Annotated in this window: 50 protein-coding genes and 8 tRNA genes; 2 read left to right on the top strand and 56 right to left on the bottom strand. The window is 32.3% G+C overall.

The window, feature by feature from the left end; all coding sequences use genetic code 11:
* Window positions 1-94 precede the first annotated feature (94 nt).
* The 28 genes from DWW96_RS10380 to rho form a co-directional block, all read right to left on the bottom strand.
* Window positions 95-778, bottom strand: a complete 684-nt coding sequence (locus tag DWW96_RS10380; protein WP_117910353.1) for a CpsD/CapB family tyrosine-protein kinase — start codon at window positions 776-778, stop codon at window positions 95-97.
* Between the two features lie 18 nt (window positions 779-796).
* On the bottom strand, window positions 797-1,564 hold the full coding sequence (locus DWW96_RS10375; protein WP_117910352.1) for a Wzz/FepE/Etk N-terminal domain-containing protein: 768 nt from the start codon (window positions 1,562-1,564) through the stop codon (window positions 797-799).
* Between the two features lie 12 nt (window positions 1,565-1,576).
* The gene (locus DWW96_RS10370) at window positions 1,577-2,611 is read right to left on the bottom strand and encodes an LCP family protein (RefSeq protein WP_199522690.1); all 1,035 of its coding nucleotides are present in this window, start codon (window positions 2,609-2,611) and stop codon (window positions 1,577-1,579) included.
* Between the two features lie 27 nt (window positions 2,612-2,638).
* On the bottom strand, window positions 2,639-3,355 hold the full coding sequence (locus DWW96_RS10365) for a CpsB/CapC family capsule biosynthesis tyrosine phosphatase (RefSeq protein WP_117910350.1): 717 nt from the start codon (window positions 3,353-3,355) through the stop codon (window positions 2,639-2,641).
* A 325-nt stretch (window positions 3,356-3,680) separates the two neighbouring features.
* Window positions 3,681-4,337: a V-type ATP synthase subunit D gene (locus DWW96_RS10360; protein ID WP_117910349.1), complete on the bottom strand. Its 657-nt coding sequence runs from the start codon at window positions 4,335-4,337 to the stop codon at window positions 3,681-3,683.
* 37 nt (window positions 4,338-4,374) lie between these two features.
* Window positions 4,375-5,748, bottom strand: a complete 1,374-nt coding sequence (locus DWW96_RS10355) for a V-type ATP synthase subunit B (RefSeq protein ID WP_117910348.1) — start codon at window positions 5,746-5,748, stop codon at window positions 4,375-4,377.
* 1 nt (window position 5,749) lies between these two features.
* Window positions 5,750-7,516, bottom strand: coding sequence for a V-type ATP synthase subunit A (locus tag DWW96_RS10350; RefSeq protein ID WP_117910347.1), 1,767 nt, complete (start codon window positions 7,514-7,516; stop codon window positions 5,750-5,752).
* 41 nt (window positions 7,517-7,557) lie between these two features.
* Window positions 7,558-7,872: a V-type ATP synthase subunit F gene (locus DWW96_RS10345; RefSeq protein ID WP_117910346.1), complete on the bottom strand. Its 315-nt coding sequence runs from the start codon at window positions 7,870-7,872 to the stop codon at window positions 7,558-7,560.
* On the bottom strand, window positions 7,865-8,836 hold the full coding sequence (locus DWW96_RS10340; protein WP_117910345.1) for a V-type ATPase subunit: 972 nt from the start codon (window positions 8,834-8,836) through the stop codon (window positions 7,865-7,867). Before DWW96_RS10340 ends, DWW96_RS10345 begins: the two co-directional genes overlap by 8 nt.
* A 16-nt stretch (window positions 8,837-8,852) precedes the next feature.
* Entirely contained in the window at window positions 8,853-9,446 is a 594-nt protein-coding gene (locus tag DWW96_RS10335) for a V-type ATP synthase subunit E (RefSeq protein WP_117910344.1), read from the bottom strand.
* Window positions 9,447-9,476: 30 nt separating this feature from the next.
* Window positions 9,477-9,953, bottom strand: coding sequence for a V-type ATP synthase subunit K (locus DWW96_RS10330; protein WP_336306542.1), 477 nt, complete (start codon window positions 9,951-9,953; stop codon window positions 9,477-9,479).
* Window positions 9,953-11,971 carry a V-type ATP synthase subunit I gene (locus tag DWW96_RS10325; RefSeq protein WP_117910343.1) on the bottom strand — a complete coding sequence of 673 codons (2,019 nt, stop codon included), beginning with the start codon at window positions 11,969-11,971 and terminating at the stop codon, window positions 9,953-9,955. The genes DWW96_RS10330 and DWW96_RS10325 overlap by 1 nt, the downstream gene beginning before the upstream one ends.
* A 133-nt stretch (window positions 11,972-12,104) precedes the next feature.
* Window positions 12,105-12,419: a hypothetical protein gene (locus DWW96_RS10320; protein ID WP_117910342.1), complete on the bottom strand. Its 315-nt coding sequence runs from the start codon at window positions 12,417-12,419 to the stop codon at window positions 12,105-12,107.
* Between the two features lie 385 nt (window positions 12,420-12,804).
* Entirely contained in the window at window positions 12,805-14,199 is a 1,395-nt protein-coding gene (locus tag DWW96_RS10315; protein ID WP_022088268.1) for an FAD-dependent protein, read from the bottom strand.
* A 150-nt stretch (window positions 14,200-14,349) separates the two neighbouring features.
* A complete protein-coding gene (locus DWW96_RS10310; RefSeq protein WP_117910341.1) occupies window positions 14,350-15,171 on the bottom strand; it encodes a Cof-type HAD-IIB family hydrolase in 822 nt (273 codons plus the stop codon).
* 133 nt (window positions 15,172-15,304) lie between these two features.
* Window positions 15,305-15,784: a Cys-tRNA(Pro) deacylase gene (gene ybaK / locus DWW96_RS10305; protein ID WP_117910340.1), complete on the bottom strand. Its 480-nt coding sequence runs from the start codon at window positions 15,782-15,784 to the stop codon at window positions 15,305-15,307.
* Complete coding sequence (nudC, locus tag DWW96_RS10300; RefSeq protein ID WP_117910339.1) at window positions 15,735-16,607, bottom strand: NAD(+) diphosphatase; 873 nt, start codon at window positions 16,605-16,607, stop codon at window positions 15,735-15,737. Before nudC ends, ybaK begins: the two co-directional genes overlap by 50 nt.
* Window positions 16,608-16,703: 96 nt before the next feature.
* Entirely contained in the window at window positions 16,704-18,191 is a 1,488-nt protein-coding gene (locus DWW96_RS10295; protein ID WP_022088264.1) for a DUF1846 domain-containing protein, read from the bottom strand.
* Window positions 18,192-18,441: 250 nt separating this feature from the next.
* A complete protein-coding gene (hcp, locus tag DWW96_RS10290; protein ID WP_199522689.1) occupies window positions 18,442-20,040 on the bottom strand; it encodes a hydroxylamine reductase in 1,599 nt (532 codons plus the stop codon).
* 95 nt (window positions 20,041-20,135) lie between these two features.
* On the bottom strand, window positions 20,136-21,434 hold the full coding sequence (locus tag DWW96_RS10285; protein ID WP_117910338.1) for a putative ABC transporter permease: 1,299 nt from the start codon (window positions 21,432-21,434) through the stop codon (window positions 20,136-20,138).
* 92 nt (window positions 21,435-21,526) lie between these two features.
* Window positions 21,527-22,003 carry a GNAT family N-acetyltransferase gene (locus DWW96_RS10280; protein WP_117910337.1) on the bottom strand — a complete coding sequence of 159 codons (477 nt, stop codon included), beginning with the start codon at window positions 22,001-22,003 and terminating at the stop codon, window positions 21,527-21,529.
* A gap of 149 nt (window positions 22,004-22,152) precedes the next feature.
* Window positions 22,153-23,511, bottom strand: coding sequence for an MATE family efflux transporter (locus DWW96_RS10275; protein WP_117910374.1), 1,359 nt, complete (start codon window positions 23,509-23,511; stop codon window positions 22,153-22,155).
* A gap of 385 nt (window positions 23,512-23,896) precedes the next feature.
* Window positions 23,897-24,358 (bottom strand): 8-oxo-dGTP diphosphatase, encoded by a 462-nt coding sequence (locus DWW96_RS10270; RefSeq protein ID WP_117910336.1) that lies wholly within the window; start codon window positions 24,356-24,358, stop codon window positions 23,897-23,899.
* Between the two features lie 57 nt (window positions 24,359-24,415).
* On the bottom strand, window positions 24,416-25,492 hold the full coding sequence (gene prfA, locus DWW96_RS10265; protein WP_117910335.1) for a peptide chain release factor 1: 1,077 nt from the start codon (window positions 25,490-25,492) through the stop codon (window positions 24,416-24,418).
* The gene (prmC, locus tag DWW96_RS10260) at window positions 25,485-26,354 is read right to left on the bottom strand and encodes a peptide chain release factor N(5)-glutamine methyltransferase (RefSeq protein WP_117910334.1); all 870 of its coding nucleotides are present in this window, start codon (window positions 26,352-26,354) and stop codon (window positions 25,485-25,487) included. Before prmC ends, prfA begins: the two co-directional genes overlap by 8 nt.
* Window positions 26,344-27,342 carry a DUF1385 domain-containing protein gene (locus DWW96_RS10255; protein WP_117910333.1) on the bottom strand — a complete coding sequence of 333 codons (999 nt, stop codon included), beginning with the start codon at window positions 27,340-27,342 and terminating at the stop codon, window positions 26,344-26,346. The genes prmC and DWW96_RS10255 overlap by 11 nt, the downstream gene beginning before the upstream one ends.
* Window positions 27,343-27,484: 142 nt before the next feature.
* The gene (gene rpmE / locus DWW96_RS10250; RefSeq protein WP_022088236.1) at window positions 27,485-27,685 is read right to left on the bottom strand and encodes a 50S ribosomal protein L31; all 201 of its coding nucleotides are present in this window, start codon (window positions 27,683-27,685) and stop codon (window positions 27,485-27,487) included.
* A 156-nt stretch (window positions 27,686-27,841) separates the two neighbouring features.
* Window positions 27,842-29,443, bottom strand: a complete 1,602-nt coding sequence (rho, locus tag DWW96_RS10245) for a transcription termination factor Rho (protein ID WP_117910332.1) — start codon at window positions 29,441-29,443, stop codon at window positions 27,842-27,844.
* A 262-nt stretch (window positions 29,444-29,705) separates the two neighbouring features.
* Between rho and DWW96_RS10240 the strand changes: the two genes are divergently transcribed.
* Window positions 29,706-30,854, top strand: a complete 1,149-nt coding sequence (locus DWW96_RS10240; protein ID WP_117910331.1) for an NADP-dependent malic enzyme — start codon at window positions 29,706-29,708, stop codon at window positions 30,852-30,854.
* A gap of 242 nt (window positions 30,855-31,096) precedes the next feature.
* On the opposite strand, the gene DWW96_RS10235 is transcribed toward DWW96_RS10240, so the two are convergent.
* From DWW96_RS10235 to DWW96_RS10190, 10 genes are all read right to left on the bottom strand, one after another.
* A complete protein-coding gene (locus tag DWW96_RS10235; RefSeq protein WP_117910330.1) occupies window positions 31,097-32,866 on the bottom strand; it encodes an ABC transporter ATP-binding protein in 1,770 nt (589 codons plus the stop codon).
* Window positions 32,856-34,592 carry an ABC transporter ATP-binding protein gene (locus DWW96_RS10230; RefSeq protein ID WP_022088232.1) on the bottom strand — a complete coding sequence of 579 codons (1,737 nt, stop codon included), beginning with the start codon at window positions 34,590-34,592 and terminating at the stop codon, window positions 32,856-32,858. The genes DWW96_RS10235 and DWW96_RS10230 overlap by 11 nt, the downstream gene beginning before the upstream one ends.
* A gap of 111 nt (window positions 34,593-34,703) precedes the next feature.
* On the bottom strand, window positions 34,704-35,930 hold the full coding sequence (locus DWW96_RS10225) for a DUF4317 domain-containing protein (RefSeq protein ID WP_022088231.1): 1,227 nt from the start codon (window positions 35,928-35,930) through the stop codon (window positions 34,704-34,706).
* Window positions 35,931-36,217: 287 nt separating this feature from the next.
* Complete coding sequence (locus DWW96_RS10220; protein WP_022088230.1) at window positions 36,218-36,736, bottom strand: DUF4364 family protein; 519 nt, start codon at window positions 36,734-36,736, stop codon at window positions 36,218-36,220.
* Between the two features lie 7 nt (window positions 36,737-36,743).
* Window positions 36,744-37,331, bottom strand: coding sequence for a ribosome biogenesis GTP-binding protein YihA/YsxC (gene yihA, locus DWW96_RS10215; protein WP_117910329.1), 588 nt, complete (start codon window positions 37,329-37,331; stop codon window positions 36,744-36,746).
* A 31-nt stretch (window positions 37,332-37,362) separates the two neighbouring features.
* Complete coding sequence (lon, locus tag DWW96_RS10210; protein WP_117910328.1) at window positions 37,363-39,681, bottom strand: endopeptidase La; 2,319 nt, start codon at window positions 39,679-39,681, stop codon at window positions 37,363-37,365.
* A 15-nt stretch (window positions 39,682-39,696) separates the two neighbouring features.
* Entirely contained in the window at window positions 39,697-41,001 is a 1,305-nt protein-coding gene (gene clpX / locus DWW96_RS10205) for an ATP-dependent Clp protease ATP-binding subunit ClpX (RefSeq protein WP_117910327.1), read from the bottom strand.
* A gap of 62 nt (window positions 41,002-41,063) precedes the next feature.
* The gene (gene clpP, locus DWW96_RS10200) at window positions 41,064-41,645 is read right to left on the bottom strand and encodes an ATP-dependent Clp endopeptidase proteolytic subunit ClpP (protein WP_117910326.1); all 582 of its coding nucleotides are present in this window, start codon (window positions 41,643-41,645) and stop codon (window positions 41,064-41,066) included.
* Between the two features lie 25 nt (window positions 41,646-41,670).
* Entirely contained in the window at window positions 41,671-42,951 is a 1,281-nt protein-coding gene (gene tig / locus DWW96_RS10195; RefSeq protein ID WP_117910325.1) for a trigger factor, read from the bottom strand.
* Between the two features lie 290 nt (window positions 42,952-43,241).
* Window positions 43,242-43,793 (bottom strand): DJ-1 family glyoxalase III, encoded by a 552-nt coding sequence (locus DWW96_RS10190; RefSeq protein ID WP_022088224.1) that lies wholly within the window; start codon window positions 43,791-43,793, stop codon window positions 43,242-43,244.
* Between the two features lie 179 nt (window positions 43,794-43,972).
* On the opposite strand from DWW96_RS10190, the gene DWW96_RS10185 reads away from it, so the two are divergent.
* Window positions 43,973-44,422: a CYTH domain-containing protein gene (locus DWW96_RS10185; RefSeq protein WP_022088223.1), complete on the top strand. Its 450-nt coding sequence runs from the start codon at window positions 43,973-43,975 to the stop codon at window positions 44,420-44,422.
* Between the two features lie 103 nt (window positions 44,423-44,525).
* Here the strand turns inward: DWW96_RS10185 and DWW96_RS10180 are convergent, their stop codons facing one another.
* From DWW96_RS10180 to DWW96_RS10090, 18 genes are all read right to left on the bottom strand, one after another.
* Window positions 44,526-45,392, bottom strand: coding sequence for an RsiV family protein (locus DWW96_RS10180; protein WP_022088222.1), 867 nt, complete (start codon window positions 45,390-45,392; stop codon window positions 44,526-44,528).
* A gap of 11 nt (window positions 45,393-45,403) precedes the next feature.
* Window positions 45,404-46,012, bottom strand: a complete 609-nt coding sequence (locus tag DWW96_RS10175) for a sigma-70 family RNA polymerase sigma factor (RefSeq protein ID WP_117910324.1) — start codon at window positions 46,010-46,012, stop codon at window positions 45,404-45,406.
* Between the two features lie 26 nt (window positions 46,013-46,038).
* Window positions 46,039-47,880 carry an acyltransferase family protein gene (locus tag DWW96_RS10170; RefSeq protein ID WP_117910323.1) on the bottom strand — a complete coding sequence of 614 codons (1,842 nt, stop codon included), beginning with the start codon at window positions 47,878-47,880 and terminating at the stop codon, window positions 46,039-46,041.
* Window positions 47,881-48,117: 237 nt separating this feature from the next.
* Window positions 48,118-50,199 (bottom strand): hypothetical protein, encoded by a 2,082-nt coding sequence (locus DWW96_RS10165; protein WP_022088219.1) that lies wholly within the window; start codon window positions 50,197-50,199, stop codon window positions 48,118-48,120.
* Window positions 50,200-50,373: 174 nt separating this feature from the next.
* A tRNA-Leu gene (locus DWW96_RS10160) sits at window positions 50,374-50,453 on the bottom strand.
* 48 nt (window positions 50,454-50,501) lie between these two features.
* Window positions 50,502-50,574 (bottom strand) — tRNA-Lys (locus tag DWW96_RS10155).
* 29 nt (window positions 50,575-50,603) lie between these two features.
* Window positions 50,604-50,675: transfer RNA gene (locus tag DWW96_RS10150), tRNA-Gln, on the bottom strand.
* A gap of 8 nt (window positions 50,676-50,683) precedes the next feature.
* Window positions 50,684-50,757, bottom strand: a tRNA-His gene (locus tag DWW96_RS10145).
* Between the two features lie 28 nt (window positions 50,758-50,785).
* Window positions 50,786-50,859: transfer RNA gene (locus DWW96_RS10140), tRNA-Arg, on the bottom strand.
* Window positions 50,860-50,937: 78 nt separating this feature from the next.
* A tRNA-Gly gene (locus DWW96_RS10135) sits at window positions 50,938-51,008 on the bottom strand.
* Between the two features lie 4 nt (window positions 51,009-51,012).
* Window positions 51,013-51,087 (bottom strand) — tRNA-Pro (locus tag DWW96_RS10130).
* A 130-nt stretch (window positions 51,088-51,217) separates the two neighbouring features.
* A complete protein-coding gene (locus DWW96_RS10125; protein ID WP_147339825.1) occupies window positions 51,218-51,706 on the bottom strand; it encodes a metallophosphoesterase in 489 nt (162 codons plus the stop codon).
* Between the two features lie 41 nt (window positions 51,707-51,747).
* Window positions 51,748-52,344, bottom strand: coding sequence for an XTP/dITP diphosphatase (locus DWW96_RS10120; RefSeq protein ID WP_022089055.1), 597 nt, complete (start codon window positions 52,342-52,344; stop codon window positions 51,748-51,750).
* A 51-nt stretch (window positions 52,345-52,395) separates the two neighbouring features.
* Window positions 52,396-53,553, bottom strand: a complete 1,158-nt coding sequence (locus DWW96_RS10115) for a class I SAM-dependent RNA methyltransferase (protein ID WP_022089054.1) — start codon at window positions 53,551-53,553, stop codon at window positions 52,396-52,398.
* 131 nt (window positions 53,554-53,684) lie between these two features.
* A complete protein-coding gene (locus tag DWW96_RS10110; protein ID WP_117910322.1) occupies window positions 53,685-53,879 on the bottom strand; it encodes a hypothetical protein in 195 nt (64 codons plus the stop codon).
* 57 nt (window positions 53,880-53,936) lie between these two features.
* Window positions 53,937-55,184, bottom strand: a complete 1,248-nt coding sequence (locus tag DWW96_RS10105; protein ID WP_022089053.1) for an MBL fold metallo-hydrolase — start codon at window positions 55,182-55,184, stop codon at window positions 53,937-53,939.
* 147 nt (window positions 55,185-55,331) lie between these two features.
* A tRNA-Arg gene (locus DWW96_RS10100) sits at window positions 55,332-55,405 on the bottom strand.
* 807 nt (window positions 55,406-56,212) lie between these two features.
* Window positions 56,213-57,481, bottom strand: a complete 1,269-nt coding sequence (locus DWW96_RS10090; RefSeq protein WP_117910320.1) for a GH25 family lysozyme — start codon at window positions 57,479-57,481, stop codon at window positions 56,213-56,215.
* Window positions 57,482-57,671 lie beyond the last annotated feature (190 nt).

Raw genomic sequence — 57,671 nt, 5'->3', positions numbered from 1 at the left:
ATATAAAACTATATATTTTTGACATTTTCGGTAAAATTTATACATAAATATTGTGTATTATTAATAGATTTTTCCTTAGTATTATAAATCATTACTATTTACCACTATAATATTTCTGTTTACTGTATTTATTTTTCAAATCTGTTGCACGGTTTAAAACCACTCCTAATATTTTACATCCTGATCTTTCAAGCTGTTTTATTGAATTCTTAACTTCTGCTCTTGTGATTTCTCCACTTCTTATAACAAGAATCGCTCCATCACACATGCTTCCAATTTTTTCAGCATCTGAAACAAGTCCTAGTGGTGGTGCATCTACAAATACATATCTGTAATCTTTTGAAAGTTCATTTAACATATTTCCAAATTTGTCACTTTCAAGTAACATTGATGGATTAATTATATTTTCTACATTTGGAATAATGTATCCATTTTCAAAAGGACTTTCATATATAACTTCATCTAGAGAAAAATCTTCTGCAAGATAATTTACAAGACCTTTCATTTCTTTCCCATCCTGACGCTCCATATCATTTTTCTTCACTAATACTGAATTTCTCATATCAGCATCAACTAACACTGACTTAATTCCGGCATTAGCCATCTGTTTCCACATCTGCATTGTAACAAAACTTTTACCTTCATTTGGCAATGTACTTACAACCACAATTTTCTTTATTTCATTTCCTAAAAAGCTGACATTTATACGAAGACGGTTTATTGATTCTTCTACAGCATAAGGAAGTTCCTGTATTGAATCCATTTTAATTTTATTCATTTTACTTTCTCCTCAAGCTTATTTTTTCGGTGTATAATCTTTTTTTCCTTTTGCATAATTGCTATATGAACCATATTTCACATTTCCATCAGGAATAACAGTTAATGGAATAATTCCCAAATATTTTTCAATATCTTCTTCTGTCTTAATTGTATCATCAGTAATAAATAAGAATGTCAATACTGCTAATACTAAAACCATCCCTCCAAGTGCTCCCAGCATTGTATTCTTCTTAAGACTTGGTGAACTTTTAAATTTAGGTGTAATTGCTCTTTCTGCAATATTTGGTGCTGTAGTTCCCATTAATTTAGGAATTTCAGTAACTGCCTTTTCAGCCAATGCATTCGCTATAATCTTAGCTTCCTTTGGTTTAGCGCTAACAGCTGCTATTTTCAAAATACGTGTATCTTCTACTGTAGAAATACTAATCATTCCGTTAAGTTGCTCATATGTATACCCTAAATCATTTTCTTTGCTTACTGCCTCTACTATAGGACGTACATGCAATAATTCCGCATAATCTTCCGACAATGAAGTACCAATACTTAAGTCTGCCAAATTAACTACTGAATTATTTGATGCAGATACCATGTATACTTTAGCTGTAGCAGTGTACTTTGGTGTTATTAAAAATTTTGTTACAAGACCTGCAATTATAGCTCCAACTACAAAACCAATTATGATAAAAATAATCTTTTTGCGATAATAGTTGAATAAGTCTAAAAGATTAATTTCTACTTCATCTTCTTTTTCATTCATATTAATATTATCTACCTGTTGTTTCATTTTTTCTTTCCTTTACTCCTTGTTGTTATGTTCCTTTATTCCAAATAAATCCTCCATAGTTGTAACCATAGAATCTTTATCTACATAAAATTCAATATGATCAAGATTATCTCCCAGTGCCTGGCCAACCTTTGATTCTCCCTGTAATTCATATATCCCCTTATTTGTTCCACTTGCAAATATATTGCTTATATTAGATATTGTTCCAATTGTTATATCTGTTGTTGCCTTATCCTGCAACTGATTAAATATATCTGTTGTATAATTACTGTCTGACTTAATTTTATCCTGTAATTTTTTGAAGAAACCTGTCATATACTGTTGTTGTCGCTTCATTCTTGATGCATTTTCTTCATCACCAACACCATATCTGTCATGTACATAAGCGTATGCTTCATCATCAGTAAGTTGTAATGTTGCTCCTTTTTTCATTTCAGGATATTTGTCTGTAAAATCTTCTTCTAATGTTACTGTAACTCCACCGACAATTTGATTAAGTGTAGGAATTTCACTCATATTAAGTTCATAATAGCCATTAATTTCCATACCACCTAATAATTTCTTTACGGCTTTTACTGTATTCTTACAGCCTTGTTCTTTATTTCCACCATACCAATGTGCCGTACATAACTGAAGAGTTGCCGTTGCTGCACCTTTTCCTTCATGATTAATTAATGATATCTCTGTCATGGTATCTCTGTTAAATTGCAGAAAACTATAAGTTCCATCTGTTTTATCAACAATAACAAGCATTAAAAAATCTGCCATACTGCCCTGATATTCATCGCCTTCTCCATCATTTCCTGAAGCATCTGTTCCAATAAGAAGGTAATTTTCAAAATCATGATAATAATCATATTTTTTCTTATTAAGCTTTATTTTTCCTCTTGCGACCTGAACATTCCAGTCATTAATAGAATCCTCATCCGAAACATTCGTCTTTTCCGTCTTATTATCAATATACTGAAGTCCGTATCCAAAAGCTATAATAAATAATATGAATATCAATATTCCTGCAACGATTTTTATGTATTTTTTTCTTTTCATTTTCATTTGATTAACACCCTATTACTCTTATTTCGTATCAAATCCAAGCACTTTTTTTCCAAAATTATCTATTTGTTCAACCATCTTTTGACCATATTTATCTGATATATAATCATATCCGCTTATCAGATTTGGTTTTCGGTTATCAACATTATGACAATCACTTCCTAAAATAAGAGGTTTATCATTTTCTATTAACTTTTTTACCACTTTTCTTTTCTTTCTATTGTCACAAAAATCTGCGTTTACCTGAAAAACAACAGGTAATTCAAGTATTTCCTTCCAAATTTTTTTCCTTGTCTGAAAAGCATAAAATCTTTCTATATGTGCCAAAATAACCGTTAGATGCCTCTCTTCCATCAGCATTATTACATCCTGTAAAACAGATTTATTCCATTGTGTAAAAGGAAGCTCGAGTAGAATCGCATCTGTATCTTCTATACATAGTTTTTCCAATTCTCTTGCCTGTCCTATTCCATTAAAATAACACACCTCAGCTCCAAGCTTTATAGCAGGATACGCATCATCTTTCATGTATTCGGTACATGCTTTTAATTTATTAAATGACTTTTCTCTGTCTTTTAGGAAATGTCCGACTGAATTATTTTGAGCATAAAAATGAGGAGTTGCTAACATTGTAATAACTCCTTGACTCTTTGCTATACGAAGCATGTCAAGTGATTCCTCCTCGCAACTGCTTCCATCATCTATACCAGGCAATACATGAGAATGAAAATCAATCATTTCTGCCTCCTTTTGTCTCAAAAATCAAGTAATTCATACACTATTGTCAGGCTTAATATCCCCAATAATCTTTTACTTTATATATGATATTTTAAAAAATCATAACTGTCAAGTAAAAGCCTTACTCTCTCTACTATTGCTTTTCGTTTTAATAGTTTGTTAAAACTATGATCAGCACACGCATAGTATCTGTTTTATAGTCCATAAATAAAAAAGTAGCGAACAAATTTATCTTACATCACTAAAAATAACCTTACATAATTTTAGTATTTATTTTTTGATGTAAAACAAAATTCCATTTGTCCGCTACATAAAATAACTATATTTATTTTTCTTTATAATGATGTGCTTCCTCTAACATCATATCTTTTACTTTCATTAATCGAATCTGTGTGCTTCGTTCATTTTCATCTAATTTCATAGTAATATACTTTATATTTTTCTGTGCCTCAGGAATTATAACATGTTCTAAGGCATTAACTCTTCTTCTTGTTTTCTCGATTTCACTTGAAAGCAACTGACATGATTTTTCAATCTGTGCTAATCGTACCATATCTTCTCTGATATCTGCGAGAGATGTGACTGCATCATCTAAGTCTCCTGTTGTAAATGCAAATCCATAAGAATATATGTCATTTGGATTAGCTGTCTTAGATTTAACGGAATATACCGGAATATCTACACTCATTATATTTTTCTTATCTACATTTAGTTCAAGTTTTTGCTTTGTTGCCATTAAAGCCGTTGTTAATGTTTCAGTATTCATTCCCGCCTTAGCAACAACAAAAATTGTATTTGCCTTTTTTATGGATTCCTCAACCTTTAGTCTAAGTTCCATATTTTCCCTTGCCAAATCCAAAAACTGTCTCATAAGCTCATCTCTTTTATCTTTTAAAAGTTTATGTCCCTTTACTGCAGATACAAGTTTCTTCTTCTGTTTCGTCAATTCCATTCTTGTAGGATTAACCTGAGTGTTTGCCATTCTCTCACCTCGCTTTCTAAACGCTTTTTTGTATCACTTATTTTTCTTTGTAATACATATCAAGATATTTATCATCAATACGTTTAAGTTCTGCACGAGGCAAAATATTAAGCAATTCCCATCCTATATCCATTGTTTCCTCAATGCTTCTGTCTGACTGGTATCCCTGTGATACATACTTCTTTTCAAATTCATCAGCAAATTTTGCATAAATTCTGTCTGTTTCTGAAAGTGCTGCCTCACCTAAAATAACCATCAGTTCTTTAGCATCCTTACCTCTTGCATATGCTGAGAACAACTGGTTCATTACATTTGAATGATCTGCTCTTGTTTTTCCTTCCCCAATACCTTTATCTTTAAGTCTTGAAAGCGATGGAAGAACATCTATTGGTGGCTGAATGCCTTTTCTGTAAAGCTCACGGCTTAAAATAATCTGTCCTTCAGTTATATATCCTGTAAGGTCAGGAATTGGATGTGTCTTATCATCTTCAGGCATTGTAAGAATAGGAATCATTGTTACGCTACCGTCTTTACCTCTCTGACGTCCTGCTCTTTCATACATCGTTGCCAAATCAGTATACATATATCCCGGATATCCTCTACGTCCCGGAACTTCTTTTCTTGCTGCAGAAATTTCTCTTAAAGCATCTGCATAGTTAGTAATATCCGTAAGAATTACAAGAACATGCATTCCTTTTTCAAATGCAAGATATTCTGCTGCAGTCAATGCCATTTTCGGTGTGGCAATACGTTCAACAGCCGGGTCATTTGCTAAATTTATAAACAATACTGTTCTATCAATCGCTCCTGTTTCTTTGAAACTATCTATAAAATAATTTGCCTCTTCAAATGTTATACCCATAGCTGCAAATACTACGGCGAACTGTTCATCTTTTCCTTTTACCTTTGCCTGTCTTGCAATCTGCGCTGCTAACTGTGCATGTGGAAGACCTGAAGCTGAGAAAATTGGCAATTTCTGTCCTCTTACTAATGTGTTTAATCCATCAATTGCTGAAATTCCTGTTTCAATAAATTCTGAAGGGTAATTTCTTGCTGCCGGATTCATAGGTACACCATTAATATCTCTTCTCTCTTCCGGAAGAATTGCGGGTCCGTCATCTATTGGGTTACCTAATCCGTCAAATACTCTTCCAAGCATATCTTCCGAAACGCCAAGTTCCATGCTTCGACCTAAAAATCTTACTTTACTGTTTGAAAGGTTAATTCCAGTAGAACTTTCAAATAACTGTACCAGTGCATTTTTGCCATCTATTTCAAGCACTTTACAACGTCTTGTTTCACCATTTGCAAGTTCTATTTCTCCAAGTTCATCGTAAGTAACATTTTCTACGTCCCTAACAAGCATCAAAGGACCTGCTACTTCCTGAATTGTTCTATATTCCTTTGCCATATTAGAAGTCCTCCTTATCAAATGCTCCTGCAACCTGAATTTCAAGTTCCTTTAAGATTTCATCATATCTACTCTGAATATCTTCTTCCTTAGTATATTTAAATCTTCCGATTTGTTCTCTTATTGGAAGTGCTATTAATTTGTCAATTGAAGCACCATTTGAAAGAGCTTCATTTGCCTCATAGTAATATCCAAGTACTAATTTCATCATTAAATATTGCTTATTAAGAGAAGTGTATGTGTCAATCTCATGGAATGAGTTCTGATGTAAGAAATCTTCTCTTATTGATCTTGTTGCTTCCATTTTTAGTCTGTCAGGTGCTGAAAGCGCATCCATACCTACCATTTTTACAATTTCTTCCAACTGTGCTTCATCCTGCAAGAGACTCATAAGCTCCTGTCTTAATTTAAGCCATTCTTCTGATACATTTTCTTCGAACCATTTTCCTATATTATCTACATATAAGGAATAACTTGTTAACCAGTTAATTGCAGGAAAATGTCTCTTATAAGCTAATGCTGAATCAAGTCCCCAGAATACCTTTACGATACGAAGTGTAGCCTGAGACACAGGTTCTGAAATATCACCACCCGGAGGAGATACAGCTCCAATTACCGAAAGTGCTCCTTCTCTTCCTTCTTTTCCAAGTGAAATAACCTCACCTGCTCTTTCATAAAACTGAGCAAGTCTTGAACCTAAATATGCCGGATAACCTTCTTCACCAGGCATTTCTTCAAGTCGTCCTGACATTTCGCGAAGCGCTTCTGCCCATCTTGAAGTTGAATCTGCCATAAGTGCTACTGAATATCCCATATCTCTAAAATACTCAGCAATTGTAATTCCTGTATAAATAGAAGCTTCTCTGGCTGCAACAGGCATATCTGATGTATTTGCTATTAATACTGTTCTCTCCATCAGGGAACGTCCTGTCTTTGGGTCCTTTAATTCCGGAAATTCATTAAGTACATCTGTCATCTCATTTCCACGTTCTCCACAACCAATGTATACAACAATATCTGCCTCTGCCCATTTTGCCAACTGATGCTGAATTACTGTTTTTCCTGAACCAAATGGTCCCGGAACTGCTGCTACACCGCCTCTTGCAATTGGGAATAATGTATCTACTACTCTCTGACCTGTTACCAATGGTTTTGTTGGTGGAAGTTTCTTTGCATATGGTCTTCCTTTTCTAACCGGCCATTTCTGCATTAATGTAATTTCTTTATCGCCGTCTTTTGTCTCTACAACTGCAACTGTCTCTGTAACTGTATAATTTCCGGCTGTTATTGATTTTATTTTTCCTTTAATTCCATATGGAATCATTATCTTCTGAGTTACAACTTCTGTTTCTTTTACAGTACCAATAACATCTCCTGTTTCAACTTCATCTCCAACATTCATGCAAGGTACAAAGTTCCATTTCAAATCACGCTTTAGGGATGGTACTTCAACACCTCTTTTCAAGTTGTTTCCTGCCACTTTCATAATATCATCAAGTGGTCTTTGAATTCCATCATATATACTTGCTATAAGTCCCGGACCTAATTCTACAGATAATGGTGCTTCTGTTGACTCAACTTCTTCTCCCGGTCCAAGTCCTGCTGTTTCTTCATATACCTGAATCGAAGCCTGGTCACCATGCATTTCAATGATTTCGCCAATAAGACGTTCTTTACTTACTCTTACAACGTCAAACATATTGGCATCTCTCATCCCTTCTGCTATAACTAAAGGTCCCGCAACCTTCTTAATTACTCCTTTGCTCATACTAGTCTCCTTACTGTGAAATAAAATCACTTCACTTTAATTTATGAAAACAAAATATCGCTGCCTACAGCCTGTTCTACACTTGCCTTAACTCCTGCAACTCCTTCCCCGGTATTTCCAAATACGCCGGGAATTAATATTATTGCCGGTGACAGCATTTCTTTATATTTATTTATCTCATGATTAATCTGAACTGCCAGACCTTCCGTCACATAAATAATTTCGTATTCGCTTTTAGCCAACACTCTAAGGGTTTTAATTCCCTCTTCCGGGTCGGTTACCGGGAATGTGTCCATTCCGATTGCGCCAAACCCATATATACTGTCATAATCACCTAACACTGCAATCTTATACATACATTTTCCTTAACCTTTCCCGAATATAATCATCACTTAAGTTATTTAACTTTCCGGTCAATATAATTCTAACTGTTTTTATTTCATTTTCTCTTGCAAGAAAATATGCAAGTATTGGGCCTGCCGAAAAAGAATTATATTTTTCTTCTTTGATTTTATCGATTATTCTATTATCACACCATCTTTCAAAAGCTGACGGTGATTCTTTTATATGTTCAGCTGCCTCGCTGTATCCTGCCGATTGTAAATAACTGCATATTCCATCAATTCCTGATTCCGCGCCTTTAATTAAAGAAGCTTTGCTTAAAGAATCACAGGCAACAATTGCTCTTTCCATGAAATCTTTTGATTTCTTTGTTTTAGCACATCTTACTGCAACTCTTATATTTGCAACTGCAACCATTTCTTCAGCATATTGTTTTATTAATTTTGAATCTGATTTTGCTCCTTCTTCTTTAACAGCTTCTAATGTTGCTGTATCAATTATTATGTCACATAACTGACCATCCTGAGTTTGTAGTAACGCCTCTGTCGCTTCATTCGCTACATAAGCCATTCTTTCAGGCAAACTGTCAAAATCTTTTCTTTCAACCATATCCTTCAACTGCTCAGGTGACCATCTGCAATTATCATAATATGCATGCTCTGCTTTATCTCCACTACATACCTGTTTAATTGCTGCTTTTAAATTATGATACTCTCTTGGTACTGTAATTACAGCAAATGCATCTTTCTCATTTACTAACTCATGTATGTCATCCCAGGTTTTCTTTCTCTCAAATGCAAGCATTTCATCTTCTGTTTCCGCCGGTTCTCCATTTCCCCAACCATGGTCATGAAGAAATGCCATACAGCTTTTATAATCTTTACAAGCCATCAACTGTTCAATCACTGAATCAGAAAATAGTGAGACCTCTTTTGCACGAACACGGGCAACCGCATAAGTATAATTGGTTTCTGACATATATTTTCCTCCTCAACTATTTAAACAGGAATCTGTTAATTTCATCCTGCAAATCATCTTTTTTATTGTGAAATACAGCATCAAAAGTACAATTTTCCACTATATCTCCGTAATCAAGAATCATTCCATTTTCAATATTTATAGGTTCATTGCTTACTGATAATTTTCCATTATTTTTGTTTGCTGCTTCACTTATCTTTTCCTGAAAATCCTTAGGAAGTCTCTCTAAATCTTTTTTATTAAGGCACATTTTTCCTTCTGCCGGCTGAGCATATTCCTCTGTCATTTTTATTAAATAACCAAAATATTCCTCATCCGAAGCATTTACCATTTTGTTATATGCCTTATTCACTATATCTGAAATAATTTTTTGTTTTGCTTCAAGATTTTTCTGCTTTGCTTCCATTCCGGCTGCTGACTTAATTTTACTAAATAGTAATTTTTCTTCACTCTCAGCCTTTTTTGTCCCTGCAGTCTCTATTTTATCAATTTCAATTTGAGCGTTTTCTTTTATAGAGTCGCAGGTGTCTTGTGCCTTTGCCAAAATATCTGCCGCTTCTTCATTTGCGTCAGCTTTAATTTGGTTTAATATTTCTTCTAATCCACCCATGGGCAACTCCTTTCTGCTTATATACTTCTATTAAACCGGAATATTACTTACAGAAAGAATTGATATAAGAAGTGCTAAAATAGCATATGTTTCAACCATTGCAGGGAATAACATTGACTTACCAAACTGTTCAGGTTTCTTAGCTACGATTCCAATACTTGCAACTGCTGTTTTTCCCTGGTGTAATCCTGAGATTAAACCAACAACACCAATTGGAAGACATGCGGCTAAAATCATAAGTCCTGTTCCTGTTGATATTGATGCAAGATTTCCGTTTAATAAACCGATTTTACTTAATGTGATAAATGCAACTAATAAACCGTAAATACCCTGTGTACCAGGAAGAAGCTGTAAAATTAAAACCTTTGAAAATTTACCCGGATCTTCTGTTACTACACCTGCTGCTGCCTGACCTGCAATACCTACACCCATTGCTGATCCTGCTCCTGCCAATAAAGTTGCTAACGCTGCGCCAAGAATGGCATAAAAAATTCCTAATTCCATTATTATTTCTCTCCTTTATCTAACTCAACATATTTTGTTTTTAATGTGAATGGATTGAAGGCTCTGCCTCCTCCTTCATAGAATTTTCCGAAAAATTCTACATACTGTAATCTGTTTGTATGAACATAAGCTCCTAACAGATTGATTGCAAGGTTTAGTGTATGACCTACAATAAATACTATTATGAAAATTATTATTCCTACCGGGCCATCGCCTATCATGCTGCCCATAGAATTTACAACTGATGCAATAACTCCTGTTGCCAGACCTAATGCTAAAAGTCTTGAATATGACAGCAAATCGCTTAGCCAGCCTGTTACGTTATAAATATCATAAGCTCCAAGAGCAATTCTGATAGCCCACTTGTTACCTTTTCTTCTGCCGGACATAAGAAGCAATCCTACAAGTCCTATTATTGTTAAAACTTTTGACAGGATTGTCAGCCATACCGGAAATACAAATGTCATCTGTGAAATAGATGCAAATAAATCAGTTGGCAATAATAACAATATTAATCCGATTAACAGTGAATACCACAATAATACATCACATATAAAATCCACTATTTTATTGTCTTTCAAAAGCATATACCCTTTTATTCCAAGTCCTAAGAACATATGAATAATTCCTATTACCATTGAATACATTAACAGTCTCATCGGATCGTTAAGCGGAACAAACCACAACGCTTTAAGTTCTATATTTTTATGGAAAAATACATTCGATACAACTGTAATTGCATCACCAAAAAATCCTCCAAATAGCAATCCCCATATTGTCGTTGATATTCCGCAATACATAAACATATGCAATGATTTATTTAACGAATCGCCCATTCTAGGGAATTTTTTTATCGCTATAAAGCATGCTAAAAATATTATCAATCCATAAGCTGCATCGCTTAGCATCATTCCAAATAAAATGTAATAAAATACTGCCATTATTGCACTTGGGTCAAACTCGCCTTTCTTTGGTAATCCAAATGATTCAACAACACCCTCTACAGGTCTTGCAAAAACGTTGTTTTCAAGTAAAACCGGAGGTTGTTCTTTTGCCGATATCTCTTCTGCCTCAATCATAACCGTGAATTTATCAGTAAGTGTTTCTTTAAGCTTCTCAAATTCTTTTTTTGGAATATAACCTGTAATTATAAATACATGTTTTGTTTGAAGAATCCTTCCAAGTACATCGTATTTTTCTGCTCTGCTGTTAAAATAATCTGCCGCTAACTGAATGTCCTCTCTATCCTCTGCTAATTGCCTGAGTTCCTCAATGCGATTATCTATGCTGTTTTCAAACTCAGCAATCCTCTTTGTCCATTTTTCCTTAGATACCTCAGGAATACTTCTCATTATCAGCGAAGGTCTTGAAAAATCCATCTGCCTCAATGCTTCCTCAAACTGTTCTGCATCTTTTTTCATACAAAATCCTGCAACACAGGTCTGATTTTTGTCTGAATAAAATATTCTTACATCGCTCGCTTTAGGGAACTTTTCATTTGACTGGATTTGCTGATACAGTTGTTCCTGAGTAATATTTCCGGGAAATGAGCCATAAATAAACGCTGTCTTTTCAGTTCCCGTTGTCGCACCCGGAACATCCATATTTAACCATGGTTTTACAGCTTCTATATTTGCTTTTAATTTCAAAATATCATTTTGTTTTGCTGATATTTCTTTTTGCAAATTAAGAATAGCTGATATTTTATCCATTATTTCATCTCTATTATCTGAAATTCTTTTAAATTCATTTGAAGCAACCTGCCTCTTTCCTTCTAGAGACGAAAACATTGATTTCTTTTCCGGTTCATATTGCTCTAATACTTCCAAAGCATTTTCTGCTAAAGCTGCATTTCTTTCAAAACTTGATTTAGCAACACTTGTATCCATCTTGGAAAAGCCTTTTTTTACTTTTCTTTCCTTGATTTCAACAACACCACTTCTTTGAATATATTCTATGATAGGCTTTCGTTCTTTTTTCAGGGCACAAATGCATATTTTTTGCATTTCTAATACTGCCATTTTATCATGCCTCCCTTCTTTATTTCTAAAGAAATAACAATTTATAGTTATATGATAATTTAATTATATCGATTAAGCATCAATTCCTTCATTATATGCAATCTAATAATCTTAAATTTCAAATCACAAACAATTAAAATTTCATTACTTCTTCTACTGCCTTATTTACAGCCTCATTTTCGAGAGTTAAAGCCTTGTCATACAGTTCTTTAACATTCTTTTCATTATCACTTCTAATTGTTTTTGCTTCTTTCTCTCCTCTTTCTCTGGCTTTTTGACAATATTCTTCTATCTTGTCTTTCTGCCTTTTTACTGCATCATCAATGCTCTTTTCAGCATCTTCATTTGCCTTTTTTATATTTTTTTCAGCATCTTCATTTGCTTTATTAACAATTTCTTCCCCTTGTTTTTCAGCTTTTTTAATGGAAGCCATTGTTTCTTTAATCATTAAGACACCACCTTTCTTAAAATCTCATAAGCTATAACATTTTCATAAACATCTAAAGCTTATATTCTCTGTAGATTTCTACATCTTAAATTGAATTATACTATACATATTTTTTCTAAAAAATATACAAATTTCGCCAAATGTATAACAATTAAATGCAATTTTCTTTTACTGTAATGTATTACTTTCTTCACTAAAACTGTAAATTCATACTATTGATACAGGCACTTAATCCTATTTAATAAAAAATATATTGTGTATTTTATCTTTTCTCTAATATATTCTTTTCATTTATTTTGTGTTTATTCTATTTTTAATAAATCCGGCTGATTCTCATGGCAAAAGAAGCAACAACCCATCTATCCAGACAGATTGTTGCTTCCGTTTATTTATCTAATAATTTTCTTCCCATAAGAACACCCATAACTGATGCCATCATAAGACCTCTTGTCCATCCTGAAGAATCTCCAAGACAATGTAAACCTTTAATGTTTGTATTAAGGTTTTCGTCCATTTTTACTTTATTTGAATAGAATTTTAATTCAGGGCTGTACAACAATGTTTCTGTTGAAGCGAATCCCGGAACAACTTTATCAAGCATTTTTATAAATTCAATGATATTTGTCATTGCTCTGTATGGCATTGCCGCTGTTATATCACCTGCTACTGCATCTTTAAGTGTAGGTTTAACATTACTCTGTGCTAATTCTTTAGGCCATGTTCTCTTTCCATCGAGAATATCTCCGTATCTTTGTACCATAATATGACCTGCGCCTAACATATTTGTCAACTCACCAACCTTTTGTGCATATTCAATCGGCTTGTTGAATGGCTCAGTAAAGTTATGGCTTACAAGTATTGCAAGGTTTGTATTATTACTCTTCTTTTCCTTGAAGCTATGACCATTTACTACAGCCAAATCATTGTCATAATTTTCCTGCGCAACAAATCCTCCCGGATTTTGGCAGAATGTACGTACCTTATTTTTCCATGGTCTTGGATATCCGATAAGCTTTGACTCATAAAGTACTTCGTTAACCTTTTCCATTACTTCATTTCTGCATTCTACACGCACACCGATATCAACTGTTCCCGGTTTATGTGCAATATTATGTTCTGCACATAGTTTTTCTAACCAATCAGCTCCTCTTCTTCCTGTTGCAATAACAACTTCATCTGCATAATAATGAACACTTTCATTACCTTCTCTTAAGATAACACCTTTACAGCCTTCTTCATCGAGAATGATATTTTCACATTCTATTTCAAATTTCATTTCAACACCATGCTGTAACAACCATTCCTGAATATTGTAATAAAGCTGCTGTGCCTTTTCCGTTCCCAAATGTCTGATTGGGCAGTCTACTAACTTAAGACCTGCCTTAATTGCATTCTTTCTTATTTCCTTGATGTCTTCTCCCTCGTAAATTCCTTCTACATGTGGGTCTGCACCAAATTCCAAATAGATTGTATCTGTATAGTCAATTAATTCCTGTGCAAATTCTTCTCCAATAAGCATCGGCAAATCTCCACCTACTTCATATGACAAGCTTAACTTACCATCTGAAAAAGCTCCTGCTCCGGAGAACCCTGTAGTTATTGCACAATTTGGCTTGCAGTTAACACAATGTCCTACTTCCGCTTTCGGGCAATGTCTTTTTTCTACTGCTTTTCCTTTCTCAACCAAAAGAATCTTCTTATCGCTATTATTTTTTAAAAGTTCTAATGCCGTAAAGATTCCTGCCGGTCCTGCACCTACAATAATCAAGTCATAATGCATACACAATTCACTCCTATTCTTTAAATTTATTCTGTGTTAATTTTTCCTAAACGCTACAAAACCGGATTCGTAAAGAATCCGGTTTTCTGTTTCGTATCGTGATTTCTTACGTCTAATTATATCACAAGTACATATAATTATTCAATCTTTTTATTTTTCCAATAAATATTTGTATATTGCCTCTGCAACCCCATCATGGTCATTGTCCATAACCTCTACATCTGCTATCTTTTTTACATTAGCATTTGCATTGCCCATGGCTACAGCAAGTCCTGCTGTTTTTAATACATCCAGATCATTATCTGCATCTCCAACTACAATTGACTGCTCAACCTCAATATTCAAGTGTTTGCAAAGTTTTTTTAGTCCATATCCCTTTGTAACTCCAAGTGGTGAAATTTCAAGTGATGTATCCTCTGCATTAAGCATCACAATAGGTAATCCCTGTAATTTTTTTCTCGTATCTTCCCTGTCTTGTGGACAAGTATGAAATAGATTAATTTTTTCTATTCCCTGTTTATCTTCATTATGAAATGTAACTGTATCCTCAACTTTTGTACATACTCTTTCATATAACGGAATATAAATTCCCATGTGGTATTTTTCCATTTGCGGAATCAATCTTTTCGGTGAAATAGAACGTCCTTTAGATATCAAATGAATAAACACATCCTTATCTTTAACTGTATCAAATATCTTACTAACTATTTCTTCGTCTATTGTTGAAGCAGAAATTATTTCTTCATTTTTCAAATTATAAACCAAAGCTCCACTTTCAAGGATGGCATATTCCATATCCTTTAATTGTTCTCTATATTCTTCTATTTCAGCTAATGCCCGTCCGGATGATAACGAAATATGTTTTCCATTTTCTATTGCTTCTTTTATTGCTAAAATAACACCTGAATTAATCTTCTTTTCTGAATTTAGCAATGTTCCATCCATATCTAATCCAATTAATTCGTATCCCATATCTTTTCTCCTTTAAACTCTTTAAGCATTCGCATCAAGCCATACTATCTGCTATAATGATGTGCTATTGAACCTACGCTGCCAAATGCACTTTCTTTTAACCCTTACACGCTCCACATAATACATTTTATATTTATACAGTAATTTCAGCGGTCTGAACAGGAATTACCTTTCTTAAATCTTCAAGTGTAATTTCTACCTGATAGCCGATTTTTCCACCACTTACGCAAAATTTTTCTACTTTTTCTACACTCGAATCAATTGTTGTTTTAAATAATTTTTTCATTCCAATCGGTGAGCAGCCACCATGAATGTATCCTGTAAGTGGTAAAAGTTCCTTTGATTTTATCATTTGTATTGATTTTTCTCCTACAGCTTTTGCTGCCTTTTTTAAATCAAGTTCTTTTTCTACAGGTACAATAAATACATAGTGATTTTTTGTCTTTCCTTCTGTGACTAATGTTTTAAATACGCACTCCGGATTTTGTCCTAATGCTTTTGCAACATCAGTCCCACTTATTGCATCTGTATCACCATAATAATAATGCTGATATTTAATTTTCTTACTGTCTAAAACTCTCATTACATTTGTTTTTTCGTCTTTTGCTTTCATTTTCTCTCTCCTTGCGAAAACATGTCATCATTTCTCTTGTTAGGCTTATCTTTTCTTCATCATCCGGAACATCTTTATAATTAACCCATTCTGCTACGGACAATTCATCTTCATCCATTGTAATTTTCATATTGCCATCTAGTTTTGCAAAAAATCCCATAAGGACATTACCATCATATCCCCATGGTTGGCTTTTGTAATATGTTATATCTTTAATATGCACTCCTGTTTCTTCAAATACTTCCCTTGCAACTGTTTCTTCGATAGTCTCTCCTATCTCTGTAAAACCTGCAATTAGTGCATATCTTTTATACTCTCTGTCTGCATATTTTGTTAATAATATTTTATCATTGTCCGTCACTCCTACTATAACTGCCGGAGCGATTTTTGGGAATACCTGATTTCCACATTTAGGACATTTTAGCATTCTTATTTTTTCATCATGTTCCATATTACAACCACATGCCCCACAAAATTTATTAGACTTATACCACATATTTAAATGCCATCCTGTTGCTGCTGCCATTACTTTAGTCATTGGTTTCATTGTTCTTGTCTTAAACATTGGTACATACTCAAATCCATCAGCTTCTATTTCGCTTTTTTCATAGAAATATGAATCATTTCCTATACTAAAAAAATAAACCAAGGTATCATCCCCCTGATTTATCTGTTTATACTTCTCATATGTTAAATATTCTAGTGTTTCTGCCTTTTTAGATAACAATACCCTTCTCCCACTGTAACTTAATACATAATCATTATCTTTAGGCTTAATATTTTTATATTGATTGTTTAGTTTTGGTTCTATGTCCTGTATCATATTTACCTCAACTTTCCCTGCTTATTTTAACCGGTTATCAATCTAAGAAAAATTAATAACCGGTTATTTTAATGTTTATATTTATTATTTTGCAAATTAGTGTTTATGATATTTTCTTCCATCTTCTTCGTATTTAGGTTCACATGTAAGCTGTATTCCTAATCTCTTAAATGTCTGTTCATCTACTGATGTAAGCAATACTGTAGAATGTGCCTGACATCCTTTTAACTTATGTAACTGCTTCATCGCTACTTTTGCAACTTCACTATTTGCTGCTGTTGATGATAAAGCAATTAAAATTTCGTCTGTATGAAGTCGTGGATTCTGACTTCCTAAATACTGTGTCTTTAATGTCTGAATCGGTTCAATTGCCTGTGGTGATACCAATTTAACATCATCTTCAATTTTACCTAATTTCTTAACTGCATTTAATAAGGCTGCTGCAGATGAACCAAGCAAATCACTTGTTTTTCCTGTAATCATTGTTCCATCTTCAAGCTCAATAGCTACTGCAGGACTACCTGTTTTTTCTTCAATTTCTTTAGCTACTTTTGCTACTTTTCTGTCATCAATAGTAACTCCTGCCTGCTGCATCAAAAGTTCTAATTTATATATATCATCTTTTGTTTCACCATTACGTTTTTTATCGCATAAACATTTATAATATCTTCGTAAAATTTCCTGCTGTGATGCTTCACAACATACTTCATCATCCACAATACAGTTACCAGCCATATTAACACCCATATCTGTAGGTGATTTATATGGACTTTCACCTGCAATAAGTTCAAACATTGCATTAACAACAGGGAATATTTCTATATCTCTATTATAGTTAACTGTAGTCTTTCCATACGCTTCTAAATGAAATGGATCAATCATGTTTACATCATTAAGATCTGCTGTTGCTGCTTCATATGCAAGGTTAACAGGGTGCTTAAGTGGAATATTCCATATAGGAAATGTTTCAAATTTAGCGTATCCTGCTTCAATTCCTTTTTTATGCTCATGATATAACTGTGAAAGACATGTTGCCATCTTTCCACTTCCGGGACCCGGTGCAGTAATAACTACTAAAGGTCTCTCTGTTTCTATATAATCATTCTTTCCATATCCTTCATCACTTACAATATGATTTACATCGCTTGGATATCCCGGAATCTTATAATGTCTGTATGACTTAATTCCAAGTTCTTTTAATCTCTGTTGGAATAATTCTGCTGATGGCTGTCCTGCAAATTTTGTAAGGCATACACTTCCTACAAAAAGGCCAACTGACTGAAATTCGTCAATAAGTCTTAATACATCTAAATCATATGTTATTCCATAATCGCCTCTTACCTTATTTTCTTCAATGTCTTCCGCACTAATTACTATAACAACTTCTGCCTGGTCTTTTAACTGTAATAACATCTGTAATTTTGAATCAGGCTGAAATCCCGGAAGAACTCTTGATGCATGATAATCATCAAATAATTTTCCACCAAATTCTAAATATAACTTGTTTCCAAATTTTTCAATTCTCTCTCTGATATGCTCTGACTGCATTTTTAAATACTTGTCATTATCAAATCCAATTTTCATTTACTTAACCTCTACCTTTTCTAATTGACTTTAGAATAATTCCGAATTAAATTCTTATTTCTATTCAATAATTACATAAGCATCCTCTTCGGCTAATAAATCTTTTGTTTTAATCTCATTTTCCTATTCTAGCAGAAAAACATTAATAAATGAAGAGTCTATATATTAATTTATCTAAAAATAATAACAGTCCGGCCATATAGCATAAACTGTAATAATCCCTGCTATTGTATGGTCGAACTGTTTTATTTTACTTATTTGACATAATTTTTTCTAAATCTTTATCCGGTGTACTAATAGGTGAAATGTTATAATTTTCCACTAAATAATTCAATATATTAGGTGATATAAAAGCAGGAAGTGTCGGTCCTAAATATATGTTTTTAATTCCAAGATGTAATAATGTTAATAAAATACATACAGCTTTTTGTTCATACCATGATAAAATCATTGATAATGGTAAATCATTAACTTCACATTCAAATGCCTGTGCTAACGCAATTGCAACTTTTATTGCTCCATATGCGTCATTGCACTGACCCATATCCATAATTCTTGCTAGTCCGTTAATATCTCCCAAATCCAAATCATTAAATCTGTATTTACCACATGCAAGCGTCAAAATAATAGAATCTTTTGGTGACTGTTTAACAAACTCCGTATAATAATTTCTTCCGACTCTTGCTCCATCACATCCTCCAACTAAGAAGAAATGACTTATTTCTTTGTTCTTAACTCCTTCAATAACCTTATCTGCAACTCCAAGAATAGTTCCATGTCCAAATCCTGTCATAACATATCTTCCACCGTTTATTCCCGTCATAACTTTATCTTCTTCATAACCGCCAAGTTCAAGTGCCTTATTTATTACAGGAGTAAAGTCCTTGTCTTCTCCGATATGAACCATTTCAGGATACGAAACAACTTCCGTTGTAAATACTCTGTCTGCATAACTTTGCTTAACCGGCATTAGACAATTAGTTGTAAATAATACAGGTCCTTTGATATCATCAAATTCCTTTTGCTGATTCTGCCATGCAGTTCCAAAATTCCCCTTCAAATGAGGATATTTCTTTAACTCCGGATAACCGTGTGCAGGAAGCATTTCTCCATGAGTATATATATTTATTCCTTTTCCATCTGTCTGCTGTAATAACAATTCTAAATCTTTTAAATCATGTCCTGAAATTACGATAAATGGTCCTTTTTCTATAGTCAATGGAACTTTTACCGGAGTAGGATTTCCATAACTTTCTGTATTTGCCCTATCAAGTAATTCCATGCATTTTAAATTCTTTTCTCCCACTTCAAGCGCTACTGGCAAAAGTTGTCCAATTTCCATATCATAAGTAATAACAGATAACGCTTTATAAAAGAATCCGTTTACATCCTCATCCTCATATCCTAAAACCATTGCATGGTACGCATAAGCTGCCATTCCTCTTATTCCAAACAAGATAAGTGATTTTAATGAGCGGATATCCTCATCCTCATTCCACAACAAATTCATATCATAATCTTCTGTACTTCCACAAGGCATCGCACACGCATTGCAATTTGGTGCAATTGCATTTTTTTCTAAATGAACTTTTTGTATCATTTCCTTTAATGTATCATCATTAAAATTAACATTTGTTATCGTTGTAAATAATCCCTCTATTATAATTTTATCTGTTTCTTTTCTTTTAGGATTGTGACTTGTACTTTTTGCCAGACCGATTAACGCTCCTGTGAGTTCATCCTGCAATTTAGATGTATCCGCTGACTTACCACACACTCCCATTGCTCCTGTACAGCCTGTACAACCGGCTGTCTGCTCACATTGAAAACAAAACATTTTATTATCCATCTATTAAAATTCCTTTCTGATGTAAAATTATCACATGCAGATAGTATTATAATTCGAATAACATTTCTGTTGTTTTAACAACATTATTTTAATTTTTATTTGGCATTTTTTGCATTTGGATATATTTTTTCCATTCTGGCATCATTGTAATTATCATCAACCCATATCTGCCACTGCTTTGTTGCCACTATTCCATTTTCTCTCTGGTCATATCTATGAAGCACCATGCATGTCGCAACGACATCAACACTCATAAATATAATCAATACCCATGTACATATTTTTCCCGGCTTTACAGGAATTTTTTCAATTATTGCTGATAATTTAGGGTAACATATTTTAAACCATACAACTGCTGCCATTCCCCAGAAGAAGCAATATAAAAGATTTATTCTTCCTCCTAAGTTAAATGGTATTTTGCTGTAATCCCAAAATATCTTTCCAAATACAATTTCGGTAAATACACTACATAAATATTCGTATGCTCCCCCTAAACAGGTTCCCATTACAAATAAGAAACTATCACTTTTTTCTCTATATTTATAGAGCATAGCCGTTACGATTGCAATTGCCAAGCCCCACACTATACTGAACTGTCCCCATATTACACTGCTTCTTCTCATCCATACTCCTGCCGTTGCTCTGCAGAATATCGTTTCTGTTACATCTCCAAGAAATGAGCCGATAAAAAACAGTAATGCAATTTTATAAAAATCACATCCCCTTGCAAATACACTCTTATCCTTTTCCTTTTTCTCTACTTTAGAAGATTTTGGATAAGCTTTATCTATACGCAGATTTATTCTTTTGGCAATCCATTTTTCAAGTTTTAAACTAATTTCCGTAAATTTATTATTTGCTTCAATTATTTTATCTACGCCTTTACCTTCAAATTTAATAATAATTGAAGAAAATACTATATCTGCAATAAGGCATCCTGTTATAATCCATAAAATTATATGCATTAAAAGTTCCGGAAATAATTTGTACAAATCAAGTAACAGACTATCTCCAAACTTAACAACTATGTATCCTAGCACGCCCCATACTGCTGCCATTGGAACGCATACATATCCTTCAAAATTCCATTTAATATCTGAATAATCCCACCATTTTTCGTGGTATATTTTTTCAACTAAATGTCCGCCAAACCATTCAACAACAGATGCATATATAGCTGCAAATAAAATCAACCAAATTCCTGTAAGTTCGTGTAATGTTGTTGATATTAAAACTGCACTGATACCATATATAATACAAAATGGTCCATTTATAAGACCTCTGTTAACTACTTTTCTTTCCTTTATTGTTGCAAATACTGTTTCTAGAATCCATCCTAAAAATGAATAACTTAAAAACAGCCACATAAGTTCATATACTGACAGATTGTCCATATTACTTTCTCCTTAGTTCTCCCTAAATTTATCCTTGTGATATATGTCTGTAAAAATCTATCACATATACCAATTCTTTACCATGAATATCCCTATTTAAGAATCACTTCCATCTGTGTTTCCTTTACAAACATTCCCACCTTTTCATAAAATGCACGGGCATTATCATTTCCTTCCCATACATTTAACGTAACATCATAACATCCTATTGATTTAGCATATTCAAGAACATATTTATACAAAATTGTTCCAATATGTTTTCCTCTGCAATTTTCGTCTACACACAAATCATCAATATGTAATGTTTTAAAATCAACCATATTTGTACTAAAAGGTTGTTTTTTTATTACACAAAATGCATAACCTACAACTTCATCATTATCTATAGCTACAAATACCGGTGTTTCATCATTTTGAAATATATTAGTTAGTTCTTCCCTTGTATACTTTGTTGTACCTGATATAAATATGTCAGGTCTTAACTTCGCATGTAATTCGAGTACCTCACTTAATAATATGCTCACTTTATCAATATCTTTAATTTCTGCTCTTCTAACTGTAATATCCATTGTACTTCTCCTTATGGCTTTTACTCTTGCACAAATGCCCATTAAATAAAAATATTTCTCTGACACTTGTATCTGTCTGCAGAATATAAATAATTAATACTTTTTCTACATACTTTATATAATACAACAATATATACATACATTTCTACCTATTTATTAAGACTTTGTATTTTTCTCCTATCAATCCTCTTCATAAACACACACGCAATAACACATGATACTGCCTCTGCTATCGGAAATGTCATCCATACTAACCATATGTAGCTTATATCTTTTATTGCAATTAAAGAAAATCCCCATGCAACAGGAAGAACAAATAAGAACTGTCTGCATATTGAAATAAATAGTGATTCCATGCCACCTTCAAGTGCCTGAAATATTCCCTGAAAAGCAATATTTGCACCTGCAAATACAAAACTTATAGAAATTACTCTTATCGCACTAACGCATAATTGTTGCGTAACACCTGACAACCCAAATATCTTAGCAAATGGATTTGCAAAAATTTCCAGCACAACAGTTCCTACAACCATTATAATTAAAGTATAAATCAAACCATATTTTATTCCGTCCCTAACTCTTTCTTTACTTCTCATTCCATGATTAAATGATACTATCGGAGTAATTGCATCTCTTAAGCCAAATGCTGCAAACAAAATAAACTGTTGAATTTTATAGTACAATCCATATGCAGTAACTGCTGTTTCACTTATTCTAACAAGTATTATATTTAATCCGTATGTCATAAATGACATTAATGCCTGAGCTATGATTGCAGGTAAACCAATCATATATATCTCTTTTATTATTTTTGCTGATGGTTTTAAATTTTTAATTATTCCTTTTATTTCGACATTAAATTTTATATGGAAAGCAATCGCTGTTAAAACTGACACTACCTGACCTATAACAGTTGCATATGCCGCGCCTGCGACTCCCATTTCAGGAATTCCTAGCAAACCATATATTAAAATAGGGTCTAAAATCATATTTGTTACAGCCCCTAGTATTTGTGCTATCGTTGAATATAATGAGCGCCCTGTTGCCTGTAGCATTTTTTCAAATATTGAAAAGAACACTATTCCTATAGATAAAGTACAGCATATTTTCAAATATTGTATTGCCATATTTTTTATTAATTCATTACTTGTCTGTGTAGATACATAGAAATCTGCTCCAAATATTCCGAAAACAAGAAATATTAAATAAATTATTGTTCCTAAAAATATTGTATTTCCTGCTATCATAGATGCTTTTTTCAGATTTCCACTCCCTAAATTTTTCGAAAGCAATGCATTCATTCCGACACCTGTGCCTATTGCAATCGCAACCATCATCATCTGAACAGGAAACGCCAATGTTAAGGCATTCAAAGCTGCTTCTCCATTTTCATGCATATTGGATACAAATGCACTGTCAACAATATTATACACAGCCTGTAACACCATCGATAAAATCATAGGTGCTCCCATTGTCAGCATCAATTTGTTTACCTTCATCGTCCCCATTTTGTTTGCTTCCTTGTTTTCTTCCACTTTTCCCTTTACCTCCTATGTTTAAAATGAATTCCCAAAATTCATAAAATTAAATCAATCCGGCTTCGTCAATTTTTTATTTGTTGTTATACACACGACTTCGTCTTATATAACATAAAAGAGCGCAAATCCATATCTGGATTTACGCTCTTAGCCACTCGATTCGTTTGATATTTTAGCAAATTTCTTTTTAAATTTCAAAGGCTTTTTTTAATATATAACGATTAAAAATTAAGTAATTTTGATTTTTTGCTTATAATTGTTCCTTATTTTTTTGTTTTTCTTCCATTATATCAACAATCTGCTTTTTACTTAATACTATCATTTAGTAAGCACCTCATAAGCTTTCATATTTTGTTTAATAAAAAACAATATTATTTTCTACTAATTTATCTCCCTCATATACCAATTTTAATGAAAAGAATCTTTTCTCATCATTTAACAGTAATTTCAAAAATATTGCATCCCCTTCCCATGTTGGCAAATTAGGTACTACTTTTTTATCTACCCATTTAAGTTCTCCCTCATCGCATTCAATTATATTTCCTGTAAACTTATCCGCAGTAAATAGGCACATGGTTTCCGATTCACATTCATCACTGATAAATGTTACAATTCCTCTGAATTTATATGAAGTAAGTATTAGTCCTGTTTCCTCTTTTACCTCTCTTACAAGACATTCTTCCGGTGATTCCCATTCGTTAGCATGTCCACCTACTCCTATCCACTTGTTTTTATTAATATCTTCTTTCTTTTTCACACGATGAAGCATCAAATATTTTTCATCATTTTCTATATAACAAAGAGTTGTCATCTGCATAATTCTACCCTCACTTTTTTATATAAATATGAGCCATCTTTCGATGGCTCAAAAAATTTATACTTCATTTTCCATATTGCTAAGCTTTGCTGCCTGATCTGCTGCTATACAGTTATCGATTATTTCATCAAGATTTCCATTCATTATTTCATCTAATCTATGTGATGTAAACTTAATTCTATGATCTGTTACTCTTCCCTGTGGGAAATTGTAAGTTCTTATCTTTTCTGAACGGTCACCGGTTCCTACCTGACTTCTTCTTGCTGCTGATTCAGCATCCTGCTTCTTTTGAAGTTCAAGTTCGTATAATCTTGCTCTTAATACTTTAAGTGCTTTATCCTTATTTTTTAACTGTGATTTTTCATCCTGACATGAAATAACAATTCCTGTTGGAATATGTGTAAGTCGTACAGCTGAATCAGTTGTATTTACACACTGACCACCGTTTCCTGATGCTCTAAACACATCAAATTTACAATCATTCATATCGATTTCTACATCTACTTCTTCTGCTTCGGGCATAATTGCAACAGTTGCTGTTGATGTATGAATTCTTCCACCTGATTCAGTTACCGGAATTCTCTGTACACGATGTACTCCACTTTCATATTTCAACTTAGAATATGCACCCTGACCGTTAATCATAAATACAACTTCTTTAAATCCACCTAAACCATTTTCATTTAAAGAAATCATTTCTGTTTTCCAACGATTCTTTTCTGCATACATACAATACATTCTGTAAAGTTCAGCAGCAAATAACGCAGCTTCATCTCCACCTGCACCGCCACGGATTTCTACAACAACATTTTTATCATCATTTTCATCCTTTGGTAAAAGTAAAATCTTTAACTGTTGTTCCATTTCTTCAACTTTTGCCTTAGCTTCATTTAATTCTTCTTTAGCTAATTCACGCATATCGTCGTCATTTTCTTCTTCAAGAATTAAAAGACTGTCTTCAACATCCTGCTTAGCCTGTTTATATGTCTTATACGCTTCAACAATTGGTGCTAAGTCGCTTTGCTCTTTCATTAATTTTCTAAAATTATTCTGGTCATTTGCCACGCTTGGATCGTTTAACATTTCTAATATTTCATCAAATCTTTCCAATATACCATCTAATTTATCAAACATTTTCTTCTCCTTTTCTCGCAATCACAACTCTGTCATTTCCTGACAAATCTTTATACACATTAATATCTTTAAAATTATACTGTTTCAAAATATCGGGAACTGTTTTTCCCTGATCATAACCAATCTCATAAAAAATCATCCCGTCATCTGACAAATATTCATTTAACTTTTCCGATATTTTTTTATAAAATATCAATCCGTCTTCATCACCATCTAAAGCCATCATCGGTTCATGATTTTTTACTTCTTCCATAAGCGTTTCAATATCACTTTTTCTTATGTATGGCGGATTTGATACAATTATATCATATTTACCTGATACATTTTCAAATAAATCTGATTCAATAAATGTAACTTTTGCATCTAACTGCTTTGCATTATCAATTGCAACTTTTAATGCATTTTGGGACAAATCTACTGCTGTTACATCTACATTTTCAGCAAGTTTTTTTATTGAAATTGCTATGCATCCTGAGCCGGTACACATATCTAATACTTTAACTTTCTTGCCTTGAATCTTTTGTTTTAAATAATTTAAAACCATTTCAACTAAAAGTTCCGTATCCTGTCTTGGAATCAATACATCTTCATTCACATTAAATGATAATCCCATAAATTCCTGCTTACCGGTTATGTGCTGTAAAGGAATCTTATTACAACGCATATCTATAAATTTAAAAAACTTATCTGCATCCTCTTTATTAACTAATCTTTGAGGATTGATAAAATACTGTACTCTTGTAATCCCTAAAACTTCTTCTGCTAAAAGCCACGCATCAACAGTTGCATCCAAATCAGATGCTTTCTGCAATTTTTCTATTCCATCTTTTATCAAATCTTTTAATTCAAATTCAGTCGACATCTTCTTCTCCTGAAATTTCATCCAAAACTTCTATTCCATTGCTTTTCAAATAATCTTTCCAGTCAAATACTTCCTCAACTGCCTTAATTGCAACTTCAATCATATCATCAGTTGGTTCTTTAGTTGTTATTTTCTGCATCCATATTCCGGGTTTACTTATTAAATTAACAATAAAATTATCGCTACTACCTGCTAATCGGATAATCTCATATGAAACACCTGCAATTACAGGTATTAAAATTAATCTTATTGTATATTTAATCCAAACTACATCCGAGCGAATGAAGATAAAGAACAAAATACTAATTATCAAAACTATCAACATAAAGCTTGTTCCACATCTTTTGTGAAATCTCGAACTTTCTCTTACATTTTCTACAGTTAATATTTTTCCATTTTCAATACAGTTAATACATTTATGCTCTGCTCCATGATACATAAATGTCCTTCTTATGTCTTTCATTAATGATATTAACAGCATATATCCGATAAAAATAACCATCTTGGCTATTCCCTCTATTACTGGAACCTGTCTGTTTCCTATTCCCGGAACAAATCTTTCAAACATATCCGCTATAAATAACGGTAACATCATAAATATTAATACTGAAAATATAATAGAAACTGCTACTACACATCCCATTATTACATTCTCAGCTTTCTCACCAAATTTATTAATAAGCCACAATTCTAATTTGCCAGGCTCTTCTTCTGTTTCATCATCATCTTCAAAAAAAGATGCTGAATATGTAAGAGATTTTATTCCAAGCACTAGGGAATCAATAAAACTAAATACTCCTCTGATAAAAGGAGCTCCCAAAATTTTGTTTTTCTGTGAAGCACTTTTATATTGCTTCTTTTCTACCTCAATTGTATTATCACTTTTTCTTACAGCTACAGAATACCAGTCCTTATTTCTCATCATAATTCCTTCTATAACTGCCTGTCCTCCTATTCCGGAAGAACCTAATTTATTTTTATTTTTCATAAATGTCCTCATTCATTATAATCGCACAAATAAAAATATTAAATATCCCTATTTTCATAATCAGATTATGCTTCTAACCTGCATATCTTTACATAAGAAAATAGGTTGAGAACAAAAATTCCCAACCTGTTATCCTTAATACTTACTGAATACCATATTTCTTATTAAACTTATCAATTCTACCACGAGCTGAAACTGCTTTCTGCTGTCCTGTGTAGAATGGATGACATGCTGAACAAATTTCAACATGAATATCTGACTTAGTTGAACCTGTTACGAATGTGTTACCACAGTTACATGTAACGGTTGCCTGCTGGTAATCTGGATGGATTCCTTCTCTCATTACATTCACCTCTTCATTTCCTTAAATTAAATTTTATGCTTATTGGCAACGCCAATCCGTCTTAACTCAATAGCCTAGTCATTATAGCATATGCTTTTACTATTAGCAACCTTTTTTTATTAAATGTCACTTTATTTTATAATGATTCGACAAAAATTACGTGAATCTGTGAGCACCTGTTGAATTTGTTGGTCCATCATTATTTTTTATTTTTGAAATTTTTGAAATAAATTCTTTATTATTTTTTGTTCTATAGAATAAATTAATTATTCTTTCTGCCGCGTCTTCTTTCTTCATTCCATTAATTTCTTTTCTTATTACATAAGATGCTCCTAATTCTTCACTATCTAATAATAAATCTTCTCTTCTTGTACCTGACTTAATTATATCAATAGCCGGGAATACTCTCTTCTCAGATAATTTTCTATCAAGAACCAATTCCATATTACCTGTTCCCTTAAATTCTTCATATACAACATCATCCATCTTACTTCCTGTATCTACTAATGCTGTAGCTAGAATCGTCAGGCTTCCACCTTCTCTCATATTTCTTGCTGCACCAAAGAATCTCTTTGGCATATGAAGTGCTGCCGGATCCAAACCACCTGATAAAGTTCTTCCACTTGGCGGTACAGTCATGTTGTATGCTCTTGCAAGTCTTGTAATACTATCCAATAAAATTATTACATCATTTCCATGTTCAACTAATCTTTTTGCTCTTTCGATTACCATTTCCGAAACACGTTTATGATGCTCAGGTAATTCATCAAATGTAGAATAAATTACCTCTACATTCTCCCCTTCAATTGCTTCTTTTATATCTGTAACTTCTTCAGGTCTTTCATCTATTAATAAAATAATCATTTTCATTTCAGGATTATTACTCTGAATTGATTTTGCTACCTGTTTTAAAAGGGTTGTCTTACCTGCTTTTGGTGGAGACACAATCATTCCTCTTTGTCCCTTTCCAATTGGGCTGATAATATCAACTATTCTCATTGCCATATTTTCAGATGGTGTTTCCAAATGAAGTCTGTTATTAGGGAATATAGGAGTTAAATCTTCAAAATTTGGTCTGGAAATAACTTTTTCCAATGATTCATCATTTACTTTATCTAAATAATAAAGAGCTCCAAACTTTTCTGATTCTCTCTTTGCTCTTACTTTTCCTTCTAATATATCTCCTGTTTTCAAATTAAATCTTTTAATCTGTGATGGTGCCACATAAACATCATCATCTCCAGGCATATAGTTATCACATCTGATAAATCCAAATCCATCCGGCATAACTTCAAGTATTCCTGATTTAAAATCTCCTTCATCTGTTGGCTGAGGATCTCTCTTCTCATTTTTTTGCACCTTCTGTACCGGTTTATTTTCATTTTTAGAATGCGTTTTTATTATTCTATGTTCAGTCTTTCCTTCCAATTTATGTGAATTCTTTTTCTCTGTCTTTAACTCTTTATTACTTTCTGAATTTTTTTCTTTATTTTCTGACTTTTTTTTCTTTACTTCCTTTTCAGGCTTATCTTCTTTTTCTTCAGTACTTACTTCTGCTACCTGTATATTTTCTTTATTTTCATTATCAACTTCTTCTTTTTTGGCGGCTTCAGTCTGCTTTTTCTGATTTCGCTCATTCACTTCCAAAATCATATCTACTAACTGCTGTTTTCTTAACTTTGTTACACTTTTAATCCCATTTTCCTTTGCAATGGCTCGTAATTCGCTCACTGGTAATGACTGCAACTTTTCTCTCATAAATGCACCAGTCCTTTCACTATCTATCTGTTCAATATTTATTATTAAATCCGGGAAATGTGTGGGAAACCCACTTGAGTCTAGATTCTGTTTTTATATTAACACATCTTTTTTAAAAATAATAGTGTAATTTTTAAAAATGTGTTATGCTTATAAACAGGTGTTTAAATGTATTTTTTACTACTATACTTCAGACACCTGATTTTATGTATATGTTTAAAATATACATTTATTACTATTTATATTATATTTGGAGGTTATTATGACAACAGATGAAAAAGCTTTAAAGCTCCACGCTGATTTAGTAGGTAAAATCAGTACAGAAGCAAAATGTAAAATCAAAACACGTGAGGATTTATCAATTGCATATACACCGGGTGTTGCTAAACCTTGTGTTGAAATTGCTAACAATCCGGAAGATGTTTATAAATACACAATGAAGGCAAATACAGTAGCCGTAGTTTCAGACGGAAGTGCTGTTTTAGGTTTAGGAAATATTGGCCCTTACGCTGCCATGCCTGTTATGGAAGGTAAAGCTGTTCTTTTTAAAGAATTCGGTGATGTAAATGCCGTTCCAATTTGTCTTGACACACAGGATACACAGGAAATCATTGACACTGTTGTTAGAATTGCTCCCGGATTCGGTGGTATTAATCTTGAAGACATTTCTGCTCCAAGATGTTTTGAAATAGAAAGTAAACTTAAAGAATTATTAGACATCCCTGTATTCCATGATGATCAGCATGGAACAGCAATCGTTGTTCTTGCCGGTATTATCAACGCTTTAAAAGTTGTCGGAAAGAAAAAAGAAGATTGTAAGGTAGTTGTAAACGGTGATGGTTCTGCCGGTATTGCAATTTCAAAATTATTATTAAAATATGGTTTTAAAGACCTTACAATATGCGGTTTATACGGAATATTATCAAATGATGTTAAAGATTTAAACTGGGCTCAAAAGGAAATGGCTCAGGTAACTAACCTTGAAGGAAAAAATGGTGTTCTTGCCGATGCAATGGTTGGTGCAGATATATTTATTGGTGTATCAGCTCCAAACATCGTAACTAAGGAAATGGTTTCTTCAATGAACAAAGACGCTATTATATTTGCAATGGCAAATCCTACACCTGAAATTATGCCTGACCTTGCTAAAGAAGCAGGTGCAAGAGTCGTTGGTACAGGACGTTCTGATTTTCCAAATCAGGTTAACAATGTTGTTGCCTTCCCTGGAATTTTCAAGGGTGCTCTTGAAGGTCGTGCAAAGCAGATTACTGAAGAAATGAAATTAGCTGCTGCTAATGCAATTGCTTCTCTCGTTCCTGATGACCAGTTAAGCGAAAACTTTATTTTACCTGAAGCCTTCAATCCTGAAGTTGCCGAAGTAGTAAGCAAAGCCGTAAAAGAAAACATATAACACCAGATTCAAAAAAAGACTGCGTTCATGCTTGCATGAAAACGCAGTCTTTTTTATGAATCGCCAAAATATGAGAAAATAGCCCGATAGGGTGGTTTTCGAATATTTTGTAGAATTGCGAGAGTTCGAAGAACGTAGCAATTCGTGTTATATATTTATATAAGAATATTCATAGTCCGATAGAACTGTTTTCTCATATATTTTGTAGAATTGCGAGAGTTCGAAGAACGTAGCAATTCGTGTTATATGTTGAACTGTGCCATATACAAATTATAATATGCACCTTTCTTTTCCAATAATTGTCTATGATTTCCTTCTTCTATTATCTTTCCATTATCAACAACAAATATTCTATCTGCTCTCTTTATTGTAGATAATCTGTGTGCAATTACAAAAGAAGTTCTTCCACTCAACAATTTATCAATCCCTTTTTGAACTATTAATTCTGTTTTTGTGTCTATACTTGATGTTGCTTCATCAAGTATAAGTATTTTAGGTTTTGAAACCATTGTTCTTGCCAATGCTAAAATCTGTTTCTGACCTATAGATAATCCTCCACCACGCTCTAACAACTCAGTATCATAGCCTTTATCAAGCTTCATTATAAATTCATGAGCATTAACAGCTTTAGCAGCTTCGATTATTTCTTCATCTGTTGCATCTAATTTTCCATATCTTATGTTATCTTTGACAGTTCCTGAAAAAATAAAATTTTCCTGCGTCATTGTTCCAACCTGTTTTCTAAGGCTTTCTATCGAAACATCTTTTACATCATAACCATCTAACAACACTCTTCCTTCATTTGCATCATAAAATCTACTGATAAGATTTATTATAGTTGATTTTCCTGCTCCTGTAGGTCCAACTATTGCTATCGTTTCTCCCGGTTTAATAACAAAGCTTACATCATCTAATACTTTTTCTTCATCATATCCAAATGTAACATGGTCAAATGTAACTTCACCCTTTATATCAGGTAAATCGACAACACCTTTCTCATCCTCTATTTCAGGCTTTGTATCTAAAATTTCAAATATTCTTTCTGCTCCTGCAATATTTGTTGTTATCTGATTATAGAAATTGCTTAAATTATTAATAGGCTGCCAAAACATATTAATATATGTTCCAAATGCCAAAAATGTACCTACAGAAATATTTTCATCTTTCAATACAACAATTCCTATAAAATATAATGCAACACATCCAAATCCCCATGAGAAATCAATAACAGAACCAAAACAGTCACTTAATCTTACAGCTGATCTGAATGATGATTTATGTTCATTTAGTAACTCATCAAATGTTTCTTCTGTTTCTTTTTCAGCAGTAAAACTATGAATTATTTTCATTCCCGACATATCTTCATGCAAAAACGCATTTAAATTAGAAGATTTTTTTCTAAAAGTCTGCCATCTTGGATGAGCCTTAACCTGTATCATTGTTATTGCAATTGCCATAAAAGGTGTACTTATAAGTGCTGCTACTGCAAGTTTTGGATTCTTAGAAAACATAATAATAACAACTGCACATACTGTAATAAAATCAGGTATTAATGTTGTTACACAATTTGACAGCACATCTTTTAAGGAATTTATATCTCCGATAATCCTAGATAATATTTTTCCTGTAGGTCTACTATCAAAGAACTTAAATCCAAGTTTTTGTATATGAGTATATAATTCCTGCCTAATTGTAAGTAATATTTGATTACACATTTTAGCCATTATATACATTCTAAGTTTAATGGCAAATGTTGCAATTAAATTGATAATTAACGCTATAATTAATAATTTGTATAAGCCTATATAGTCTTTATTTCCAATATGATTATCTATTGCTGACTCAATTATTAGAGGGTTTATTAAACTTACAACTACACAATATCCCATAAGCATCAAAACTAACACTATTGTCCACTTGTATTTTAACAAATAAGAAAGCAATCTTTTAAGAGTTTGAAGTTTACTTTTTTCTACGCTTTTTTCATCTTCTTTATATGAATTATAAGCCATTCACTTCACCCCCTTCTACATCACCATATTGAGATTGATATGTTTCATAATAAAGGCCATGTTTTTCTAACAACTGCTGATGCTTTCCTCTCTCAGCGATAATTCCATCTTTGAGAATTATAATTTCATCAGCATTTTTCACAGCACTAATTCTATGGGCTATTATAACCTTTGTAACACCATCTAATTTCCTTAATGCTTCCTGAATCTGTTGCTCTGTTTCCATATCCAGTGCTGATGTAGAATCATCTAATATCAGTATTGGATTTTTCTTTGCAAATGCTCTCGCTATGCTGATTCTCTGCTTCTGTCCTCCCGACAGTCCAACACCTCTTTCACCTATTACAGTATTATATTTATTTTTCATTTTAGTAGCAAATTCACTTACCTGTGCATTATTTGAAGCTATCTCTACTTCTTCCTCACTTATGTAGTCCTTTTTACCAAGTTTGATATTTTCAGCTATTGTGTCGGAAAATAAAAATACATCCTGCATAACCTGAGAAATACTTTCTCTTACCTGACTTAGTTTCATATCCCTTATGTCAACATCATCAAGACATATTTTTCCTTTATCAGCATCATAAAATCTTGACATAAGATTAATTATTGTAGATTTTCCCGACCCGGTTTCTCCCATAATTCCAAGTGTTTCTCCAGGTTGTACTTCAAAAGAAACATCTCTTAATATATGTTTTCCTTCTTTTCCATATGCCACATGGTCAAAAGTAATCTTACCCTTAACCTCATCAAGAATTATAGGATTTTCTTTTTCTTTGATTGTTGGTACTTCATTATAAATTTTCTTTAATTTTCTATTAGATGCAATTGCTGATGAGAAACTATTTGTAAGCCATCCAAGCATTTCCATCGGCCACACTATATTATTTGAATATTCTACCATTGCAGCCAATTGTCCCAAAGACATTCTTCCATCAATAACAATTTTCCCGCCTGCGAGTAATGTTAATAGCGGTAAAATTTTTGTTACTACAGAAAAATAAGGATAATATTTTACAAATACTTTTGACTGCTTCATATTCAATTCATAATATCTGTTGTTATGATTCAGAAATTTTTCTATTTCATATTTTTCTCTGGCAAATGCCTTAACTGTTCTGACTCCTGCAAGATTTTCTTCCGCAACAGTATTTAACTCGGCATTTTCTTCGCTTATTTCCTCATACACTGCTCCTAGTTTTCTTTCCATAATTAAAGCAATACATCCACAAAAAATCATGGCTACTGTAGGTATAATCGCAAGTTTAACGTTTGTTGTATACATGCAAAATAATACTATTGATGTATGTATTACCACTTCAATCAACAGCATACTTACATAGCTTAATCCATCCCAGATTTTATCAACGTCATCCTTAATTCTTGACATCAATTCACCGGTATCCGTTCTATCAAAGAAATCCTGGCTCAATTTCTGTGTATGTATAAATAAATCTTTTCGCATAGAACTTGCTATATCAGAACCTAAGCAGTCAAATGTATATTCTTTTATATATTGAAATACCGCTCTTCCTACGCCTATTGCCAAAATTCCTGCAAGTAAATATTTTAATTTGCCTATCTGTCCACCTACAATAACATCATCAATAATATGTTTTGTAAGCTGCGGTGACATTAAATCAAGACTTACTGCAAGAATCATCGAGCCTATTGCCAAAATATATCTAAGTTTATTTTTCCATATATATGCAGATAATTTTTTCACTTCTCCTCCTTTTTATCAGTAGATCTTTTATGTAATTGCAACTCCTCTTTTATAATCATTTTAATGAAGTAAGATTATAAACTCTGAATGATATTGTACTCTTTAAAAATTTTAACGCTTCACAATATTTATGTTATCTTCTTCCGATACAGGAATCACAATGCACTTTTGTCCTTCAATTAATTGGGTTCTTATTTCATCTTTCTTATCACCTGAAACTCTTACAAAAATTTCATTATCATCTGTCTCCTGTGTTTCTTCTTCGTCATTGTTAATTGTGCTATTTGCAATAGTTTCATTTGCTTCTTCTAACTTTGCTGTAAGTTCTTCCACTTTTGCTGTAAGTTCAATCTTTTCCTTCTTCTCAGCACTTTGTTTCACAATTTTTTGGTCAACAATATTTTCTGCTTCAGGTAATTCTTCACCTAATGTATGCACAAATTCTTCCGCGATACTCTGCGCAACACTTCCCATTACGCCACTTTCAGTAATAACCTGCGCAACAACTTCTTCTGTTAATTTTTCTTCCGGTTTTTCTTCTATTACATCTGCCAAATTTTCATTAACTTTGATCAACACCTCTTTATGGTCATCTTCAGGTACATGCTCTAATAACAAATTATTAAAAATAACCTGTTTTTCTGCATTTGTATGTTTGCTTTCACATCCTAAAATATTATTTACCAATTCTTTATGTGGTTCTTTTGCATCCTTTGAATAGAACATAACATTATGTATATCCGTACTTCTATCTGTAAATGCCGGAAATAAAAATCCGCTTTCCGGAAGTCCGACAATCCAGTCCCTGTCTACTGTTCCAATTCTATTCTCGTCTTTTCTGTATCCAAGTCCCGGTTTACTTAAAGCCACAGGACATATTGAGCATATGATATATTCAAATATCTCTTCTGACTCATCTAACTTATTATTGTCTGTTGTTTTTGTCATTACATCATAAACATCATGGAATAATAAAATTAGATAATTTCCTGTATGTTCATAATTTTCTATTACCATATCATAAAATGACTCAAGCATTTCTTCATTCTTTAACTGACTTGACTTAATTGCCATAAGACTTTGCTGATGTCCTCCCGGTTCCTCTTCAGCTAATGGAAATTCATATTCCATTAAATTATTGCCTATTGTACCTGACAATGTTTTCTTGGCAATTTCAAGGTATTTATAAAATTCTTCTTCCTCTAATCCCAAAAAGTTTTCATCTATATTTACAATTTTATTTTTTTCTCCATCCACATAGCATCCTGTCATTTTTGTAAATGTACAACCATCTTTTGTCATTCTTCTTTTTAATTCTAATATTCCTTTTTTATCCATCTCTCTATTACCATGTAATTTTTAATTTTACTTACGGACAACTCCTTGTTTTATTTGTAGTTGTCTTTCCATTTAAATAATTACTATTCCTTTCTCTATTTTTGTTTTAAGTCCATCAATTAACATCGTTTCAAATTATTATACATTTTTATTTATAGTCTATATAAATTTAATACCTATTTTTATTCACTACTCATTTTAATTCATAGTCTTTTTAGCGTATAATTCATATGAACATGATATACATTATTTTTTCTTTACAACAAAACTGACAAAATAGCCAAAGGCTATTTCGTCAGTTTTGTTATAACCATTTCATATATTTCCTGACTTGCATCTTTCCATTTAGCACACATTTTTGCAGCGCTTTCTTTATTTGGTACAGTCAGATTTATTTCAATTAATGTACTTGCATCTTCATTTACCTGACAATGCACAATATAATCTCCATCATTTACTCTATAATAGTCAGAAACTGTTCCGACTTCATTTCTAAGTTCATACTTATTTGTTATCAAAAAAGTATCCATATCATCAATTATTGCATTAGGAATTTTATTTTCAAAAAATTTTAAACTTTCTCTTCCTTCTGATGTTAAATGATAATATGATGTATTTCTTACTGTATCCGAAAACACGAAATTATTTTCGCATAACTCATTTATCGATTCCTGTAATGAAAAGTAATTCGTATACTCATTTTCTAAGAAAAATTCTGAAATCTGTGAATTTGTTAACGGAAAATCAACCTTATTAAGCATGTATAAAATCATTAATTTATACAATGTAGCCGAATCCATTGCCATTTCTTATCTACTCCTTTGTAATCTGATCTATGATATCCCATATTTCATCTCTTCCCTGTTTTGTCTGAGCTGAAAAAGGAATAATAATTGTTCCCGGTTCCACGTTAAGTTTTTCCTTAATTATCTTTACATTTTTCTGAACCTGGCTTCTTTTTATTTTGTCCAGCTTTGTTGCAATAATAATCGGATAGAACCCATTTGCCAAGATCCATTCATACATTTCTACATCATTAGTTGACGGTGCATGTCTAATATCTACCAATAAGAACACACATTGTAACTGCTTAGAGTTTCTCAAATATCTTTCAATTAACTTTCCCCATTTTGCCTTAACTTCTTTTGATACACTTGCATATCCATATCCGGGCAAATCAACATAATATAATTTATCATTAATATTATAAAAATTAATTGTTTGTGTTTTTCCAGGCTGTGAAGATGTTCTAGCCAATGATTTTCTATTCATTAACGCATTTATCAATGATGATTTACCTACATTTGATTTACCGGCAAAAGCTATTTCAGGTTTATCATTGTCCGGAATTACGCTTGTAACTCCACAAACTTTTTCTAATTCTACACTCTTTATTATCATGTTGATTTACCTTTCTATTTATATGTCGTTATTATTTAACTAACGCCTGTTTCAATACTTCAGTCATTTCTGAAACATATACTATTTTTAGTCTATCAGTAATTTCAGTTGAGAATTCTTCTACGTCAGTTTTATTTTTCACCGGCACAAGTACTTTTTTCATTCCCGCATCTTTTGCTGCCAACAATTTTTCTTTAAGTCCACCTATAGGAAGAACCTTTCCTCTAAGAGTAACCTCACCTGTCATTGCTAAATATCTGTCTACAGGAATATTTGCAATGGCTGAAACTATTGCTGTTGACATAGTTATACCCGCTGATGGTCCATCTTTTGGAACTGCACCTTCCGGAATATGCATATGTATATCATTCTCTTTAAAGAATTTACTGTCAACGCCATATTCTTTGGCAACACTTTTTGCATAACTAAGCGCAATCTGTGCTGACTCTTTCATAACATCGCCTAGATTTCCGGTTAAAACCAGTATTCCTTTTCCAGGCATTGTATTTACTTCTATCTGTAATGTGTCTCCACCTACACTAGTCCATGCAAGTCCTCTAACAATTCCAATTTCATTCTTTTCATTTGCTTCATCCTGACGGAATTTTTCTTTTCCTAAATATTTAGTAATATTTTTCGATGTTACTTTAATACTTTTCTTTTCTTTTCCAACTATTATCTTAGCTGCTTTTCTGCAAATTTTTGCAATTGTTCTGTCAAGACTTCTGACACCTGCTTCTTTTGTATAATATTTTATAATTTTATTTATTGCTTCATCAGATATTGTAAGTTGTGATCTTTTCAAACCATTTTGCTCTAATTCTTTCTGAATTAAATGTTCTTTAGCAATATGGAATTTTTCATTATCTGTATAACTTGATACTTCAACTATTTCCATTCTGTCTAAAAGCGGTCTTGGAACAGTTGACAAATCATTAGCTGTTGCAATAAACATTACTTTCGATAAATCCAAAGGCACTTCCAAATAATTGTCTCTGAATTTAGAATTTTGTTCTGAATCTAACACCTCTAACATTGCTGCTGCCGGATCACCATGAATACTTTGACCTAATTTGTCAATTTCATCAAGTAAAATAAGAGGATTAGCTGTATTTGCCTGTCTGATAGCAGTTGCAATTCTACCAGGCATAGCTCCAACATATGTTTTCCTGTGTCCTCTTATCTCAGACTCGTCTGTAACTCCTCCTAAACATATACGGACATATTTTTTATTTAATGCCTCTGCAATTGAGCGCGCAATTGATGTCTTACCTGTACCCGGAGGCCCTACTAAGCAAACAATTGGACTTTCGCCTTTATCTTTTGTTAAAACCCTTACAGATAGAAATTCGAGCATCCTTTCCTTTACATCTGTAAGTCCATAATGATCTCTGTTTAAAATTGCCTGTGCATCTTCAACTTTTTGATTCTCTTGTGTACAGTTATTCCATGGCATATCCAACATAGTTTCAATATAATTTCTTAATACATTACTATCTGCCGGATTACCCGCTGACATACGTAATCTTTTTATTTCTTTTAATATTTTTTCTTTTATTTCATCATCAGCATTTAACTTTTTAGTTTTTTCAATCATCTCGTCAATATCTGACGTAGCATCATTTTCGCCAAGTTCATCCCTGATGACTCTCATTTGTTCTCTTAAAATATGTTCTCGCTGATTTTTATCTATATTTGTTTTAACTTTTTCTATAATTTCAGCTTTTACCTGACTTATTTCATTTTCAATACTGAAAAATGACAAAATCACTTCATATCTTTCAAGTAGTGTATTTGCCTCTAAATATTTCTGCTTTGTTTTAAAATCCATTCGGATTCTCATAATAATCTGAAGCATTGTACCACTTAATGACTCCTGATTATCAATATTTTTTATTCCAACAGGTGTCAATTCATGATTAATACCATCATAAATTGCTAATTCATCCTTAAGTTCTCTTAATAATGCAATTTCTCTAACCTGAGTAATTTTTTCATTCGGCTCTTTAATTATTTCAATATCGCCTTTAATACATGAATTTTCTTCATTGTAAGAATGAATTATTCCTCTTTCTTTTGCTTCAACCATCACACGCACTATCCGGTCAGGCATCTTATTAAGTTGTTTTACTTCAACAACAGTTCCTACTTTATAAACGTCATCAAAACCCGGTGCGTCTACCACCGGGTCTTTTTGTGTTACTACAAATAATTTTTCGCCTGTCGTCACAGCTTCATTCGCTGCTGCAATAGACTGTTTTCTGCTGACGTCAAAATGAACTGTCGTTCCCGGCAATATTGTTAATCCTCTAAGTGGTATTACCGGCAAATTTAACATTTCGTCTGGCATTTCTACTCCCTTACATTAAGCTGGTTGAATCTGTTCGTTCTTTGCTTTCTTATTTGCTCTTTTTATTTTCGCATCCAAATTATTTTTGTACTTTAACTCAGGATCTGCTAACTGGTTTACTACATCTTCATTAATAATGCATTCCTCGATTGTTTCATCTGAAGGTGTTTCATACATTACATCTAATACTGTTTGCTCCATAATTGCTCGCAATCCTCTTGCCCCTGTCTTTCTTTCAAACGACTTTTTAGCAATTGTCTTTAAAGCTTCATCCGTAAATGTTAATTTTACTCCATCAAGTTCAAATAACTTTTCGTACTGTTTTACAATCGCATTTTTTGGTTTTGTTAAAATTTCCACTAATGCATTTTCGTCTAATGATTTTAATGCAACTGTTACAGGCACACGTCCTATAAACTCAGGAATAATTCCAAATTTAACCAAATCCTGTGGCATTACTTCGCCAAATAACGCATCGTTATTCATTTCAGTATTATCTGTTATTTCAGAATTAAAACCAATTGCTTTCTGATCCATTCTGTTTTCAATAATTTTTTCTAATCCATCAAATGCTCCTCCACAGATGAACAAAACATTTGTTGTATCAATCTGAAGCAATTCCTGATGTGGATGTTTTCTTCCTCCCTGAGGTGGTACACTTGCTACTGTTCCCTCTAAAATCTTAAGTAATGCCTGTTGCACACCTTCACCTGAAACATCTCTAGTGATTGATACATTTTCAGATTTCTTTGTTATTTTATCTATTTCATCAATATAGACAATTCCATATTGTGCTTTTTCAATATCATAATCCGCTGCCTGAATAAGTTTAAGTAATATATTTTCTACATCTTCTCCAACATATCCTGCTTCTGTCAAAGTAGTTGCATCAGCAATTGCAAACGGTACATTAAGAATTTTTGCTAAAGTCTGTGCTAAATATGTCTTTCCGGAACCTGTTGGTCCTAACATAAGAATGTTTGATTTCTGTAATTCTACATCCAAATCATTTCCTGCCAATACTCTCTTATAATGATTGTATACAGCTACTGAAAGAACCTTTTTTGCCTCATCCTGTCCTATAACATATGAATCCAAAAATTCTTTTATTTCTTTTGGTTTAAGTAAGTTGATGTCATCTGTAACAGCACTATCCTGCGCATGGTATACCTCTTCTTCAACAATTTCTGCGCAAGTCTCTACACATTCGTCACATATATATACTCCTTCCGGGCCTGCAATCAGTCTCTTTACCTGATACTGAGATTTACCACAGAATGAGCAGCGTACATTGCTATCATCAAAATTTTTACCTGCCATCATAACCTCTTTCTAATTTTAACAATAAGGCACCACTAATGCGGTGCCTTATAAATTCCATGCTATCTTGTTTCAATAACCTTATCAATCAAACCATATTTCTGAGCTTCTTTCGCTGTCATCCAATTATCTCTGTCTGTATCAGCTTCCACAACCTCAAGTGGCTGACCTGAATTGCTAGCTAAAATTTCATTTAACTTTTTCTTTGTTTTTAAAATATGCTCTGCAGCAATCTGAATTTCAGTTGCCTGTCCCTGAGCACCACCAAGTGGCTGGTGAATCATAATTTCTGCATTAGGAAGTGCGTAACGTTTTCCTTTTGTACCGCTTGATAAAAGGAATGCGCCCATACTTGCTGCCATACCGATACATGTAACTTCAACATCACACTTGATGTATTTCATTGTATCATATATAGCCATTCCTGCAGTAACTGATCCTCCCGGACTGTTAATATAAAGATGGATATCTTTACTTGGGTCCTCGGATTCAAGGAATAATAACTGTGCTACAACTATACTTGCTACAGCATCATTAATCTCTTCACCAAGAAATATAATTCTGTCTTTTAATAATCTTGAATAAATGTCATATGAACGTTCGCCTCGGCTAGTCTGTTCAATGACGTAAGGTACTAAACTCATGTGCCATACCTCCTGTTTCTGTTATTTATTTTGCAGCGTCAACTACTAACTTAGCAGCCTTCTGTACTGCGATGTCTTTCTTAATTGTCTCTTTATCAGCATCTGTTGTGAACTGCTTAATCTGATCAAGTTCCATATTGTACTGTTTAGCCATTTCTTCTAATTCTTTTTCGAATTCTTCATCTGAAACTTCGATGTTTTCAGCCTTAACAACTGCTTCTAATACAAGTCTTGCTTTAATTCTTTCTTCAGCCTGTGGTGTTACCTGTTCAAGTAACATTTCAGGTGTTGAACCTGTAAACTGCATATACTGTTCAAAAGAAATTCCCTGTGACTGTATTCTCTGAGCAAAATCTTCAACCATCTGCTGTGCCTGTGCTTTAATCATCTTTTCATGGATGTCCATCTTAGCATCTTCAACGATTGCTTTAATTACATCAGCTTCTTTCTGCTGTTCTGCTTCTTCTTTCTTCTTTTCTTCAAGGTTCTTCTTAACATCTTCCTTGTATTCAGCAAGTGTATCAAATTCAGATACATCCTGAGCGAAATCATCATCTAATTCAGGAAGTTCTTTAACCTTGATTTCTTTAATATTTACCTTGAACATTGCTGGTTTTCCTGCAAGTTCTTCAGCCTGATACTGTTCTGGGAAAGTAACGTTAACTTCAACTTCGTCTCCTACTTTCTTTCCTACTAACTGATCTTCAAATGTGTCAATAAATGAATGTGATCCAATTGTTAATGGATAATCTTCACCCTTTCCACCTTCAAATGCAACACCATCAACAAATCCTTCAAAATCGATTGTTACCTGGTCTCCATTTTCCACTTCTTTATCATCTGCAGCAACTAATCTTGAGTTCTGTTCCTGAACCTTTGCTAATTCAGCATCAACTTCTTCATCTGTTACTGTTGTATCCTTAGCTTCTACTTCAATTCCTTTGTATTTTCCAAGTTCTACTTCAGGTTTTAATACTACTTCTGCTGTAAAGATAAATGGCTTTCCAGCTTCAATCTGTACGATATCGATTTCAGGCTGAGCAACGATTTCTAATTCACTTTCTGTTGCAGCATCAGCATAAGCTCCAGGAATCATGCTATTTACAGCATCTTCATAAAATACGCCAACGCCATACATCTTTTCAATCATCTTACGAGGTACTTTACCTTTTCTAAATCCAGGAATGCTGAATTTAGATTTAGATTTCTGGTATGCACTTTCTATAGCCTTTTCAACCTCTTCAGCAGGTACTTCAATTGTAAGCTTTGCAGTGTTATTTTCTAACTTTTCAACTTGTAAACTCATCTTAATATTTCCTCCTTGAATATGTAAAATGGACTATGAGTCAGTGTCCATCTTTCTATCTTTTTGATTGCAACAGGGCATACTACACCCTATACGCAGTACAACATTATAACATAAATGCAAGATACTGTCATCATTTTTTTATTAACTTTTTCAACTCTCTTTTTATCAATTATTATTTTTTTATTTAATACTTATATAATATTATTTGTAAACTTTCTCTATATAAATTATAAACTTCTAAGTGTTTTAACTATTGCATTTTATCAATTCTTTATTATGCAGATTTACTATCTATTAAAATGAATTGCTTCAGCAATACTTCCTGCTTTTTCTTCGCTGTCTAATATAGATACCATTTCAAGTCCCATCTCTAATGCTGCTCCTAATCCGTTTGCAGTAACAAACTGTCCATCAGTAACTACGCTTCCACCATATTCTTTGCAATCCATTTCTTTTTCAAAACTTCCATGACATGTAGCTCTTTTATCTTTTAGTAAGCCCAAATGACTATATATACTTGGTGCTGCGCATATAGCTGTAAGATACTTGCCTTCCTTATAATATTTTAATATTGCCTGTTTCAACATATCGCATGCCTCAAGATTAGGTGTGCCCGGTATACCTCCCGGAAGAAAAATTCCGTTTCCTTCATCAAAATTAATATCTTTAATTAATTTATCTGCCTTAATATTTACTTTATGAGAACTTTCAACCATTAATTCATCTGTTACGGATACTGTAACAACATCAATTGTATGGCTTCTTCTCATTAAATCTATTACCATTAACGCTTCTGTTTCTTCAAATCCCTGTGCTAAAAATGCATATATTTTCTTCATGTTATTTATTCCTTTCTATATCATTTTATTAGTTTTATTCTGTACAATCACTTTCTTTATATTTGTACTTTTCTTGCCTTTATTATAGCAAACTGATAATATTATTCTAGTATTTAATGTTTTGTTATACAACTATATTTTATGAAAGGTATTAACGTATTTGTTATAATGGTATTTTTATGGAAATAGAACGCAAATTTATTCCTAAATGTCTTCCTGACAATTTAGACTCTTATGAACACCACGATATTCAACAGGCTTATTTAAATACTTCTCCTGTTATTCGAATCAGAAAACAGGATGAGGATTATTTTCTTACATATAAAGGTAGCGGAATGATGTCTAGAGAAGAATATAATCTTCCTCTGAATCAAAAAAGTTATTTTCATCTTTTGACAAAAGCCGATGGTAATATTATTACAAAAACACGATATCTCATTCCTCTATTTAATTCTCTAACAGCTGAGTTAGATATTTTCCACGATATATTTGATGGTCGTTTACTGGTAGAAGTCGAATTTAATTCTATCGAAGATGCCAATTCATTTATTCCACCTGAATGGTTCGGAGAAGATGTCACATATGACAAAAAGTATCATAACAGTAATATGAGCAAAGAAATATTGTAATTTTTTCAACTCAACAAAAAAAGGATTTAACGCAATAACTAAAAATTTTTTACCTTTTTAATTATTGCATAAATCCTTTTATTATTACATTAGTCTTTTTTATTTATTTCAAAATATTTTGGATTGTTTTATGTGATATTGTAAACTCTAATGCGCCCATATATGCCGGTGCAACATCTCCTTCTGCAAAACATATAACTAATTCACCTGAATTATTAATATAAAACTGTTGATTTTCATCTATTTTTTCAAATGTTGTATATTTTTCCTCTTCATCTATAAAATATTTATACTGTGAATTTTCTTTCATTTTCTTTTTCATCTGTTTCTTTATATCTTTAGTAATTACATCTACATATTGACTATCTTTTTTAAACAAATCTGTTAATTTTATCACTTGTCCTGTCTTTTTATCAATTGTATAAAAATAGTTTACTTCATAACCATCTGCCTGAGACATATATGCTGACAACTTAATGCAATAATAATCAATTGAATTTGTAACTACAGTATTATTCACCTTTAAAGAAGAATACCCTAAGCCACCAACTTGTTTTCTAAATTCTTTAATAAGTTCATTTGTTTTTTTCTTCATATCCTGATTTATTTTTTCTTCAGATTTATCAGCGTTTTCTCTAATTTCTAATTCCGTATCTTCTGTTTTATTTTTCACTTTTTTCAAATTAATATCTGCATAATTTTTGCCATCATCAAATTTATATTGCCTAAATGTGACCATTTCAAAATATGCACCTACAAAAGGTATTTTTTGCATAGCATATGCTGTTGATTCATTTATATTAGGAATTATTATTGTACATATAATTACTGCTGCAACCGCAACTGCCATATGCCAATAATTCTTTTTTTTAATGCATAAAGAATCTGCCTCTTTTAAATATTTTTCATTAATTCCACTCATAGCTTCCAGCAATTCTAAATTACTGATTTTTTCTTTTTTATTGTCCATGTCTATCCTCCTTAATATATTTCATATCCTTCATTTTCCAAATAACTCTTTAATTTTTTTCTCATTCTATGCAATAACACTTTTACTGCCGACTCTTTAAGATTAAACCTATCCGCAATTTCTTTTATTTCATCCAAATAAAAATATCTTCGTACAAATATTTGTCTTTTTTGTTTTGGCAGTTTTTCGAGATATTTATTAATTGAATTTTCTAATTCTTTTCTATCCATTTCCTCACTCACATTATTATTCAATAGAATTTCGCACTCATTTAATTCATCTAATGTCTTTTCAATTCTTGAATTAACTCTTTTGCTTGCATTTTCATATTTATATTTATTAATTGCCTGATTTCTTGTTATTTTTCCAATAAACGCTGATAAAATCTCCGGAATTATCGGTGGTATGGAATCCCAAACTTTCAGCCATGTATCATTTATACACTCCTCTGTATCTTTTTCATTTAACAAAATTCTAAAAGCTATTGAATAACAATATTTACCATATTTTTGTTCTATATTTACAATTGCTCTTTCATCCCTTTCAAAAAATTGTTTGATAATAACTTCATCATCCACTATTTCATTTATTTTTTTTTGATTAATTGACGAATTTTTCATTTTAATTTCCTTACTAAAATCTATTTTCAGTTATCCGTATTTATATTATTTAAAATATTATTATATAGCAACGTTGCGTAAGCCTTACACCCCGATTCTGTTAAATGAATTCCATCATTCACAAACCAGTCCTTATGACTTTCTCCATATGTTGACCAATCTATTAAATTCACATTTTTATATTCGTTTACAACGCTTTCAATCATATGATTTGATTCTTCCTGCCACTGCAAATGTTCGCCAAAAACATTTACCCAATATATCTGTCGCTTTGCACCAATAGCTTTAATCAATTCTTTTCCTGTCGAAGCAGAAAATGTTCCATTTGTTCCCAATGCAATAACAACAATATCTCCTAGCTTTCCTTCTCTTTCTAAATTCTTAACAATATCTTTTGCCTGCGATACCTGCCTTGACACTTTTGCATCAATAATTATATTAGGATTTATTTTTTTCAATTCGGCTGATGCTCCTAACAATACAGAATCTCCTATTATTGTAATTTTTTCATTTTTAATTTGCTGCTTTTTTGTTTTTTTCTTTTTTTCATTAGTATAATCTTTATTATTCACTTGTTCATTTTTTAAAGTTACAGGTTCTTGATTATTTGCTATGTCATTATTTTTTTTCTCATAATTGTTTTCATTTTTCATCTCACTTACTACTTTGTTTTCATCAGCTTTTATTAATGTTCTATTCAATACCTTTGACAAGTCACATCTAACAGTCAAAATACACATAATCAAAACTATACATGCAGATAAATAACTCTTAGCTAAATAACTTTTAACAAATTTATTTTTTTTGCCTCTTATTCGATTGGTGTTTAAACGTTTTGTAAAGCAATTTTGAACTATTGCAATACCTAAAATCAACAATATCTGTATTACCCATGATGTGATTCCATAATTTGCCTTATAATATCCAAAGATAAATATAATAGGATACATCCATAAATATATTTCATAACTTATCTTTCCAACAATAGTTAGAGGGCTCTTTTCAATTACTCTACTAAATCCACTGCCAGACATCAGTAAAACAATTAATGCACAAATAACACTATTTACGAACAGTCCTCCTAAATATACATATGCGCTCTGTCCTTCTACAATAAAGTATCCACATATGCATAACACACTTAACATTACTAAAAAAATGTTTTTGGCATATGAAACTATTTTTGACTCGCTATGCTTTAAATTATTTTGTATAATTGCTACAAGCACTCCCATCAAAAGCGAAAACATTCTTGTATCTGTCCCGTAATATAATCTTGATACATCATTTTGTGGGCTATACAAAACACTCATCCACGCTCCGCCAACTAACACTACTAAAGCAAGTATTATTAAAGTTTTCTTTTTAGAAAAGTACTTTTCACCACGTTTTATCATGAAAAATAGTACAGGCCAAACAATATAAAATTGCATTTCTATAGCTATAGCCCATAAATGTGTAAATGGCGACTGGTTACTCATTCTGGCAAAATATGATGCATTTTGTTGAATTTGCCACAAATTATTATATCCTCCAAAAACGCTAATAATTTCACTTGTTTTTCCTTTTAACACTTCCGGTATAAATATCGCTAACATTCCACACACCGAGCATATCATAATTATTAATGGTGGGAAAATTTTCTTTATCCGTTTCATGTAAAATTTTTGAACAGAATATTTTCCATTCGTCACTTCCCATTCTGCCCCTTTATAAATCAAATATCCTGATAAAACAAAAAACATATTGACTCCAAGAAATCCTCCTGGAAATTTGCCTGGTATTAAATGATAAAAAACAACTCCCAGAATTGCGATTCCTCTCATTGCATCTAAACCTTCTATATAATTTTTCTTTTTAGTATTCATTTTTATCCCTTTCTAATTAGTTTTATTATTTTTATCTTATATATCTATAGACACGATAATTTCATATCAGGTTACACTTTTTTTTGAAAAATTATATCTTTTAGTTTTTTTGTGCTAACTAAATAAAAAGCCTCATTAATGTCCCGGCTTCTAATCGTTAGATTTTTTTGTGCTAACTTTTAAAAGTAAGTATACTAATGAGGCTTTTCATTAATTTTTTAATTTCACCACAATCATTTAGTTCCAAAACATTATTAGATTTCTTAAATGACAATATATTCTCATACCTTTTTCATTATCATAATATGTTAATGTGCTCTCAGGTGTAACAGCAATACTTGCTGCAATCGTACTTATAACAGCCCATATCGTACATAATACAAAAACTCGGTATATCCATTTTTTTAGTTGTTCATTCTTCATATTTCCACAAACATAGAACATAACTGCCAATCCCGCCATCATAAACTGCCATGCATAATCACATCCGTATCTTATGGAATAACCATTTTCCCATGTCATTGAAACCATTATTAACGGGAATATAATTCCAGGTATAAGCCATGTCAATGCAAGTTTTATCTTCTCTTTTTTATCAAAATTCTTAGCAAGTTTCGGTGCATATAGAACTGAAAGTATTGGAAGTCCTCTTGCAATCAATCCCATTGTACATGGTGTATCCACAAAATAATACCCATTAAGCTGCATTGAGTCATAATTACCATGTATGAACGGAAATGTTGAATTAATAGTCGGTATAACTAACAATGTATTTACAACAGCAACCATAACCAATTCAATAGTTGATTTTGCCTGAGTAAAATCATTTATTGTTAATGAATATTGAATTCCAAAATCAAAAACACTACCAAATCTTGCATAATTGTACCACATTTGAATTAATCCAAATACAACATAAGGCACACCTGCTGCCAAAACATATTTGATAATCTCTATTGCATTCTTTCCATTTTGCTTATTGTTCTGAATTAATCCATATAAAATCCATATTACACATGCGAAGCACCAAAATACAGCTGTAACTCTTGCAAGAACTGCTAATCCCATAAACAGCGCAGACAAAAACAGGAAACTTTTTTTAATTTTCTTTTTCTGAAAAATTCCACTGTTTATAATAAAGAACATTCCTATCGCTGTAAAGCAAAGTCCTGATGCTGATGCTAATTCGTAAAACTTAGGTCTTACAACATTTAATGTAACTCCACTAATTATCAACGTTGTAAACAATCCCATTATAGTCATCCTAAACGGAATCTTTTTAAACCAGTTTTTTACAACGCTTATATATATTAATGCTATAAAAATCAACGCTATCATACTATAAATGTAAGTCGCTAAGGCCGTAGAAAAATATTTTCCCGTAATCTTATGATATGGCATAAATAACGTTAAAACTGTTGTTATTCCATAATATGAATAATATTTTCCATTATAAAGCAAATGATCCCATTTGTATGATTCTCCCATTGTCGTTCTTTGCGTCCAATCATACGGATTATCCACATCGAGTAACGCCTGCGGAACAGGATCAAGCAATGATACCTGTCCTTTTTCAAACGCATCAACTAATTCCTGATTTATCTGATTCGTCACAACTTCTTCTGTTTTAAACAAATCATCTGTATACATTTTTGCAATAAATGTAAGTGTTAACGCTGATACAACTACTGCAAATATAACTACCGCCTTTTGACTTTTTTTCTTCAGATTCATTCTTCCATCAAGTCCTGGATATTTAGCAAATACATATCCCAAAACCATTATGATAAATATCATAAAAACTCTGATAAAAGAAAATTTAAATGGGATTTTTTCATTTATAGTCAAACCTGTAATTGTATACCTCTGATTTGCTTCAGATTCTATTTTCATGGTAATCGTATATGTTTCACCTGTAAAACTACAAGTAGCATATTTTGTTTCAGGCATAGATTTAACTATATTCATCTTTTTATTGCTATACCTATCTGAGTCTCTATGTGCGCTTTCTGTATATGCGATACTTACATCTGTTTGTTCTTTTCCACCATCAGCAGATTCCATATTAAACTTTATCGTTTTAACATAATCATTTACCGGAAACTTTACTGCTATTTCCTTGTTCGATGCAGTATATACTCCATTACTCTCACTTGCACCTGTAACCTGTGCTTCCGACACTGGAATTGTCCTTTGATTATATTTACCTCCCAACAACGTAAAGCTCTTATAGTTAAACACAAAAATTTCCAATAAAATGCATATAACTAATGTTATTAATCCAAATCTAAGAACCTTGTCTCTAAATTCTTTTTCCACCTTTTTCTCCTCCATATCTATTGGCTTTTCTTATTCTTCGATTCTAATATCCCATGTGAATAGCATAATAAATAATACCATATATCTCCTTTTAATTAAAGGTAGCTTTTTATTTGATTTTTTAGTAATTCTTCAAAAACAAAAAGGATTGTCGCAATCGACAATCCTTTTTCATGCGGGTGACAGGACTTGAACCTGCACGGTCTCCCACCAGAACCTAAATCTGGCGCGTCTGCCAATTCCGCCACACCCGCTAAATCATTTCAAAAAATAACAGGTGTAAGATTTCTTACACCTGTCAGTGAGCCACCGGGGACTCGAACCCCGGACAACTTGATTAAAAGTCAAGTGCTCTACCACCTGAGCTAGTGGCCCATATAATGTTTTACTTGGTTGCCCAATAACTGGGCTAGCTGGATTCGAACCAGCGAATGCAGGAGTCAAAGTCCTGTGCCTTACCGCTTGGCGATAGCCCATTGTGAAAGGTGGCTAGAGGGATTCGAACCCTCGGCCTCCAGAGCCACAATCTGGCGCGCTAACCAACTGCGCTATAGCCACCACAGCATCTGGCTTCTTTCCAGAACAATGTGCCCGAAGGGATTCGAACCCCCGACCCACGGCTTAGAAGGCCGTTGCTCTATCCAGCTGAGCTACGGACACGCACATTCATTAACTTCTAGGTGTTAACCTCTCAGCTTACATAGAGAATCAACTTTCACAAGGCTCTCTAATAAGCAAAGCGGGTGATGGGAATCGAACCCACGTATCTAGCTTGGAAGGCTAGTGTTCTACCATTGAACTACACCCGCGAAGTCGGGGTGACAGGATTCGAACCTGCGACCTCTTGATCCCAAATCAAGCGCTCTAGCCAAGCTGAGCCACACCCCGATTGGTGTTAGTACTTCGCGTCTTCGTTGCTGTTTTGTTCTGTGTTTTTCAGCAGCAACATGATGTATTATATATTATGTATTTCAACTTGTCAACAACTTTTTTAAACTTTTTTTATTTTTTTAATCACTTATTTTTCAAAGTAATTTAGATTGTAAAAAACTTCCCCATTGTCAAGTAATTCCATCAAAATATAACTTGGTTTATGGTTCATCTGTCGCGGTCTTGAAATACTTCCGGGATTTATAACCGTAATGTCATCTCCCTGAATAATTTCCGGAACATGTGTATGTCCATACATCGCAATATCACAACCTTCTTCTAAAGCTGCATATGACAATCTTTCTATTCCCCATTCAACGCCGTAGGCATGTCCATGGGTCGCGAATATCTTATGACATTCTAGCTCAATTGTCAAGTATAATTTATTATTTGTTTCAAAGTCACAATTTCCACGTACAATTTCAACTGGGAAATTGCACATAGAACGTAGTAATTCATCTTCTCCCTGTATATCTCCAAGATGAATTAACATATCAATATCTTTAGATCTTTTTATTACTTCACTTAAATTTCCCATATTTCCATGCGAATCACTTACAACTAATACTCTCTTCATATTAACACCACTTTCAAACACTAACTTTATTCGTTTATCAATTACTGCAATTCTTCCTCAAGTATCTTTTTTACCTGTTCTAAAGCTTTTCCTCTATGACTAATACTATTTTTTAGTTCAGGCTCCATTTCACCTGTTGTCAACCCATATTCAGGCACATAAACTATTGGATCATATCCAAATCCATTTGTTCCTTTTTCCTTATAATCTATTACTCCCTCAATAGTTCCTCGACATGTCCTTATTCTTCCATCAGGAAATGCTACAGCCATTGCACACACAAATCTGGCACTTCTGTCACTTCCCTCTACTCCTTCAAGTCTTCTAATAATGTCGGCATTTTTTTCTGAATAAGGTGTATCTTCCCCTAAATATCTCGCTGAATAAATTCCTGGTTCTCCATTTAAATAATCAACCTCGAGACCTGAGTCATCTGCTAAAGCTATTTTTCCTGTCATTTCCATAATTGTTTTTGCTTTAATTATTGCATTTTCTTCAAATGTACTTCCATCTTCTACAATATCTACATCTAAGCCAATATCCTTTAAAGTTAACAATTTCAAATCAGGATTATTGCACATCATTCCTACTTCTCTTACTTTATTTTGATTTGTTGTTGCAAAAATTATTTCTTTCATTTTTATCTCTCTCCTATCTTTTTTCAAACAAATATTAAAGCATTCCGCCATTTATCGCAAATTTTCCTTCTTTTTAGGCGGTTTTGGTCCCATAAACTGATAAAAATATGTTTTAATCATTCCATTGTATATTTTTCTATTTTTAGTTGCTTTTAACCCCATATATTTTTCAGTATCTTCGTATGACGTTATTACAAATGCAGACCAACTGTCAAGTGCCTTGTACTGTCTACCTAACGCCTGATATATTGGAGGTAATTGTTCTTTTTCTTCTAATCTTTCTCCATAAGGTGGATTTGTTATAATAAACCCATATTTTTTGCTGTGTCTTAATTCACTAACCGGTCTTCTTTGGAAATGAATCAAATGGTCTACACCTGCTAGTTCAGCATTTTTTCGGGCAAATTCTACTACTTCTCCATCTATATCATAGCCTTGAATATCTACTTCTATATCATCATTTATCATATCATTTGCTTCATTTATTGCGTCATACCATAATTTCTTTTCAATAAGATTATCCCAGTTTTCTGCAGTAAATTCTCTATTCATTCCTGGTGCAATATTTGCTGCTATTAACGCTGCCTCTATTGGAAATGTTCCACTTCCACAAAATGGATCAACTAAAATTCTGTCTTTGTTCCAAGGTGTAAGCATTATTAATGCTGCTGCCAAAGTCTCTGAAATAGGTGCTTTAGCCGTATTTTTACGATATCCTCTTTTATGTAAAGAATCACCTGAAGTATCAAGCGCTATAATAGCTTCATCCTTGTAAAAAACAACTCTTAAAGGATACTCATTTCCTGTTTCTGCAAATCTGTTTACTCTATACTTTAATTTCAATTTCTCTACCATAGCCTTTTTTACAATTCTTTGTATATCAGAAGGACTAAATAACTTACTTTTTATAGAGCTTGCCTTTTTCACCCAGAATTTTCCATCCTCAGGTATATACTCTTCCCAATCCATAGCTTTTACGGCTTCAAACAATTCGTCATAAGTTGTCGCCTTAACTCGTCCTACCTGAAGTAACACTCTCTCTGCAGTTCTCAAAAAAACATTTGCCCTACATACAGCTGAAATATCTCCCTCAAATGTGACTCTTCCATCTTCAACTTTAACGATATCATATCCTAAATCCTGAATTTCTCTTTTAAGTACCGCTTCAATTCCAAAATGGCACGGTGCAACAAAATTATATTTTTTCATATGCTATTCCTTTTCTTTTTTTAACTAACAATTTCATCCATTGTACCATATTCTTAGCAACATATGTAAAGGCATTTTGCACTAAATTGCAAAATGCCTCTACAAAAACAAAATTCCTTTTATAAAAAATATTAATATTTATCAGAACAATCTTCTTCGTTTTTTGAAGTTGAGTTCTTTGATGTTGTATTCTTTGAAGTTGAGTTCTTTGATGTTGTATTCTTTGAAACTGAGTTTTTTGATGTTGAATTATCTGAAATTTTGTTTTCTAAATTTGAAGTACTATTTTTTGAATTTGAAAATTCATTTGAATATTTTTTTGACATAATGTCCTCCTAAATTCTTTTTTTGTTACATGAATATTATGCCTCAAATATTTTTATTTATTCGTTTTTAAAACAATTTTGACACTTACTATATCCTTGTGCCTCTGCCTCATCTATTGTTCCATCAAAATATACCTTATTATTATCACTCATCTGTTTTACACTTTTACAATCATCCTTATGAATTTTCTTAGTATTTTTATTTAATACATAATTGTCTGATTTATTTGAACTTTCATTTTCGATTGACCTATTATCACCTTCATTTGAGCTTATAAGTTTATTATCTTGGTTATTCTCATATGAATCTTTATTTATTTTCTCTCCAGATTCTAACTTATTATATGAATCTTTATTGAATTGGATTTCTTTTTCCGTAAACGAAAATTCAATTTCACCTTCTATATCCGTCCTATATATTTTTGCTCCTATTTTATTAAGTTTTTCCAATGTTTTGTATGCCGGGTGCCCATACGCATTGCCTTTACCGGCACTTATCACTGCATATTCAGGATCAATTTTATTTAAAAATTCACTTGAACTCGATCCACTACTACCATGATGATTTACTATATAAACATCTGAATTTATATCTATACTATTATTTACAATTTCTTCTTCAGAAATATTAGTTGCATCCCCTGCAACTAAAAAACTTTTATTATTATATTTAAACCTAATTCCAACAGAATAGTCATTTACATTGCTATATCCTGTTGAATTTGGCGCTATTATAGTGAATTCACCTCTTCCTAATGAATATGTCTCTCCTACAATTGGTTGTATTCGATTTATTTTTTTATTATCCATAATACTGATAAATGAATTATATACTCTTGTTGTAGTTGTATATTCAGGGCAAATAACATTTTCTACATCAAAAACATTTAATGCCCCTACCACTCCATTTAAATGGTCTGCATCGTAATGCGTTGCAATTACATATTTAAAATTTGTAATTTCTTTCTTTTTCAAATAACTTACCAGATACGATGACTTATCTGAGTCTCCACCATCTATAAGCATATATTCACCATCTGATTCAACTAAGGTACTACTTCCCTGTCCTACATCCAGTACCCATACATTGCATTCTCCTTTAATTGATGAAATACTGTCAAATTCATCTGTGCTTCTTTCTACTTTATTTTCATTAGTTAAGTTATTTGAAGTCACATCTATATCATAATTTACACTTTGATTTTCATTGTTAAAATTTGTATTATCTATGTCTTTGTCTTCACAACCAACTGTTAATATTATTGTCATTGCTATACATATTAATAATCTTATTACTTTTTTCATTTTATTTTCCAATACAAATTTACTTGTATTTAAAACTCTCCCTTCTAAGATTTATATATAAAAAAATAGCATATACCAAATAAACTCTTATAATTACCTTAATTTAGCATAACAAAAAATCCTCTAGACAAATCTAGAGGATTTTAATGTACGTGACAGGATTCGAACCCACGACCTTCTGGTCCGTAGCCAGACGCTCTATCCAGCTGAGCTACACGTACAAACAACGTCGTTTTACGCGACATTGCATATTCTACACTAAAATTTATTAGATGTCAATATAAATTTAGTAATTTAGTCTGTGAAGTCAAAAGTTTATTTCCACTTTGAAGTGGGTAAAGTGGATTTTAGTCTTACACTTAATATATGCCTGACAGCCATTGGAAAGTCAGGTTTATATGAGTATTAATAATTCTCTTTCACATTTAACATTATATGAAAGACGCATCATTCTTACCGGCATTACCAGTGATTCTTCAAAAACGGCCATTGCTCAAACCATTGGCAAAAACAAGTCAACCATTGGCAAGGAAATTAAACTTCACCGCTCTCTTTCACATAAATGCAACATGCCCTTGGAATGCAGAAATTACTGCAAGTGTGTTTATGACAGGAAATGCACCACTGACTGTCCTGAGTGCATTTTCTTTAAAATTCTGCCTCTGTTACAATTAGTGTAACACTAATTGTAACAAAATGCCAAGAAAAAAGTGACATTTGCTCATTTTCGTAAGAGTAAATGCCACTTTATAATTCTCAATTTTCAAAGTGGAAATAAACTTTTCACTTCAACAATTTAATTTAGTTAATTTAGTTTTATTTTCATTTGAATATTTAATTTTATGTATATTTTTAATGTTTTTTATTAATCTCATTCTTAATCTATAGATTAATGTACATATTAATAAGACGATACATATTATGCTCTTAATTTTTTATCTATAAAAGTGTAATAAAAATTATAATTTAATTATATAAATTTATATCATATAATTTGCTTGATTTAATAAAAATATAATCAAATTAATTTAATTATCATTTTTACAAATAAAACTTGCATTTAAGTCTAGAGGATAATTACATCCTTTCATTCTTCCTTTATCTGAATATTGCCAAATAAATACATTTTCTAAATCATAATCTCTAAAATCATTCTTATCATATGTCCATCTTGCAACCCAAAGCCCATATTTTGCCAATTTATTTGTATATAAGAAATCTCTAAAATAGTTTGCATCGGAATATATTACTGTATTATATCCTGCATCTTCTACTGTCTTGCAAAATGCATCAATAATTTTTGTGTTTTTCTTTTTTAATTTTCGCTTTCTTCTGTAATCATTTTCAAAATCATATGCTATTGGATAATCAATATTATATTTTTTCATTTTCTTAATTACATATTTTGCTTCCTTCTTTGCTTCACGTATGTTATCAGCATAACTATAAAAATATACGCCAATCTCTACTCCATTAGCTTTTGCATTTTTCATATTATATTTAAAATTTTTATCCTTTATTCCACCCTTTTTAGAATCTCCATACCCTATACGAATCATTGCAAAATCAACGCCTGATTTTTTTATTTTTTTCCAATCAATTTTTCCATTGTGATGTGATACATCAATTCCTTTTTCCTGAATAGCCATTCCATAACTATTAGATATTTTACTTGTATATGTTATTCCATCTATATTTTCAAATGCCTTTACTTTGTATTTATATACTAACTTTGCATTTAATTTAGTACTATTATTTAATATGTTATATTCTGTATTTTTATCAATATATTTTCCTTCATTTTCATATACTGTTCCTATTTTATCCCAATTTTTATTATCTGAACTTTTATATACATAATATCCTGACGCATATGGATTAATATCCCAAGTGATACAAATTTCATCACCCTTTCCTGTTTTTGCAGTAACGTTTGTTACTGTCTTTGGATCTCCAACTATTTTCTCCGATTCATCACTTTCTGCAATTTTTTTTGAATACCTATATGAATATATAACGTATCTATATTCTTCACCTGTTTCAACATTTTCATCTAAATATTTATTTCCATAATTTACTGTATCATATTCTTCAAACTTTCCATCCTGATTAGTTCTATAAACTACATACTTTGTCGCATTTCTAACTACATCCCATTTTATTGCTATTCCATTTTCATTATTTTTAGCATAAACAATTTTGTTATTGATTACTTTTGCCTCTGTATTCACATTATTACAAAATATAATTCCCGTCATCAAACATATGCTTGTAACTGCATATAATAATTTTTTCATTATTTTTCCCTCATACCTTCTTTAATTTTTCAGATGTATCTTATACTAATACTAATTATAAACTATTCAACATTAAGCAATATTTTAAGACAATACCTTAAAATATAAACTAATGCATAAAAAAACAAGCAACCTAAGTTGCTTGTCTATGCCGGCGACCGGAATCGAACCGGTACGATATTGCTACCAC

The sequence above is a fragment of the Eubacterium sp. AF17-7 genome, from assembly GCF_003461285.1.
Classification (GTDB): Bacteria; Bacillota; Clostridia; order Lachnospirales; family Lachnospiraceae; genus Eubacterium_U; species Eubacterium_U album.
The sequence above is the reverse complement of the archived record's forward strand: the minus strand, read 5'-3'. Positions and strand labels throughout refer to the sequence as shown.

Excerpts from the sequence above, each read along its gene's own strand:
- DWW96_RS10380 (WP_117910353.1), bottom strand. The coding sequence starts at position 778 with ATGAATAAAATTAAAATGGATTCAATACAGGAACTTCCTTATGCTGTA.
- DWW96_RS10375 (WP_117910352.1), bottom strand. The coding sequence starts at position 1,564 with ATGAAACAACAGGTAGATAATATTAATATGAATGAAAAAGAAGATGAA.
- DWW96_RS10370 (WP_199522690.1), bottom strand. The coding sequence starts at position 2,611 with ATGAAAAGAAAAAAATACATAAAAATCGTTGCAGGAATATTGATATTC.
- DWW96_RS10365 (WP_117910350.1), bottom strand. The coding sequence starts at position 3,355 with ATGATTGATTTTCATTCTCATGTATTGCCTGGTATAGATGATGGAAGC.
- DWW96_RS10360 (WP_117910349.1), bottom strand. The coding sequence starts at position 4,337 with ATGGCAAACACTCAGGTTAATCCTACAAGAATGGAATTGACGAAACAG.
- DWW96_RS10355 (WP_117910348.1), bottom strand. The coding sequence starts at position 5,748 with ATGGCAAAGGAATATAGAACAATTCAGGAAGTAGCAGGTCCTTTGATG.
- DWW96_RS10350 (WP_117910347.1), bottom strand. The coding sequence starts at position 7,516 with ATGAGCAAAGGAGTAATTAAGAAGGTTGCGGGACCTTTAGTTATAGCA.
- DWW96_RS10345 (WP_117910346.1), bottom strand. The coding sequence starts at position 7,872 with ATGTATAAGATTGCAGTGTTAGGTGATTATGACAGTATATATGGGTTT.
- DWW96_RS10340 (WP_117910345.1), bottom strand. The coding sequence starts at position 8,836 with ATGTCAGAAACCAATTATACTTATGCGGTTGCCCGTGTTCGTGCAAAA.
- DWW96_RS10335 (WP_117910344.1), bottom strand. The coding sequence starts at position 9,446 with ATGGGTGGATTAGAAGAAATATTAAACCAAATTAAAGCTGACGCAAAT.
- DWW96_RS10325 (WP_117910343.1), bottom strand. The coding sequence starts at position 11,971 with ATGGCAGTATTAGAAATGCAAAAAATATGCATTTGTGCCCTGAAAAAA.
- DWW96_RS10320 (WP_117910342.1), bottom strand. The coding sequence starts at position 12,419 with ATGATTAAAGAAACAATGGCTTCCATTAAAAAAGCTGAAAAACAAGGG.
- DWW96_RS10315 (WP_022088268.1), bottom strand. The coding sequence starts at position 14,199 with ATGCATTATGACTTGATTATTGTAGGTGCAGGACCGGCAGGAATCTTT.
- DWW96_RS10310 (WP_117910341.1), bottom strand. The coding sequence starts at position 15,171 with ATGGGATACGAATTAATTGGATTAGATATGGATGGAACATTGCTAAAT.
- ybaK (WP_117910340.1), bottom strand. The coding sequence starts at position 15,784 with ATGAAAGCAAAAGACGAAAAAACAAATGTAATGAGAGTTTTAGACAGT.
- nudC (WP_117910339.1), bottom strand. The coding sequence starts at position 16,607 with ATGATACAGGACATAGAACCAAAACTAAACAATCAATATAAAAATATT.
- DWW96_RS10295 (WP_022088264.1), bottom strand. The coding sequence starts at position 18,191 with ATGAAAATTGGATTTGATAATGACAAGTATTTAAAAATGCAGTCAGAG.
- hcp (WP_199522689.1), bottom strand. The coding sequence starts at position 20,040 with ATGGATAATAAAATGTTTTGTTTTCAATGTGAGCAGACAGCCGGTTGT.
- DWW96_RS10285 (WP_117910338.1), bottom strand. The coding sequence starts at position 21,434 with ATGGACAATCTGTCAGTATATGAACTTATGTGGCTGTTTTTAAGTTAT.
- DWW96_RS10280 (WP_117910337.1), bottom strand. The coding sequence starts at position 22,003 with ATGGATATTACAGTTAGAAGAGCAGAAATTAAAGATATTGATAAAGTG.
- DWW96_RS10275 (WP_117910374.1), bottom strand. The coding sequence starts at position 23,511 with ATGGGGACGATGAAGGTAAACAAATTGATGCTGACAATGGGAGCACCT.
- DWW96_RS10270 (WP_117910336.1), bottom strand. The coding sequence starts at position 24,358 with ATGCAGATGACAACTCTTTGTTATATAGAAAATGATGAAAAATATTTG.
- prfA (WP_117910335.1), bottom strand. The coding sequence starts at position 25,492 with ATGTTTGATAAATTAGATGGTATATTGGAAAGATTTGATGAAATATTA.
- prmC (WP_117910334.1), bottom strand. The coding sequence starts at position 26,354 with ATGTCGACTGAATTTGAATTAAAAGATTTGATAAAAGATGGAATAGAA.
- DWW96_RS10255 (WP_117910333.1), bottom strand. The coding sequence starts at position 27,342 with ATGAAAAATAAAAATAAATTAGGTTCTTCCGGAATAGGAGGACAGGCA.
- rpmE (WP_022088236.1), bottom strand. The coding sequence starts at position 27,685 with ATGAGAGAAGGAATCCATCCAGATTACCAGCAGGCAACCGTTACATGT.
- rho (WP_117910332.1), bottom strand. The coding sequence starts at position 29,443 with ATGAGAGAAAAGTTGCAGTCATTACCAGTGAGCGAATTACGAGCCATT.
- DWW96_RS10240 (WP_117910331.1), top strand. The coding sequence starts at position 29,706 with ATGACAACAGATGAAAAAGCTTTAAAGCTCCACGCTGATTTAGTAGGT.
- DWW96_RS10235 (WP_117910330.1), bottom strand. The coding sequence starts at position 32,866 with ATGGCTTATAATTCATATAAAGAAGATGAAAAAAGCGTAGAAAAAAGT.
- DWW96_RS10225 (WP_022088231.1), bottom strand. The coding sequence starts at position 35,930 with ATGGATAAAAAAGGAATATTAGAATTAAAAAGAAGAATGACAAAAGAT.
- DWW96_RS10220 (WP_022088230.1), bottom strand. The coding sequence starts at position 36,736 with ATGGCAATGGATTCGGCTACATTGTATAAATTAATGATTTTATACATG.
- yihA (WP_117910329.1), bottom strand. The coding sequence starts at position 37,331 with ATGATAATAAAGAGTGTAGAATTAGAAAAAGTTTGTGGAGTTACAAGC.
- lon (WP_117910328.1), bottom strand. The coding sequence starts at position 39,681 with ATGCCAGACGAAATGTTAAATTTGCCGGTAATACCACTTAGAGGATTA.
- clpX (WP_117910327.1), bottom strand. The coding sequence starts at position 41,001 with ATGGCAGGTAAAAATTTTGATGATAGCAATGTACGCTGCTCATTCTGT.
- clpP (WP_117910326.1), bottom strand. The coding sequence starts at position 41,645 with ATGAGTTTAGTACCTTACGTCATTGAACAGACTAGCCGAGGCGAACGT.
- tig (WP_117910325.1), bottom strand. The coding sequence starts at position 42,951 with ATGAGTTTACAAGTTGAAAAGTTAGAAAATAACACTGCAAAGCTTACA.
- DWW96_RS10190 (WP_022088224.1), bottom strand. The coding sequence starts at position 43,793 with ATGAAGAAAATATATGCATTTTTAGCACAGGGATTTGAAGAAACAGAA.
- DWW96_RS10185 (WP_022088223.1), top strand. The coding sequence starts at position 43,973 with ATGGAAATAGAACGCAAATTTATTCCTAAATGTCTTCCTGACAATTTA.
- DWW96_RS10180 (WP_022088222.1), bottom strand. The coding sequence starts at position 45,392 with ATGGACAATAAAAAAGAAAAAATCAGTAATTTAGAATTGCTGGAAGCT.
- DWW96_RS10175 (WP_117910324.1), bottom strand. The coding sequence starts at position 46,012 with ATGAAAAATTCGTCAATTAATCAAAAAAAAATAAATGAAATAGTGGAT.
- DWW96_RS10170 (WP_117910323.1), bottom strand. The coding sequence starts at position 47,880 with ATGAATACTAAAAAGAAAAATTATATAGAAGGTTTAGATGCAATGAGA.
- DWW96_RS10125 (WP_147339825.1), bottom strand. The coding sequence starts at position 51,706 with ATGAAGAGAGTATTAGTTGTAAGTGATTCGCATGGAAATATGGGAAAT.
- DWW96_RS10120 (WP_022089055.1), bottom strand. The coding sequence starts at position 52,344 with ATGAAAGAAATAATTTTTGCAACAACAAATCAAAATAAAGTAAGAGAA.
- DWW96_RS10115 (WP_022089054.1), bottom strand. The coding sequence starts at position 53,553 with ATGAAAAAATATAATTTTGTTGCACCGTGCCATTTTGGAATTGAAGCG.
- DWW96_RS10110 (WP_117910322.1), bottom strand. The coding sequence starts at position 53,879 with ATGTCAAAAAAATATTCAAATGAATTTTCAAATTCAAAAAATAGTACT.
- DWW96_RS10105 (WP_022089053.1), bottom strand. The coding sequence starts at position 55,184 with ATGAAAAAAGTAATAAGATTATTAATATGTATAGCAATGACAATAATA.
- DWW96_RS10090 (WP_117910320.1), bottom strand. The coding sequence starts at position 57,481 with ATGAAAAAATTATTATATGCAGTTACAAGCATATGTTTGATGACGGGA.